Below are 56,883 nucleotides of genomic sequence, written 5' to 3'. Positions count from 1 at the left end.
AGTATATAACAGCATTTTCAAATTCAGAACTAGACTTATAACTCAATGCTAACATATAAATTATATGCTCTTTCAAATAATTTCCTTCAGAGTATGGTAATGCATATAAAAAATATTTTTCAGCTTGGATGAAGTTTTTATCTTCCATAAACTTTACGCCTTTTTCATAAAAATATACTATTCCATCACTCTTAATAATTTCTTCGGCTTTTACTATAAGTAATTTATCATTCATTTCTAACTCAGCATTCTTCCACTGATTTACATACTCAATAATTTGCTCCATATTGTTAGTATTTATAGCCTCTGAAAATTTCTTCTGTGGGAATTCTAGCTTTTCTTTGGGTTTATTTTCTTTAGGTTTACTTTCTTTAGGTTTATTTTCTTTAACCTTATTTTCTATAGGTTTCAATTCATTTCCAGTTGTAGTTTTCTTATCTGACTGAATTTTTCCTTCAATTTTTTTTATGCCTATTATTAGAGTATTTTTCAGTTTATACCCATATGTCTTACCAACAAATAAAACAAGTATAATTGAAACTACACTAGCAGTTACTATAAATATCTTTTTATAGTTTGTTTCTCTTTTTAAGTTGCCATATTCTATTAGGGTTTTTTTATTCATAATGGCTGCTGTATTTTTTTTATCTGTTTTTAAAACATCCAGTATATAAGGTAGTGCTTTATCATATTCTCCTTGCTTTATATAACAAAGGCTAACAAGGTTATTAACATTTATAAAATTAAAATGACTATTTTCACATTGCTTAAGAGCCTCTAAAGCACCAGATATATCAAAACGCTTCATTAAATCCAAGGCATTAATATACAATTGTAAATTTTCCTTATCACGTATACTATCCTTTAAATATTTTTTTGATACTTTATCATTATTTCTTTTATAATTTATATTCCACATTTTTTTAGCATTTTCCAAATCACCTTTTAAATAATATAAAATACCCTTCAAATTTAAAGCTGCAGCATTTGTAATATTTAGAGCAATGCTTTTTTCACAAAGAGCTACTGCTTTGTCTATATATCCATCATTATATTTATTCATTGCTTTCACATATATTTTTCCCGATTTATCCATATTTTCACCTTTTATTTCACATATTTAAGAGCAATCTAATTATATCACAAAATAGAAAAGTATATATTACTACAACTTCATTTCTCCTCACTTATGATTTCCATATTCACTAGTTTGTCTAATTCTAACAAAGTAATCTTCCCTACGCCTTTATGAAAAGTATTATAAGTATCATCATTATAAATTAACAATTGAAATATTAAGTCATTCTTAACCTTTTTAAAATCCAATATTTGATGTTTCCCATCTACTTCCTTGTATAGAGTAGAAAGCTGACCCGTATTAACATCTAAGCTATACACTTCTGAACCATATTCTATGGTACCCTCTCCAAAGCCAGCCACAATTATTAAATGTTCACTATCCCACCATTCTATAAGCATTGGAGTGTATTGTCTCTCATTATTAATAACCTCATACTTCACTATCTCATTTGTAGTCATATTTTTAATATAAGCTGCATGTATTCCAAAATCTACATCACGTTCTGGTTTTATATCTATGGCCGCAGACCTTTTTCCATCCCCAGAATTTTTCCAATTCATTTTATAATCTATGAGCGCCTGTTTTGTTATTATGCTACTCTTAAATTCCAGTGCTGCTTTGCTTACTTGAATTTTATCCATTGCTAAGCTGCTATGGCCAATAAGCGAGTCACTTTTTTTAGAAGCTTCTTTTTCGCTTGAATTATTAATAGCTGTGGTTTTTTTAGAGGTTGCATTATTAAAGTTTACTCCACCAAAGCCCTTTAACATCATTGGAATAATTACTATCATAGCCATAACAGCTACTGCATATGATAAATATCTATTTTTGTATTTTTTAAAATTGTATAAAATCTTATTGGAGGTCTTTTTACTATATCTATTTTTATCTATAGCTTTAATTATACTAGCCCTTGACCTATTAAATTCTATACCATCTATTGATAAAACCATCTTAAAATCTCTATCTATTTTAACCTCTTCCTCATACATCCTCCTGCAACTTTCACATCCATCCATGTGCTTTTCTATTGCAATTTTCAAATCATTTGAAATGTTTCCTAGTACATACTCTTCTAATCCCTTTTTAAATATATTACAATTCATTATTTACACCCCTTTACCTTTTGAGATATAAAAGTTTTGAAATTTTGTCTACTCCTATAGTATTTCCGTTTTACATTAGATTCTGTCATTTCCATAATTTGCGACAAATCATAAAATGAAAGGTTTTGTGAATATTTTATAGTTAGTATTTGCCTATCTACTTCATTTAAGCTATTTAAATATTCTTCTACATTTTCTTTAGTTTCCATGAATTCTGCAGACTGTTCTGGTGACATTTCTTTTGATATGATGTTTGGTATATCCTCTATGTTTGATTCATACACCCTTTTATATTTTCGTATATAGTCAATAGATTTATTTTTAGAAATCTGAAGTAACCAATTTATAAACTTGTGGGTCTTATCATAAAGGTAAAGTTTGTTGTAAACTGTAATGAAAACCTCTTGAGTTATATCCTCTGAAGCTTCTTTATCCTTTATCATGTTATAGATAAACCTTAAGACTATACCTTCATATTTGTTAACTAATATATTAAAACTATCAACATTTCCGTCTAATATACTTCCGATTAGATTTGAATCTTCCCCCACTTGAATTTCCCCCTTTGGATGGAATTAGTGTTAATACTTTATATCAATTGATTTTATCTAAAGTTACCCACAATTTAAATTCCAAAAATAGTTTATCCACAAAAACCCTGCACACTTGTTATAAATCGTTAAAATACCCCTCTACTGAATTAAAGAATACAGTTACGGCTAGTAGGTCTGCTGAGCCTCCTGGACTTATGCTTCGTTTTATAAATTCACTGTCTAGCTCAGCTATTGATGCTTTTCCAATTTCTGTGGCCATTCCACCTATTGAAATTATATGTTTTGCCTTTTGTTTTACTTCATTTAGTGTGTCCATTGAATGTCTGTGAAGAACATTAGAATCCTCACAAAATTGCATAATGGATATGAGAGTATGTATTAATCTATCATTTAATTTTAAAGCACTATTTTCTTTATATACTTTAAGTGAATAATCAAATACTATAGGAATTCCGCTCTCCACTTGGCCTCTTATTCCTTCAACCTTATATTTTAGAAATAATTTTTCCCCATAGCTTTTGACTTTATCTTTATCCATATAGCATAGTTCGTCCACAACGAGGCCTTTAGTCATTTGTTTTATTATATCTTGAATTTCATAAAATTTTTTCTTATCATGCATAGCTTTACTCACAGCTGCACAACTTATGCCTAAAAGAAAAATCATGCCTTTGTGAGTGTTGACACCCTTTGTGCCTTTAAACATTTCACTCTCAGCTTCTATTCCTATATTTCGAATAGCCACAAATATTTCTTTAGGAGTTTTCTTTGAGTAACCCTCCTGCGCAAATAGCACCATATACTTACTTAGAATAGAGGTACTTTTAATAAAAGAGTAATGATCCATATCTATATGGGCTCCATTTGATATAGATGACACTAGCCCCGGTGATGGATATGAAGCCACCTCACATAGCATTGCCTCAATTGCAAAGGCTGATATAGCGAAAGCCTCCTTGGATATTAAATATTTATTTCCCATAAAATTTCTCCATATATTCTGCAAATTTACTTTTAATAAATCCTTCAACTTCTTTTTTGCTGTGTTTTTTGCTTCTTACACAATTATGAGCTACATCATCGCATATATAGCATTTTCTCATACCTAAGCCGAAATCTTTTCTACTAATGCCAATACCCTTTTCATCATATACATCTATGTCTACACATCTGCCTAAAAGGTGCTTATCTTCTATATCAAGTGTCAATGCTTTAATATCTCTTGCCCTCTTATTTATAGACATAATAACAAGAGGACCTTCTGCAGTTGTGGTCATTATTTTATACTGAATAGAATAAGAAAACATTTCACTAATAATTCGCTCTATAATCACAGTTATTTCCTTAGAAAAATGATTATCCTTGTTAATACCTGGATAGTTTACTCTTATAACTAGTATTGGCATCTTATATCTTTCAACTAGTCTTTCTTGAAACTCGATTCTTCTTTCTCTACCTATTAATATATCTTCTGCTGTATACATACCATGTTAATGGGGCGCATGGCTAAACTTAATCCGTCCCATTATCTCCTTTCCTATCTTAGTATTTAAAAATTCCCAGGTTGAACTAGGAACTATATGCTTAATGTCCCCTATTTTTCCCTCCACAATTAATTTTCTAACCTTTGAAGCACTTATAACCTCCCCCATGAGAGCCCTTCTTTTCACCTCTATAACTTCTACTCCATAGGTAGGCAGAACTTCCTTTAAAGCGTCATTATAAGCATTTGTAACTTCGCAATATGGTTCTTCTCCTATAAACCTTTTAGTTATATTTAGAGTTTTGCAAAAATATCTTCCGAAAACCGATGCATCTAGGGTTGTATAAGCCTTTAGTATCTCATCTTTTCTCCTTAAAAAATAGGTTGGGAAGGTAGCTTCTGAAATAATGTACTCTCCCCCTTTAATAACTCGTACATTATTTAAATGGGAAACCCCTTCTTTAACCATATTATATCTATGAATAAATGGAAATGAGGATTTGTCTTCTTCAACTATAAATACCAGTACCTCTGTCGATTGCCTTGCAGCCTCTTCTATCAAATACCGATGTCCTAAAGTGAAGGGATTACAATTCATAACTATTGCAGACTTCATAGTGGCTCCATCTATATTATATTCCAATTGCAGACGCTTTAAATATTGTGATATATCATATATTCCACTCTCAAGGAGAGCTACCTTTTCTATTTTGTGTATAAGTTTGTATCCAAGTGAGGTAAATATATCTATGTTTTCTACCTTTGTGAAGATAAAACTATGATAAGTACCTTCTTCAAAAAGTTTATCCGCTACTGCTCCCATAAGTATAGCTGATACTCCAGTTCCTCTTAAATCATCTGATACTGCAAAACATTTAAATACGTTTTTTGACTTAGAACAAGTAGCTTTAATCTCTCCATTTTGCCTAATAACTATAGTATAATCCACGTTATCATCAAGTAGTAATTGAAAGCTTTGTAAAAAGCCCCTTACTTCCTTTACTCCATCTTCATCTTTTAGATTAATTCTCTCCACGTTAAATCCGTACATAGAAGTCCTCCTTGTAAATATTATAATTTACCTTATTATATATTTATTGCACTGCAAAGCCAATATATAGTTTTATCATTGAATTATTCTTTACTTAATAATTCCCCTCAAATAAAATAAAGCTGAAAATTATTATTTCCAGCTTTATTTTATGATTTATAGAGGTTTTCTAACCACATCTATTACGGAACCATCTCTATATTCTATAACTGCAACTATTTGATCTGTTAGCTTAATTTCCTTTGGTTTACCTGTCATTTTTTCAGCTATTATTTTAAGCTGTTCAATTGTCATTATAGGAAGATTAGTTTTCTTTAATTTTTCAATTATATCTAGTCTCTTTGGATTAACGGCTATTCCTCTTTCTGTTACAATAACATCAATACACTCCCCGGGAGTTGTTATTGTAGTTACCTTATCTTTTATAATTGGAAGTCTTGCCTTCATTAATTGTGTAACAATTATTGTAAGTTTCGCTCCCGCCGCTGTATCACTATGGCCTCCGGAGCCACCCATTATTGCACCATCTGAACCAGTTGTTACATTAACATTAAAGTTTGTATCTATCTCTGTAGCACCTAAGATAACTATGTCTAGGTTATTTACAACAGCGCCCTTATTATCTGGGTTTCCATACATGGAAGCTGACATTCTTTGATGTTTATGTGAACTTACATAGGACTGTACTGCCTGCAAGTCAAAACACTGTACATCAAATAAAGATCTAAATAACCCTTCTTTAAACATATCTACAATATATCCAGTTATTCCGCCTGAGGCAAAACTTCCAACTATACTATGCTGCTTCATATATTTTCTTAGTTCGGCCGCTACAGCCAGAGAAATCCCACCTGCACCTGTTTGAAAGGACATTTCATCTTTAACAAGCCCTGTTGCCACCATAACGTCACTGGCCATTTTAGCTATTTTAAGTCCCACTGGATCATTCGTAATTTGTGTTGTTCCAGATACTATTCCAGCTGAATCACCAATAGAATCTACCTTTAGAACATAATCTACATATATCTGACTAATTTCTATAGGACATGTTGGATAAGGCACCAAATTATCTGTTATAGCTACCACCCTATCTGCACACTGGGCATCAGATATTGCATAGCCTAGAGCTCCACAAGCTGATTTCCCATATAATCCATTAACATTTCCATAGGTGTCTGCTGTAGGGGCTGCAATGAAAGCTACATCTATATGTAAATCTCCACTTTCTATTGCTCTAGAACGTCCACCATGAGTATGCATTATCACTGGTGTTTTTAATATTCCTCTAGAAATTTCTTGTGCCACAGGACCTGACATATAGTTAGTAACTATTTTTGTAACTACACCATTTTTAATGTGCTCAATTAAAGGCGAATGGTTTGGGAAAATAGAACTCACTGCAACAGTAAGATTCTTTATGCCACGACTTGCAATTGCTTGCACAACTAAATTTAGCACGTAGTCACCATTCCTTAAATGATGATGAAAAGAAATAGTCATGCCATCCTTTATTGCAACCCTGTCTAAAACTTCCTCTATACTACTTAAAACTTTTTTATCATTTGGAGTTACTGAGTTTACTTTCACTTCTTTTTTTATTTTAATGCCACCATTTTTAAATGCACCTTCAAAGGTCCTTACTTCTCCATAGCCTTCTATATATTCAGGTATTTCTCTCCCTAGTATATTCTTCATTACTATCACCTCAATTAACTAATCCACTAAAATAGATTTTTGAAAAGCTTTTAATCATACTTTTATACAATACCTAAAAGCTTTGCTAGTTCTACTGTGTTTTTAGCTCTATTTATAACTGGAGCATCTACCATTTTTCCGTCTAAGGAAAATACTCCTTTTCCTTCACTTTCTGCTTCTTCCATAGCTGCAAGCACCCTTTTAGCATGTTTTATTTCTTCCACATTTGGAGCAAATACAGAATGAATAGTGTCAATATGTTTTGGACTTATTGCAGCTTTTCCTGTAAGTCCTAAGCTCTTAGCTTTCCTTGTGTCTTTTTCTAATCCTTCAAAATCAGTGGTATCTGTAAATGGAGTATCTATAGAATCCACCTTCATTGTTCTACATGCGATTGCTACTTGGTTTCTTGCGTAGAAGATTTCTTCTCCTTCTTTGGTTCTTTTTATACCTAAATCTGAAGTTAAATCTTCTCCTCCAAGTAAAATAGCAACTATTCTATCACAAGATTTTATTATGCTATAAACATTTTGAAGACCATAAGCTGTTTCTACTATGGGAATTAATTTTATACTTCCCACATCGAAACCTTCTTGCTTTTCTATATTTATAAGCATTTTATCTATAGTTTTAAGTTCTTCTTCTGTAGCTTTTGGAATCATTAATGCATCTGGTTTAACTCTTGCGATTACATCAATATCCTTTTGTGCAAATTCAGTAGTAATTGGATTTACCCTTACTACCAGTTCTACATTACTATAATCTACATTTTTTATTGCTTCTCTTACTAAAATTCTAGCACTGTCTTTTTCTGTAAGACTTACAGCGTCCTCTAGATCTAATATGATTGAATCTGCACCTAGAATCCCTGCATTCTGAAGCATTCCTGGATTATTCCCAGGCATAAAAAGCATAGTTCTTCTCAACCTTTTCATACAAATCACCTCTTATTGCGCTCTTTTTGTAGCAGTTTCTATTCTCGCTTTTATTGTATAGTTTAATGCACCCTTATCTTGAGCACTTACTATTACATTTTTAACTTCTAATTCCACAAGAGTATCCAGTATTACTTTTTCTATTTCTTCTCCAAATTGTTTCATAACAATACTTTGAAGATTTATTTCAATACCGCCCTTAGGGTTTGGCATAATCATTACATATATATCGTTAGATTCCATTGTTCCCGCTTTGGCGGGTTTATTTATTTCCATGGTATCACCTCACACAAACTTTAAGTTAATTTTATTTTACACTTTCTAAATAAGCGTTTTGTCCTTGTTTATATAGATTGTTACCTTTACTATCTATTACTACAACTATAGGTAAATCCTCTACTTCAAGTCTTCTTATAGCTTCAGATCCTAAATCCTCATAGGTTACTATTTCTGCACTTTTCACACATTTGCCTATTAGAGCTCCTGCTCCACCAATGGCTGCAAAATATACAGCACCATTTTTAATCATAGAGTCTACAACCTCTTGCGATCTGAGCCCTTTACCTATCATTCCTTTTAATCCTTTTTCTAAAAGCTTTGGAGCGTACGCATCCATTCTATAGCTCGTAGTTGGTCCTGCTGATCCAAGTGCCATTCCTGGCTTTGCTGGAGTTGGTCCAACATAATATATAACTGCATCTTTAACATCTATTGGAAGCTTCTCTCCCGTATCTATAAGGTCCACTAGTCTTTTATGCGCCGCATCCCTAGCTGTATATATTACACCAGATAATAACACACTGTCTCCTGCTTTTAAATCTTTAACCACATCTTTTGTAAGTGGCGTAGTTATTCTTTTCTCCATAAAATTCTCCTCCCTTTATCATTATTAAAGCTCTGCACTGGCATGTCTTGCAGCATGACAGTTTATATTTACTGCCACTGGTAGACCTGCTATATGAGTTGGATAAGTTTCAATATTAACAGCTAAGGCTGTAGTTCTTCCACCAAATCCTTGTGGTCCTATGCCTAGCTTATTTATTTCCTGCGTAAGCTCTTTTTCCAGATCTGCATAAAAAGGATTTGAATTTTCCTGATCAGTTGGTCTAACTGCTGCTCTTTTAGCAAGGTTCGTTGCTTTATCAAAAGTTCCACCTATACCTACTCCTACAACTATTGGTGGGCATGGGTTAGGACCAGCTTCTTTTACTACTTTTAAAATAAATTCCTTAACCCCTTGGAGTCCATCTGAAGGTTTTAACATTTTAATCTGACTCATATTTTCTGAACCAAAGCCCTTTGGAGCTACAGTTATTTTCAATTTATCTCCTGGGACTATATCATAATATATAACTGCTGGAGTGTTATCTTTTGTATTTACTCTGTTAATTGCATCTTCAACTACTGACTTTCTTAAAAAGCCCTCTTCATATCCTGCTGCTACGCCCTTATTAATAGCTTCTTCGAGACTTCCACCTACTATGTGAACCTCTTGGCCAATCTCTATAAATACACAAGTCATACCTGTATCTTGACACATTGGCATTTTTTCATTTTTAGCTATATCCGCATTTATTAAAATCTTATCTAAAATACCTTTAGCAATATCCCAAGTTTCTTTTTCTCTAGCTTTTTTTAATTGATTTCTTATATCATCAGAAAGATAGTAATTAGAATCTATACATAAATTTTTTATAGTTTTTGTTATTTCAGCTACACTTATTTCTTTCATTTTATCCTCCTTTTAATCCTCTTCTGGAAAGCTGTAATATTTAAATATGGGAAAAGGCAGTTTACGCAAACCGCCTCTATAAGTTATCTTCCCAAATTAATTGTTTATTTTTTTCTATTAACTAGAGCTACAACTCTATTCATTTCATTATTAACTATCATATACCCTTCATCTACACCCATACCTGGTTTTGCGAGGCACTGATCTGCTCCACAACCCATAGCTATGTTTGTGCACACTTCTGCAGATCTGTTAGTTTCATTACATGTTCCACCACAGTATGCTCCACGTCCTTGTTTTTTGCAGTATAGTATAGCTTCAATTATATTATTAACTCCACCTAAGTCTGGTGTTTTTATTTGAAGCATGTGTCCTGATTTATTATCTGCAAATAATACTACGTCTTCATAAGTGTTACACCATTCGTCTGCAACAAGTTCTACATTAATTTTTCTGTTATCTAGTTCTGTTGTTAAATCTCTTAATGCTTCCATTTGTCTTTCTCTATGCTCAACATCCATTGGTCCTTCAATTCTCAAATGGAATGGCTTTGCAGCTTCTTCTAGAGTTGCTATATAATCTGCCATAGCTTTTGTATCATTATTAAACGCAACTCCTATTGTTCCATATACATCAATGTGGAATATTGGATTATAGTTTTTATCAGTTCTTAATTTTAATACTCTAGCACTTAACCACTCCACATAAGCAAGTAATTTTTCACCCTTAAGTCCTAATTTTTCTTCTACGTTATTTATTAGTGCATGAGGCATTACGTCTGCGCCTTTAATTATCATTTTATCTGAGCTATTATATCTATCATCGCCTGATTGTGTAAAAATAGCAATTCTCTTAATATCTACGCCAGTTTTGTATTCATCGCGTACAATTTCAGCCATAGTTACTTTTTTAGCTTTTGCTACAGCATCTAGAATAGCTTGTGTTATTCCATATCTTATTGCTGTATGAAGTCTTTTACCGTTAACTAACATGTGGTCAAACTCTTCTGCCAGTGTTTTAAAGTTTTCTAAACTTCTACCTATTAGTTTTGGTGCTATTTCTTTTTCTATAATTGGTATAAAATCTTTTGATAGGAATAATGGATCACGTCCGCCTGCTCCTGAATATTGTACTGCTGCACAATCTCCATAAGCTACCTGACCATCTTCTAGTATAATCATTACTGATATTGATTCTCCTGCTTGCCTTATAGATGTAAATCCTTCTGTTACTGGCTCACCTACATATGTAAAACCGTCATGTGCTGCACCTTTTTTTATAGCTCTTTGGTCATCAAAGTAAAATCCTGTTCTTCCTGTTGAACATAATACATCAATAATTTTCATAATATACACCTATCCTTCTATAATTTTTTAATGCGATTTAACAGTATTTATTTTTTCTCTGGTCTTCCTATAAGTACACCTTTTCCTACTGCGAATATATCATCTATTGTCATTTGGAAACTTACATCTCTATTTTCAAATTTCGCTCTATCTTGAAGTTTTTTCATATTAAAATTTATTAATTCCTGTGTAAATGGAATATTACCAAATTTTAAATATCTTATTGCTCCATTATTATCTCTTGCAGGCATCATTTTACCAGCATTAAATTTACTTGGTGCAAATGGAACATCAATGATTCCCATAGCAAATCCTTTAACTGATCCTATAGCAAGGTCTCCTTTTCCAATTTCATATATCTTATCTATCATGCACTTTGTTTCAGCTTTTATTACTTCTATTTCTGTTTTTAATTCCTGAGACATAGGTAACCTTTGTCCTCTTAATAAGTTTAAAGTCATCTTTGTAGCCTTTATGCCCTGAGCATTGGCTTCTTTAGTAGGAATCCCTATAGCTTCATGAGTGGTTTTAACTATTACTTTTGTTGCTCCTGCAAGTGCAGCTGTGGCAGCGCCTGTAGATATAACGCCAAAAGCTTTTGCTTCATCTGCCGGGAATCCTCCCATCCATTGATGTAAAACTGTTGTTAAGTATATATCTTTATAGCCACTCGCTTTTAAATATTCGTCGCATTGCTCTTCTAAAGCTCTTATAGCTGCTACGTCCTGTATTAAATTTCCGCACTGACCATATCCAACTGTAAGGTTTTTAACTCCTTGTTCTGCTGCAAGTAGTGCTTCTATTATTGCAATTGCATTTGATGTACTAGGTGGAACTAAGGTTCCTGTTAATGGTCCAAAAGGTTCTCTATTTATTGAAACTCCTTGCTCCTCATAAAAGCCAACAAGTCTATCACAATACTGCCAATCTAGAATTGTTTTTCCCAGCGTTGCATTTTTAGCATATGGAATATTATAGGAAATACCGCCACCTTCATTTGAAGTCCAACCTGAAGCATGTGTTATTTCAGCAAGAAGCCTTCCATCTGGAGTACCATGTCTTGATTCTAATGGGTTATTTATTGCTTCAAAAACTTGTCTGCAGCCTTTGACTCCATGATTAACGCCTGGAAATCCGTTTAGAAGAGATCTTCCTTCACTCATACTTTCCTTAATTCCTATTTCACATTCATCATATCTATTTTGTCTTGTATAACTATCTATTGTTGATGGTAGTAAATCTGCTCCACCTTCTGTCTCTAAAAAGTTTAGGAGTTCGATATGCTTATCAATTAGTGCAACACCTGCTCTTGGTTGTGCAAGGGTTATACCTTCTTCTTTAGCTTTAATTAATTTTTTCGCAAAGTTTTTGTGATCAGGAATTTTTTTATTGTATTCTATAGCTTCTTCTAAATCTACATCTTTTCCTGTTGGCCATTGACTTAACACTTCTTTTCTAACCTCAAAGAACTCTTCATTAGTCCATTTTTTATTTCTTAATTCCACTAAAATTCCCCCTAATAATTATACTTGCACTAAATATTTTTTCATAATTCTAACAGCTTTGTCTGGATAATCCTTCGCTAATAGTCCCATAGCTGATAATATATAAGTTTTATCAAGCAAATAAGCTGCATGACGTGGCTTTAAATACGTTGGATCTTCTTTATTAAAAGCCCCTGATTTTAAAATATCTTGTGGTTTTTCGCTGTGTATTAATACCCCACCTGTACCTATGATATACTTTACTTCCATAAGGTCTTTTCCTATTTGAGTATACATAGCGCCCATAGGTGTTAGTGTGTGTTCAATAGTACCTACATGCCTCTCCATAGATAGCTCAGTAGCTACTTTGGCCATAGCCTCATCAAAATCTATTTCTTCCTTAGTTTCCGGAACCATCTTTATATGCTCTATTCTATATTTACAATTTGCATCAATATCAATTTTTCTTTCCGTGTCCCCTAGATATTTCCTCAGTTTTCTGCTACCAGCTGCTTCTCTTAGTGAAATTGCAGAATATCTCATACCAAGGTCACCCTCAACAGTTCTTTTAGCAAATGGTTCCTCAAGGCCTCTTACTGTAACTCCCGCTTTTGTAGGTTCTCCATCTGCTATAGAATGTACGTCTGTAGTTGCTCCACCAATATCTATAATTATTAAATCTCCTAGTCCGCTTTCTTCATCACTGCCTTCGCTTAATATCCTTGCAGCCTTTAGAACTGCTGCCGGTGTTGGCATTAAGATACCTTTTACTAACTCTTCTGCATTGCTAAGCCCTTTGGCATCAATTATTTTTTCCATAAATACTTTTCTAATTTCTTCACGAGCAGGCTCTACATTTAGTTTACTTAACTGTGGCATCACATTACTTGTAATTGTAAAATACATTTTAGCCTTTGTGAATATTTCTCTTATTTCATCACTTGCTACTTTATTTCCAGCTACTACTATTGGTAATTTAACTCCATTTTCAGCTAACATTTTTGCATTGTGAATTACGCAATCCTTGTTACCACCATCAGTCCCACCTGCAAGAAGTATTATATCTAAGTCTGAATTTTTAATTTCTTCAATTTCAGTAAGGGTTAATTCATAGCTATATACTTTAAGTACCCTAGCTCCAGCTCCGAGAGCCGCTCTTTTGGCAGCTTCTGCAGTTAAATCTGGCACTAGGCCAATAGCTATCATTTTGAGACCTCCTGCTGCTGATGAGCATGCTAACTTATTAATAAAATTAACATTTTTGTCTTTTAGTATTCCTTCTATTTTCGAATAAGCTTTGTCATAGCCTATCATTATATTATCTTCAATTGTGGTTATGTCTTTCGCTGTAGCAATTATTTCTTCTTTTTCTATATCTACAACAGTTAGTTTAGTGTATGTACTTCCAAAATCTACAAGTAAATATGCATCCACTTATATCACTCCTATTGATTTTATAATATCCCTACCTATTCTAGAATAGGCGTATCTATTTTAGAATAGACCTAATGCTTCTTTTAAATCATGTATTGTTGTTTCTAGAGATGTTCCTGGTGGATATACCTTGTTAAATCCCATTGCCGTAAATCTACGGTGGACGTCATCCCAATTTTGTTTTCCTACAACTATGTTTCCACCTACAAATAGCAATATGTCATTTAACCCTGCTTCATCACATTTTTCTCTGATGCCTCTGCAATCGATTTCTCCATGGCCGTATAGTGAAGATACTATTATTACATCTGCATTAGTTTCAACAGCTGCATTGATAAAATCTTCTTGTGGAGAAAGAACTCCTATGTTTATAACATTAAACCCAGCTTCCGTTAGTGCATAATCTAAAATTTTATTGCCAACAGCATGACAATCTGACCCTATTACCCCTAGAATTAAAGTCTTTTTCTCCATTTTAAAAGCCTCCTAAATAATTTTTTATAATATTATTTTTTGAACTTTATTTCAATAATCTTTGACCTAAGCGCTTTTACTGAGCCATCATCTAGACTATATAGAAATTCGATTATTTCCTTATCGCTTACATTTGCACTTTTAACATCTTTATATCTACCTGGAGATACTATCATAACATCTGATTTTCGAATTATATCCACAAGTTCATCATCATCATTAGTATTGGAATATGTTATATCAACTTCAGATAACCCTGCCTTTTCCAAAGCTCCATTAATTTTAAATATAAATTCTTCAGAAATACATACAAACCCGAATTTTGTATTTAAAGGATATCTTGCAATTTTAACTATAGGTTCTAGATTAGGAGTTATAGCAACTCCTAAAATCTCTTTATTAAGATCAGCAGTTAGATTAGTCACTTCATTAATATGATTAAAAGTTGTTATTATAAACTCAGCCATTTCAATCTTTTCTTTAGTATCCTTGTCCATCTTTAGTAAATCGTTTATAGTCAAAGATATTACATTCATATTACTATTTTTACTAAGTTGACTACTAAACATTTTAGCTTGTTCTATATTGCACTCAACGTATATTGCTTCAATTTTATTCATTATCTGTCTTTTTTCATTTACTCTTTGATTTACTATGTCTAAAAATTCCTCTGGTTTCATTCCAATTTCCAGAGCTTCTTCTAGTCCTAAATCAACGAATTTCATTATCTTATTTTTGATACTTAGGCTTTCCCAAGATATAGATTCTTCAACTACAAAAGTTCCTTTCCCTTGATAGGATTTTAATGCCCCATCTTGTTCCAAGTCATTATATGCAGTGCTTACAGTATTCCTACTTACATTTATTCTCTGAGATAATTCTCTTTCTGTTGGCAATTTTGTCCCAACCTTGAGAGATCCTTTTTTTATTTCATCCATGATTTGATTTTTAACTTGAATATAAAGGGGTACTCCATTTTTTTTGTTTATTTCGATGTTAATAAAAATCCCTCCCAAAGCATATTGGATCAATGGACTAATCCACTACCATGATTATGATACCATGTGGACTAGTCCATTTCAATGATTGTATTATTACCATTTAGTGTTATTTTTAGTGTTATAGCTTATTTAAACCCTATTATCTACCTTAGCCTTACGTTTAATACTATTTTTAATAAACTTGATAAGGGTTTCATGTTTGTGGTTATATTTTCTAAATAATATTATTAAAATAGTATATATGAATGCTAAGGGGGACCCTTATGGTAAAGAAACATTTTTCTATTGTTATATATCTATTAATTTCAATTTTGATATTAATTCTTTCAATATTTATTTATAGGATTATTACACATATTTCTTATGTTCATGTAAATAATGAAATAGCCACCTCAAAATATACTGGTGAAAGAATAAATAATTCATATTCTAAAAAATCTTCAAAAATTGCTACTTATATTAATACTAGTAAGGGTGGTCCACTTATAGGCCTTAGTAGTGCAGATGTGGTTCTTGAGTTCCTTAGTAAGTCCTCTGGCATAACTTATAAAGCTATCTTCAATCAAGATGTAGCTAAAAATATTGGTGGAACCGTTAGCCTAAAAGACTACTCTAATTCCTATCTACCAAAATTTAATTTTTCTAATAATATTGCAATAGCAGGCATCAATAGTAGGAACGCAACAAATATTTTTATAACTTTCAATGAAGGTTCATCCTCAAATTTTTTATATCAAAATGGAGAATACTATCATTACAGAGGTCTAAATATTGACAAAGACAATATTTCTCCTGTAAAGTTTTCTAATGTTATTGTACAATTTATCCATGGTACCATTATAAGCGATGAAACCTTAACTTCATCTGAAAATCAAGGCACTGGATTGTTGTTTTGCGCCGGAGTGGCTCAAGATATTAAATGGAGCAGAAAAAAAAGTTCTCCCATAAAAATTAATGATAAAGAAGGTAGGGAAGTTTCACTAATGCCTGGACCTACCTGGTGGATTTTCATTGATAAAGACTGCTCTGTAGCCTACGATTAATGATTAAATCATCATCTTCGATACTATTAAGTCATCACCTGCGGTGCTGTAATATTAATAACTTCACAATGTAAGTGGTCCCCACTTATATAAGTGGGAGACTTTCCTTCTGAAATGTCGTTAAATATAAATTGGCACTATCATAAAAGTCCAATTCAATCAAAAAGACATATTACTAAAATAATATGTCTTTTTGCCTTAGATATTATTATAATTATTACTCTTTGTACGTACTATTATAAAACTCCCCTATAGATTTGCTTATGGACTCTGCAATTTTTTGTTGATATTCATCCGACTTTAATTTTTGTTCTTCTTCATAATTTGATAAAAATCCGCATTCTACTATAACACTTGGCATAGTGTCATTCTCCCTTAATATCCTATAAGCATTTTTAGCAGGCTTCTGGACTCTCTTATTACTAGGATCTAAATCTATTCTAAGGTTTTTCTGAGTTACAGCAGCTAAAATAGAACTCTCCTTATAATTCGAGTACCATACTTGCGCTCCATAGTATTTACTCTCCGTAAAATAATTTAAATGAATACTAATAAGCATATCACAATTACTAGATTTCTTTAAATTACATCTTTTTTTCAAATCTTCAGTGTAACTTTCTCTTATAGTTCCACTTCTTGAATAAAGTCCTGTGTCCTCTTCTCTTGTCATAACTACCTGATAGCCTAACTTTTGTAATTTTTCTTTAAGCTTTATTGCTATGCTTAAATTAATATTTTTTTCTAGAGTGCCATTTTTAGAACTTGTTCCACCATCCATTCCCCCATGACCTGCATCAATGAGTATTTTTTTACCCCCTACTTGCAATTTTTCATTATTCATAGTTTGTTTGACAAAGCTTAAATTTACTACCATAAAGCTTACCATTGCTACAACGATTACTATTACAATAGATATTGATTTATTATTTCTGTATTTCAATGCACCCACCCTCTTATTTATTCCTACCGTTAATTTTATTCACCTTGTAGCATATTTAGTATTATTTCTATAGCTCTTCGCGCCATGACGCAAAAAAACACCCACCAAAAATTCTAGCGGTTGCTTTTCCTTTTCTATGTTTATTTATTTATTACTACTTCGGCAATATTTGTTGAATGATCTCCGATTCTCTCAAAATTACTAATCATATCTAAAAACATAGTTCCAACTGTAGCGCCACAAATCCCATTATTTAATCTTCTTATATGGGATAACCTTAGTTCCTTTTCTAAGCTATCAATTCTATTTTCTATTACCATTATAGATTCCGCTTTTAGAATATCATTATTTTCAAAACTCTCAATACTAATCTCTAAAGCATAGACTATGTATTTATACATTCCATCTAACTCCTGCATAGCATCCTTAGAAAAATCCAAATTCTTTTGGATCTTTTCACTAGTTATATCTACCAGGTTTTCAGCATGATCTCCAATACGCTCTATATCATTTACTACATTGAACATAGAAGTTACTATTTTAGTTTGTTGTTCTGATAATTCTGTTGAGGAAAGCTTTACTAAATAGGATGTAATTTCGTGTTCAAGTAAATTTATTAATTTTTCATTTTCATAAACAGTTTTTATACTACTTTCATTATTGTTAATAAAACATTCCATGGCAAGTTGTACATTTGCTTTTGCAAGGTTTGCCATTCTAACAACCTCTTTCGTAGCTTGCCCAACTGCAATTACCGGTGTCTCTAATAGTCTGTCATCTATATACTTAACATCCATGGTTAGAACTTCATCTTCTCCTGGTATTATTTTATTAACAAGTAAAACCAGATATTTTATAAATGGAACCATAATTATTGTATTTGATATATTAAATATAGTATGGGCATTTGCAATTTGTCTTTTTATATCTCCAGCTCCATCTGGCGATATACTTTGTACGAACATTATCAGTGGGTTTATTAATGGAATAAAAATTAAGGTACCAAATATGTTAAAGAATAAATGTATTAATGCTGCTTTTTTTGCTGTTTTAGAGGTTCCTATACTTGATAATAAAGCGGTTATACATGTACCTATATTATTACCAAATAAAATTGGAACTGCTACTCCCAGAGGTAATGCTCCAGTAGATGCTAAGGCCACTAAAATACCAGTGGACGCAGATGAACTTTGAATTACTGCAGTCATAAGTGCGCCGGTTAAAATCCCTAAGAGAGTATTTCCTTCTAATTTCATTATTAAAGTTGCAAAAGCTGGAGACTGCGCTAGTGGAGACATAGTATCCTTCATTAACTCCATTCCTAGAAAAAGAATACCAAAGCCTAATATAATATTCCCTATTTCTCTACCTTTTTTACCTTTTGAAAATATTATTGTTAAAGAACCTATTCCTAAAAACATTGGTATTATATTATCAAGTTTAAATGCAATTAATTGTGCAGTTACAGTAGTTCCAATATTAGCTCCCATGATTACTGCTGCTGCCTGATATAAGTTCATAAGGCCTGCATTAACGAACCCTACTACCATTACTGTAGTAGCGCTACTGCTTTGAATAACTGCTGTTATTGCAGCTCCTGTTGCTACTCCTTTAATCGGATTAGATGTTATTTTTTCAAATATCTTTTTAAGTTTTTCACCAGAAGTATTTGCAAGCCCATCCCCCATCATCTTCATTCCATACAAGAATAGCCCTAGCCCTCCAAAAAGCCCTATAACCATATTTATAACATTCATAAAAACCCTCCATATTTAAACTTATCATAAGTATTTTAATCATTCATGTAAATAATACTATAACTTAAACTATATGTTATGTAATCTTCACTACATTTAACATAAACTTTAATATTATTAACATAAACATAACATAAGGAGGATTTACTTTTTCACTATACTAATATATTTAATTTTATACCAGTTTTCCCTTGCTAATAACTTTGCAAAGTCTTATATAGAATAAAATATCCCTAGGACCAAGTGTAAGTGTTATCCACAATCATTTGCCCAAGCTATTTCTTATATAATAAAAAAAAGGAATACACACTTATTAATAAGTGTATATTCCCTCTTGTAAACAAAAATATTATCTCTTTGAGAACTGAGATGCTTTTCTTGCTTTTTTAAGACCGTATTTCTTTCTTTCTTTCATTCTTGGATCTCTTGTTAAAAATCCTGCTTTTTTAAGTTCTGGTCTTAAAGTTTCATCAGCTTTAAGTAGTGATCTTGAAATACCATGTCTTATTGCACCGGCTTGACCTGTATATCCGCCACCGTGTACATTAACCAATATATCGAATTTATCTTTAGTTCCAGTTAACACTAATGGTTGGTTAACTATAAGCATTAAAGTTTCTAATCCGAAATAATTTTCTATGGCTCTTTTATTTATAACAATTTTACCTTCTCCAGGTATAAGTCTAACTCTTGCAACTGATTTCTTTCTTCTTCCTGTTCCTATATATTGAACTTTTGCCATTATATTTACTCCCTCCTAACCTGATTAGTATTTAAGCACTAATGTTTCTGGATTCTGTGCTTGATTCTTATGTTCTGGTCCTCTGTAAACAGTCATTTTTTTAGCTGTTTGACGACCTAATGGTCCCTTTGGAAGCATTCTTCTTACTGCTTCTTCAAAAATAAACTCAGGTTTTTTAGCTAATGCTATTCTATATGGAACTTCTTTTAATCCACCTGGATAAAAAGAGTGATGTCTTAACATTTTTTGGTCTAATTTCTTACCAGTTAAAACGATCTTATCAGCGTTTATTACAATTACAAAATCACCTGTATCAACGTGTGGTGTAAATGTTGGTTTATGTTTTCCTCTTAATATTGAAGCTATTTGACTCGCTGCTCTTCCTAAAACTTTTCCTTCTACGTCGACAACGAACCATTTTCTTTCTACTTCTGCTGGTTTTGCTAAGTATGATTTCATTATTTTCCCTCCCTGAACTTTTAACAATTGAATTTCTATGCTAAAGATCCGGGGCTAGTGGATCTTATACACGATAGTTTATACAAACATTAATAATTATAATACATTCTACCGGGTGTGTCAATGACTTTACACAGGATATTGCAATCTTTAATGTTTTTTATTTAATAAAAAACTTCTTCCAAGCATAATCCACCGGGTGGAACGGATTTTCCAGCCTTTGCTCTTTCTTTTGACAGAATTATATCTTTTATTTCATTAGGTTTAATCTTACCTTCTCCAACACGAACTAGTGCTCCTACTATTATTCTAACCATATTATAAAGAAAGCCATCCGCAGCAATATATATTTTTATGATATCTTCATTCTTTATGATATCTAGTCTTGTAATAGTTCTTACAGAAGTTTTTACGGAGCTACCTAAATTTTTAAATGCAGAAAAGTCATGGGTACCCATAAAATACTTTGAAGCTTCTTTCATAGCTTCTACATCTAATATTCTTTTGTGATGATATATGTAATTGCGCCCTACAGCAACAGCCTCATACCTATTAAGTATAGTGTAACTATACATCTTCCCTGTACAATTATACCTTGAATGGAACTCACAGGGAACCTCAAAGCAATGCAAAATTACAATATCTAATGGGAGTTTACTATTAATAGCTCCTGTGAACTTTTCCACAGATATTTTACTATTAGTATAAAAGTTACCTGTATACCCTTTTGCATGAACTCCAGTATCTGTTCTACTAGACCCTGTAATTTGAGTTTTTTCACCTGTAATCTTTTCAATAGCTGTCTCTATTTTTTCTTGAATAGTCATTACATTCTTTTGTCTCTGCCATCCTGCATAGTTCGTTCCATCATATTCTACTAAAAGCTTTATATTTCTCACTGCTTCACATCCTTTTCACTCTACACGAAGATTATGTTCTGCTAACAATAGTAATAACAAATAGCAGTGTAAAAGCAAAGCTTGCAATATAGTCTTTTTTTGTTATATGTAATTGTTTCATTCTAGTTCTTCCTTCTCCACCTTTATAGCATCTTGATTCCATAGCCATTGCCAGTTCATCAGCTCGTCTAAAAGAACTTATAAACAGTGGTACTAAAATAGGTATTAAACTTTTAGCTCTACTTATCAAATTCCCAGACTCAAAATCTGCACCTCTTGCCATTTGTGCTTTCATTATTTTGTCAGTCTCATCCATAAGCGTAGGTATGAATCTTAATGCAATAGTCATCATCATTGCAAGTTCATGAGCTGGTACTCCTATCCTTTTAAAAGGCCTTAGAAGGCTTTCTATACCATCAGTTAACTCTATTGGAGAAGTTGTTAGTGTTAGTATTGATGTTCCCATAATTAAAAACACTAACCTAATTATCATAAAGGCTGCAATTGTTAAACCTTCTTTATATACACTTATAAAACCCCAGTGAAAAATTGCTGGTTCTTTTCCGGTAGTCATGAAAATGTTTAATATTGCTGTAATAAGTAATAATACTAAAATTGGCTTTAATCCACTGTAAATATACTTAAAAGACAAATTAGCTATTAGTATTGTGATTAAAATAAATATAACTACAAATAAATAGCCTTTAAAATTATTCACTAAAAATAGATCAACAATAAATAGTAGAGATATTAATATCTTTAATCTTGGATCTAATTTATGTACAAAAGACTCCCCTGGTATATATTGACCTATTGTAATATCTTTGATCATACAAATTCCTCCAATGTGTTGCAAGAATCACACATTACTGTTTTATATAAAAAATCTTATTAGATAAAAAAATCATTAATTCTTTTTTAATATTTTAAGCAATTCTTGTTTAGCTTTTTCCAACGTAAATATATCCTCAGATATATTAAACCCTTTGTTACGCAATTCCCGAATTAGGTATGTTACCTGTGGTACAGCAAGTCCTACGCTTTCTAATATTTCTATTTCCTTAAATATTTTCTCTGGAGTTCCGTCTAGAATACACTTTCCGCTATCCATTACTATAATTCTATTTGCAACCTTGGCCACATCTTCCATGCTATGAGATACGAGTATTATGGTCATGTCATTCTGTTTGTAGAGTTCAACAATTTTACTTAAGATATCGTCTCTTCCTTTTGGATCTAGCCCCGCTGTTGGTTCATCTAAAATCAAGATTTTTGGCTCCATAGCCACTACCCCAGCTATTGCAACTCTTCTCTTTTGACCACCACTTATTTCAAAAGGTGATTTGTCCTTATATTCTTCATAGTCCAGTCCAACTATTTTCATGGCTCTCTGAACTCTCTTATTTATCTCATCATTATCTAGACCTAAATTTTTCGGTCCAAAAGCAATGTCTTTTTCAATAGTTTCTTCAAAAAGTTGATATTCAGGATATTGAAATACTAATCCAACTTTTTTTCTTATATTTGTTAATTTCATTTTTTTCATAGTTATATCTATGTCGTCTATTAATAGACTTCCTGATGTTGGTTTTAAAAGTCCATTTATATGTTGTATTAGTGTTGATTTTCCTGAGCCTGTATGCCCAATTAGTGCTACAAATTCTCCTTGCTTTATTTCTAAAGAAACATCATCTATAGCTTTTTTTTCAAAAGGAGTCTTTGGCATATATACATGTGTTAAATTTTCTATTTTAATTGACATAATGCATTCACCATCTCATTTATAGTTAATATATCTGATTCTATATTAATACCACTTTGTTTAAGTTCATATGCCAGTTCCGTTACTTGCGGAACATCTAGACCTATTTTTTTCATAAGAGACACTTCCCTAAATATTTCTCTGGGTTTTCCATTCATTACAATTTTACCATTATCCATAACTACTATTCTATCCGCTTCTACTGCTTCTTCCATATTATGAGTTATTAAGATTATTGTTATACCATACTTTTTGTTTATTTCTTTTATAGTTCGGATAACTTCTTTTCTACCAAACGGATCTAGCATTGCTGTTGGTTCATCAAAAACAATACACTTTGGCATCATAGCAAGAATACCTGCTATAGCTACTCTTTGTTTTTGACCACCAGAAAGTAAATGTGGAGCATGCTTTCTATAATCGTACATTCCAACATTCTTTAATGATTCATCCACTCTTTTTCTAATTTCCTTAGGCTCTAGTCCTAAATTTTCTGGACCAAATGCTACGTCTTCTTCTACAATAGTGGCAACAATTTGATTGTCCGGATTTTGAAATACCATACCAGCAACATTCCTAATGTTCCATAAATTGCTTTCCTCAGAAGTTACGAGTCCATCTACATAGATTTCACCTTCAGTAGGTATTAATAGAGCATTTATGTGTTTAGCAAAAGTAGATTTTCCTGAGCCGTTATGGCCGAGTACTACTAAAAATTCACCCTTGTTAACCTCTAAATTTAATCCATCTATGGCTACTTTAGGCTGCTCATCTTCACTTTGAGGGTATTTGTAAACAAGCTTATTGCATATAACCATTTTTTCACACATAAGTGTCACTCCCTACATCTATAAATATTTATAAGAAAATGGGGACTAAGTTTGATTTAACTTAATCCCCTTTGTTCAAACTATACTAATTCTATTATGCTCATCTCTGCTGCGTCGCCTCTTCTTGGACCCATTTTCATTATTCTAGTATATCCGCCGTTTCTCTCAGCATACTTGGGTGCAATATTGTCAAATAAGTCTTTAACTACACTTTCTTCTGTAATGAATGCAAGTGCTTGTCTTCTAGCATGAAGATCTCCTCTTTTTCCAAGAGTTATCATTCTTTCAGCAAATTTTCTAGTTTCTTTTGCTCTAGTGACAGTAGTTTCTATTTTTCCATATTTCAACAAATTAGTTGCAAGACTTCTAAACATTGCAATTCTTTGATCAGTTGAGCGTCCTAATTTACGATACATTGCCATGTGTCTACCTCCTTACTCTTCACTTAGCTTTAAGTTCAAGCTTAGTGCTTGAAGTTTTTGTTCAACTTCTTCAAGTGATTTTTTACCTAAATTCCTGACCTTCATCATATCATCCATTGATCTCTCTGTTAATTCTTGAACTGTATTAATTCCAGCTCTTTTTAAGCAATTATAGCTTCTAACAGAAAGGTCTAATTCTTCAATAGTCATTTCAAGAACTTTTTCTTTCTTATCTTCTTCTTTTTCAACCATTATTTCAACATTATCAGCATGATCTGTTAATGTCATAAATAGCTTAAAGTGCTCGATAAGTATTTTAGCTGATAAACCAATAGCTTCGTCTGGTCTAATGGTTCCATTAGTCCAAATTTCAATAGTTAATTTATCATAATCAGTAATCTGGCCTACTCTAGTGTTTTCTACAGCAAAATTTACTCTTTTAACTGGAGTATAGATTGAATCTACTGGTATAGTAGCTATTGGTAATTCATCTGTCTTATTTTTACTCTGAGACACATATCCTCTACCTTTGTTAACAGTTAGTTCCATATATAGTTTAGCACCATCATCTAATGTTGCTATATGTAAATCGTCGTTAACAACTTCTATATCTCCATCAGTTTTAATGTCTGCTCCAGTAACTACTCCAGGTCCTTTAGCATCAATATAAACAGTTCTAGGTCCTTCTCCATTCATTTTTAATGCTAAGCTTTTGATGTTTAGAATTAATTCTGTAACATCTTCTTTAACACCTTTAACTGTGGAAAATTCATGAAGCACTGTATCAATTTTAACTGCACTTGTAGCAACTCCAGGCAATGAAGAAAGAAGAATCCTTCTTAATGCATTACCTAGTGTTATACCATAACCTCTTTCTAATGGTTCAATTATGAATTTACCATAAGAATCATCTTCAGCAGTTTCTACACATTCTATTTTTGGCTTTTCTATTTCTAACATACTAAACCCTCCTTTTTTTTAATTGGCAACTTATTATGAGGGCAACCGATTCTATATTAATGATTATTTGCTGTATAACTCGACGATTAGCGTCTCGTTAACAGGAACATCTATATCTTCCCTAGTTGGTATTGAAACAACTGTTCCTTCGAATTTCTCTAAGTTAGCTGTTAACCAATTCGGTAAAGTTTTAGGATTTTCAGCGAAAACCTTAAACTTCTCTGTAGCTCTGCTCTTTGGACATGCAGATACTACTTGATTTGCTGTTAAACTGTAAGAAGGAATATCTACCTTTTTACCGTCAACTAAGAAATGTCCGTGAGTTACTAGTTGCCTAGCTTCTTGTCTTGAATTTCCGTAACCTAATCTATAAACTACGTTATCAAGTCTCACTTCTAGAAGTTTTAATAGGTTTTCACCTGTTATGCCTCTTAACTTGTCAGCTTTATCATAGTATCTTCTAAATTGACTTTCAAGTATTCCATAAATTCTCTTAGCCTTTTGTTTTTCTCTTAATTGTAATCCATAGTTAGACATTTTTTTCTTGCTTTGTCCGTGTTGTCCCGGTGCATAGCCTCTTCTTGAAAATGCACATTTATCTGTGAAGCATCTATCACCCTTAAGGTTTAGCTTCATACCTTCTCTTCTGCAAAGCCTACAAGTAGCTCCAGTATATCTTGCCATTCAAATTACACCTCCTGTTTACTATACGTATGTTTACTATAATTTTAATTACTAGACTCTTCTTCTTTTTGGTGGTCTACATCCGTTATGTGGAATTGGAGTAACGTCTTTGATTAGTGTAATCTCTAATCCAGCCGCTTGAAGTGATCTAATAGCCGCTTCTCTACCTGCTCCTGGTCCTTTAACGAATACGTCAACACTCTTTAAACCGTGCTCCATTGCTGCCTTTGTAGCAGCTTCTGCTGCCATTTGAGCTGCAAAAGGAGTACTCTTTCTTGATCCTCTAAAACCTAAACCACCTGCACTAGACCAAGATAAAGCATTTCCAGCTGCATCTGTAAGTGTAACGATGGAATTATTAAAAGTAGACTTTATGTGAGCACAACCGTGCTCAATATTTTTTTTCTCTTTTTTTCTTCTACTTCTTTTAACTTTTTGAGCCATTACATTCCCTCCTTACTATTTCTTTTTGCCCGCCATTGTTTTCTTAGGGCCTTTTCTTGTTCTTGCATTAGTTTTAGTTTTTTGTCCTCTTACTGGAAGACCTCTTCTATGTCTTATTCCTCTATAACATCCAACTTCCATTAATCTTTTTATATCTAATGCAACTTTTCTTCTTAAGTCACCTTCAATTATAAAATTCTTGGTGATGTATGTTCTTAGTTCATTGACTTCTTCTTCAGTTAAGTCCTTCACTCTTGTGTCAGGATTTACTCCTGTTGCTTTAATGATTCCTTGTGATTTTGATAATCCAATACCAAATATATATGTTAGGCCTATTTCAACCCTTTTTTCTCTTGGTAGGTCAATACCTGCTATTCTTGCCATTTACTGTTTACACCTCCTAGATACTTGTTGTTAACATTTTATCACATTGTAACTTATAAAACGACCTAATGTGATTTATTACTAATATATTAATTTTTATGTTTAATACTTAACTAAACCTATTTGTAAATAAAACCTATTAACCCTGTTTTTGTTTATGCTTAGGATTTTCACAGATAACCATTACTCTTCCTTTTCTTTTAATAACCTTACATTTTTCACACATAGGTTTAACTGATGGCCTTACTTTCATAGCTAACCCTCCTTATTACTTATCTCTCCAAGTTATTCTCCCACGAGTGAGATCATATGGAGAAAGTTCTACTGTAACTTTATCGCCTGGTAGTATTCTTATAAAATTCATTCTTAACTTACCTGAAATATGAGCTAATATTTTATGCCCACTCTCAAGTTCAACTTGAAATATTGCATTTGGCAAAGTTTCTAATACTACGCCTTGCATTTCAATTATATCATCTTTTGACATAAGGTAATCAAACCTCCTTACGAATATCTGCAGACTGCAAAAATATTTTAATTTTAGAATTAGTAACCTCTTTTTTAGATAAAATTGAATCTTTAATTTCCTCAGCTACTGTGTCAGTAAAATTTAGATGTTTAACCTTCTTTTTCTTAGGTTTCTCAATCTTTCTTAAATCTCCATCAGAAATATACACATACTCACTATTCAGTATACCTACTACAATAAATTTTTTGTGCATATCTCTTCCCGCTTTAGAATTTACAACCTTACCTAAAAGGGTATTTTCGTCCAAACCATTCACCTCTATTAGTTCAAAGTTAATATTTCAGGACCACTTTTTAGGATAGCAACAGTATTTTCATAATGTGCAGATAAACTGCCATCTCTTGTTACTACCGTCCATCTATTAGCCTTTACTTTGACATAATGCTTTCCTATATTTATCATAGGTTCAATTGCAAGTACCATACCATGAACTAATTTAGGACCTCTATCTGGAGCACCATAATTAGGAACCTCTGGATCTTCATGCATTGATGTTCCAATCCCATGACCTACAAAATCCCTAACCACAGAGTATCCATGTTCTTCAGCATAACACTGAATTGCAGCAGATATATCTGATAATCTATTGCCGATTATAGCTTTTTCAACGCCCTTGAAAAAACTATTTTTAGTGATTTCAATGAGCATTGTAGATTCATTAGATACTTTTCCTACTGGAAAAGTCCTAGCAGCATCTCCATGATAGCCATTTAATATGGCCCCACAATCTATGCTAATTATATCTCCTTCAAGTAAAATCCGATTAGTTGGAATCCCATGAACCACTTCATCATTAACAGATGTACATATGGAAGCTGGAAATCCACAATAACCTTTAAAAGATGGTTTAGCACCCTGTCTTATTATGAACTCTTCAGCTAATTTATCTATTTCTGCAGTGGTTATTCCCGGTTTTATTACTTCTTCAATTAATGCAAGAGCTTCTGCAACCACTTTACCTGCACTTCTCATATATTGAATTTCCATATCACTTTTTATGTTTATCACTTTTTTATCTCTCCTAAGATACTACAGATACTTTCGAATACGCCATTAATTGCTTGTGTTCCATCAACTACTGATAATAAGTTTTTGTCACCATAGTACTTTATCAACGGTTGTGTTTGAGCATCATATATGTCTAACCGTTCACTAACGGTTTCTTCACTGTCATCTGCTCTTTGCACAAGAGATGATCCACACAAATTGCATTTTCCATCCGTTTCTGGAGGATTAAATGTAATATGGTAGCTAGCTCCACAGTTGAGACAAACTCTTCGACCAGTCATTCTACTTAAAATAAATTCTCTAGGCACCTTTATTAATAATGAAGTATCAAGAACGATGCCTTTTTCTTCTAAAATAGTTTCTAAGGCTTCAGCTTGATTAACAGTTCTAGGATAGCCATCTAATAAAAACCCATTTATACAATCTTCATTATCTAACCTATCCACGATTATATCTATAGTCAATGCATCCGGGACTAAGTGTCCCTTATCAATATGTTTCTTAGCTTCGATTCCAAGAGGAGTTTTTTCCGAAATATTCTTTCTGAATATATCCCCTGTTGATATATGTGGTATGGAAAATTTATTGCTTATAGATTTTGCTTGCGTTCCTTTTCCGGCTCCCGGAGGACCTAACAAGATTATTCTCATAGTATCATCTCCTGGTAATAATTTATTTAAGGAATCCTTGGTAATGACGCATTACTAATTGTGATTCAAGTTGTCTTAATGTCTCAAGAGCAACATTTACCAAAATCAGTAACATTGTACCGCCAAAGTATATTCCCTTAAAGTTAGTAGCACCCTCTATAATAATAGGGAATATTGCTATAACAGCCGCAAAAGTTCCTCCAATCATTGAAATCTTAGTCAATACCATATCGATATAAGTTGCGGTATTCGCACCCGGTCTAATCCCTGGTATAAAGCCTGATGATTTATGCATATTTTCAGCCATTTCATCCGGTTTAAATGTTACCTGAGTATAAAACCATGTAAAAAATACTACTAACACAAAATATACCGTGGCATATTTCCAACTGTTCTTTTCAAAAATGCTCCAAGGACTTCCTACAATAAATTTTGCAATTGAAGATGTCGGTTTAAGTTGTGCTATTGTTTGTGGGAATGTCATTACTGACATTGCAAAAATTATACCGATAACTCCAGATCCATTTACATTGATAGGAATATGTGTTGATTGTCCTTTGAAGGTTTTGTTTCCAACCGACTTTCCAGCATATTGGACAGGAATTCTTCTTTCACTTAAACTTGCTATTACTACTGCTACTAATAATGCTATAGCCACTACAATAAACATTATAACCTCTACAAAATTCACAGTTCCTGCCGTCTGGAGCCCAGCGATTTGATACACTAGAGTAGGTAACCCTGCTATAATATTAATAAAAATTATTAATGAAATACCATTCCCGATACCTTTACCAGTGATTTGTTCCCCTATCCACACCAAAAATGTTGATGCAGTTGTCATCGTTAGTATCACCAAAAATATGGTTAAACTAGAATTACTTGAAAATGCTCCAGTACCTGAAATAATTGCATACATACCAAAAGCCTGTAGTGCTCCAAGTACTATTGAAGCATATCTAGTATAATCTTGTATCTTCTTTCGCCCTTCAAGACCCTCTTTAGAAAGTTGCTCTAAATAAGGAATTGCTATTACAAGTAATTGCATTATGATTGATGCATTTATGTATGGACCTACACCCATAGCAAAAATACTAAACTTACTTAATGCACCACCTGAAAGCATTTCGTAAAAACTAAATAATGTACCTCCAGTACTAGTTAAGTCTAAAAGTTTACTAGCATCTACACCAGGAACAGGAATGAAAATACCTATCCTAACAATTGCAACCATAAGTAGTGTGAATATCATACGCTTTCTTAAATCCGGAACTTTCCAGGCATTACGTAGGGTTGATAACATTTATATCACCTCAACTTTTCCTCCAGCTGCCTCAATTTTCTCAGCTGCTGCTTTAGAGAATTTTGTTGCACTTACAGTTAAATTCTTTTCTAAGTTACCATTTCCAAGTATTTTAACTCCGTCATATACTTTTCTTATGACTCTTCTCTCTAATAGCAATTCTGGTGTGATTTCTGTACCATTTTCGAATATATTAAGTCTATCTACATTTATACATGCATATTCTTTTGCAAAAATATTAGTAAAACCTCTTTTAGGTAATCTTCTGTATAAAGGCATCTGACCTCCTTCAAATCCTGGTCTTGTTCCTCCACCTGATCTAGAGTTTTGTCCGTCTTGACCTCTTCCCGCAGTTTTACCCCAGCCTGTAGCAGTACCTCTACCAAGTCTTTTACGAGATTTTTTTGATCCTTCTGCAGGTTTTAAATCTTGAAGTTTCATGTAAACACCTCCTCGTTTTAAACTTCTTCTACTTTTAATAGATATATAACTTTGTTAATCATACCTCTGATTTGAGGAGTTTCCTCGTGCTCAACACTTTTTCTTATTTTTCTTAATCCTAGAGAATTACAAGTAGCAATATGTTCTTTTTTTCTACCTATTAAGCTCTTAACCAATGTTAGTTTTACTTTAGCCAAGGTTTTCCCCTCCTATCTTAATATTTCTTCTACAGTTTTGCCTCTTAGTTTAGCTACATCTTCTACTGTTCTTAATCTTGCTAAACCATCAATAGTAGCATTAACTACATTTCTTGCATTACTAGAGCCTAAAGATTTAGCTCTAACATCTTTTAATCCTGATAATTCTAGAACTGCTCTAACTGGTCCACCGGCTAAAACTCCTGTACCTTCAGCACCAGGCATTATGTGTATAACGGAAGTACCGAATTTACCATCAATAGTATGAGGTATAGTTGATCCAACCATAGCTACTGTTACTAAGTTCTTCTTAGCATCTTCTATTCCTTTTCTAATTGCTTCAGGAATTTCTACAGATTTACCCATTCCCACGCCAACGTGTCCGTTTTCGTCTCCAACAACAACTAATGCGCTGAATCTGAAGTTTCTTCCACCTTTAACAACCTTAGCAACTCTGTTTATATTAACTACTTTTTCTTTAAGATCTAATGTGCTAGGATCTATCTTCATGTGTTTCCCTCCTTTTCTTAGAATTTAAGCCCTGCTTCTCTTGCTCCTTCAGCTAGGTTTTGTACTCTACCGTGGTATACATATCCACCTCTGTCGAATACTACTTCTTCTATTCCTTTTTCAAGTGCTCTTTCAGCAACCATTTTTCCAACTAATTTTGCCGCTTCTTTATTGCTTCCTATTTTTAATTCGAAAGCTTTATCTACGCTTGAAGCAGAAACTAATGTGATTTGAGCAACATCATCTATTACTTGAGCATATATATTCTTTTCACTTCTATATACAGCTAATCTAGGTCTTTGCGCTGTACCAGAAATCTTCTTACGTACTCTAAGATGACGCTTAACTCTTGATTTTTGTCTATCTTCTTTCTTGAACACATCATTCACTCCTTCCTACTTATTTACCTGTTTTACCTTCCTTACGTCTAACAACTTCATCAGAATATCTGATTCCTTTGCCTTTGTAAGGTTCTGGTTTTCTCCAAGTTCTAATGTCTGCTGCAACAGCTCCAACTAATTGCTTATCAATACCTTTTACTATTATTTTATTAGCATCAGGTAGTTCAAATTGGATTCCTGCAACTGCATCTATTTCAACTGGATGTGAATATCCAAGATTTAATGTTATTTTAGATCCTTTTAATTGAGCTCTGTAACCAACACCAACTAACTCAAGTGTTTTTTGGTATCCTTCTGTAACTCCAATAATCATATTATTAATTAATGATCTTGTAAGTCCGTGAAGAGCTCTATGCTCTTTTACATCGCTTGGTCTTGAAACTACCAAAATATTGTCTTCTATAGCTATATTCATTTTAGTACTCATGTTCTGAGTTAACTCACCTTTTGGTCCTTTTACATTCACAACATTCGTTGGTGAAACTGTAACAGTTACTCCACTCGGTATAGCTACTGGAAGTCTTCCGATTCTTGACATACTTACACCTCCTGCATTGTTTTTTAGATACATAACAATTAGTAATTGCTATGTCTTCTATATTACTTTTAAGTACTAACCAATTCTTAATTGTTTATTCTCTATATTACCATGAGAACATACCAATTTTGATTTTCCCTAAATTATCTATTATAACTATGTACATAACAAACCAATTTCGTTATGCCTTAGAATTATTATACTACCAAATGTAACAAATAACTTCTCCGCCTAGTCCTAATTTTCTAGCATCTCTATCTGCTACTAAGCCTTTTGAAGTTGATATTATAGCAACTCCAAGTCCATTCAATACTTTTGGAATATCCTCATTTTTAGAATATACTCTTAAACCTGGTTTAGATATTCTCTTAAGACCAGTGATAACTCTTTCCTTGTTTTGACCATACTTCATTGCAAGTCTCATCATTGGAACAACGCCATCATTATACTCTTCAATGTTTTTAAGATATCCTTCTTGAAGCAATATGTTTGCAATTTCCTTCTTTATAGTTGATGAAGGTACTTCTACTATTTCGTGTCTTACAACATTTGCATTTCTTATACGTGTTAGCAAATCTGCGATTGGGTCAGTCATAACCATTTTTCGTGCCTCCTTTCATTAGAATGTTCTAATTACCAACTTGCTTTTCTGCAACCAGGAATTTCTCCCTTGTGTGCAAGTTCTCTAAAACAGATACGGCATATACCAAATTTTTGTAATACAGAATGCGGTCTCCCACAAAGTCTACATCTTGTATAAGCTCTAGTTGAAAATTTAGGTTCTTTTTTCCACTTTTCTATTAACGCCTTACGTGCCATATGTTTACCTCCTTATTATTGAGCAAATGGCATTCCAAGGAATCTTAGTAACTCTCTTGCTTCCTCGTCTGTCTTTGCAGTAGTAACGAATATTATATCCATTCCTCTTATCTTATCAATTTTATCATATTCTATTTCAGGGAATATAAGTTGTTCTTTAACACCTATAGCATAATTACCTCTTCCGTCAAATGCTTTAGAAGAAGCTCCTCTAAAATCTCTAACTCTAGGTAATGCAACGTTCATTAATTTGTCAGCAAATTCGAACATTTGAGCTTTTCTTAATGTAACTTTACAACCTATTGGCATGTTTTCTCTTAGTTTAAAATTAGCTATAGATTTCTTTGCTCTTGTTATAACTGGTTTTTGACCTGCTATAATTTGCATATCACTAACAGCTGAATCTAAAACTTTAGAGTTATCTTTTGCTTCTCCGACTCCCATATTTAAAACTATCTTTTCAAGTTTTGGTACTTCCATTATGTTTTTATATCCGAATTTTTCCATTAAAGCTTGAACTACTTCATTTTCGTATTTTTCTTGTAGCCTTGAACTCATATGTTAAACCTCCTTTCAGAAATTAAAATGTTTCTCCACACTTCTTGCAAACCCTAACCTTAGTTCCATCATCTAGAATTTTGCTACTTATTCTTGTTACATTTTTACATTTTGTGCAATATAGCATAACTTTTGAAGCATTTATAGCTGCTTCTCTGTGAATTATTCCACCTTGCATGTTTTGTTTGCTTGGTTTTTGATGTTTTGTAACCACGCTAACATCTTTTACTAAAACTTTTCCAGTTTTAGGATATACCGCTAAGACTTCGCTTATTTTGCCTTTGTCTTTACCTGAAATAACCATTACTGAATCTTTTTTTCTTACGTGCACTTTTTTAACTGCCATGTTAGACACCTCCTATCTTATAGAACTTCAGGCGCTAGTGATAAGATCTTACTGAAGTCTTTATCTCTTAACTCTCTTGCAACAGGTCCGAATATACGAGTACCTTTTGGGGTCTTGTCATCTTTAATAATAACAGCTGCATTATCATCAAATTTGACGTATGATCCATCGGCTCTTCTTACACCTTTTGCTGATCTAACTATAACTGCCTTAACTACTTCACCTTTTTTAACAACTCCACCTGGTGTTGCACTTTTTACGCTGGCAACTATTGTATCACTGATGTTTCCCCATTTTCTTTTTGAACCACCTAACACTCTAATACACATAATCTCTTTTGCGCCAGAATTATCTGCAACCTTCAATCTAGTTTGCTGTTGTATCATATCAAATACCCTCCTTCCAGTTCTTAAATTGTAATATTATTTAGCTTTTTCAACTATTCCAGTAATTCTCCATCTTTTATCCTTGGATAATGGTCTAGTTTCCATAATTGACACTTTATCATTAATTTGAGCTTCATTATTTTCATCATGAGCCTTAAATTTTGTTGTTTTATTAATTATCTTTCCGTATAATGGATGACGAACTTTTGTTTCAATTGCTACAACTATTGTCTTATCCATTTTATCAGAAACTACTCTACCTATTCTTGTCTTTCTATTGTTTCTTTCCACAAGAGCAACCTCCTTTCAGTTTTACTGTTCTAAAGACCTTATTTCTTCTTGTCTAAGGATGGTCTTAATTTGGGCTATAGATTTTTTAACCTGTTTAATTCTCATAGGGTTCTCTAATTGTCCTGTAGCTAACTGAAATCTAAGGTTAAACAATTCTGCCTTTAAATCAGACATTCTTACTTGTAAATCTTGAGGATTACTTTGTCTTAATTCATTTAATTCATTAGCCTTCATTGAGTTCACCACCCATTTCCTCAAAATCTTTTCTAGATACAAACTTAGTTTTAATTGGAAGTTTGTGTGAAGCAAGTCTCATTGCCTCTCTAGCTGCTTCTTCTGTTACTCCTGCAATTTCAAATAACACTCTGCCTGGCTTAACAACTGCTACCCAATATTCTACTGATCCTTTACCGGAACCCATACGAGTTTCAGCTGGTTTTTCAGTTACTGGCTTGTCAGGGAAGATTTTTATCCAAACCTGACCTCCTCTTTTTACATATCTATTGATAGCAACTCTGGCAGCTTCTATTTGATTACTTTTAACCCAACCACATTCTGTAGCTTGCAATGCATAATCACCGTATGCAATAAAGTTTCCTCTTGTAGCCTTTCCTCGCATTTTACCGCGATGAACTTTACGATGTTTAGTCCTCTTAGGCATTAACATGTTTTATTCCTCCTTCCTTACACTTCTATGCGTTTACTTCTTCCTTAACGATTTTCTTTGTAGGAAGAACCTCACCTCTATATACCCAAACTTTTACGCCAATTTTTCCATATACAGTATTTGCTTCTGCAAATCCATAATCTATATCAGCTCTCAATGTTTGGCATGGAATTGTACCTTCATGATAGTGTTCTGTTCTAGCTATTTCTGCTCCGCCAAGTCTTCCTGCACATGCAGTTTTAACTCCCTTAACGCCAGTTCTCATAGCTCTTTGAATTGTTTGTTTCATTGCCCTTCTAAAAGAAATTCTCTTTTCTAATTGAGACGCAACACTTTCTGCCATTAATTGAGCATTGTTTTCTGCTTGCTTTACTTCCACGATATTAATTAAAACATTCTTATCTGTTATAATTTTTTTCATGTCTTGCTTTATAACTTCAATTCCAGAACCGCCTCTACCGATAACCATTCCTGGTTTAGCAGTGTTTATGTTGATTTTAACTCTTTTAGCAGCTCTTTCAATTTCGATTTTAGAAATTCCAGCTGTATAGAGTTTGCTTTTTAAGAATTCTCTAATCTTAAAATCTTCAACAAGATTATCTGCAAAATTCTTTTTATCTGCGTACCATTTAGAATTCCAATCTTTTATTACACCAACTCTAAAGCCGTGTGGATTTACTTTTTGTCCCAAGTTATATCCCTCCTTCTTATAATCTTTCTGTAACTGTTATAGTTACATGGCTAGATCTTTTTCTTATTCTATAAGCTCTTCCTTGTGCACGCGGTCTAAATCTCTTAAGTGTTGGACCTTGACATGCATAGGCATTATTAACATATAATCTACTAACATCTAAGTTTAAATTATTTTCTGCATTTGCTACAGCTGATTTTAGAACTTTAGTTACTACATCAGCTGCATTTTTGGAAGTATATTGTAATATAGCAAAAGCCTCATTTACATTTTTACCTCTTATTAAATCAAGAACAATCCCGATTTTCATTGAGGACGTTCGCACATATTTAGCTATAGCTTTAGCCTCCATTGATTGTTTCCTCCTTCCGACACTATCTTACTCTACTTGTTTTTTCCTTGTCAATGTGTCCTTTGAATGTTCTAGTTAGAGCGAATTCTCCTAATTTATGTCCTACCATATCTTCTAAAACATAAACTGGTACGTGCTTTCTTCCATCATGTACAGCAATAGTATGACCTATCATTTGTGGAAAAATAGTAGAAGCTCTTGACCAAGTTTTTATAACTTTCTTCTCGCCAGTTTTGTTCATTTCATTTATTCTGCTTAACAGAATTTCTTGTATAAACGGTCCTTTTTTAACTGATCTACTCACCTTTGTGGCCTCCCTTCATAAAACTTAACCATAGATTCGAAGAGAAATAAAATCCTCCCCAAACTATTTCTTATTTTTTCCCTTAACAATAAACTTGTCAGAGTATTTTTTAGTTTTTCTAGTTTTATATCCCAGTGCCGGTTTACCCCAAGGAGTCATCGGACTAGCATGACCTACTGGTGACTTACCTTCTCCACCACCATGTGGATGATCGTTAGGATTCATTACAGAACCTCTGACTGTAGGTCTGAAACCTAAATGTCTTTTTCTTCCTGCTTTACCTATGTTAACAATATCATGAGTTACATTAGAAACTGTTCCTATAGTAGCTCTACAGTTTAATCTTATATATCTCACTTCTCCACTTGGAAGTCTTACTTGAGCGTATTCTCCTTCTTTAGCCATAAGTTGCGCTGAAGAACCTGCTGATCTTACAAGCTGAGCACCTTTTCCAACCTGAAGTTCTATATTATGAATTGTAGAACCTAATGGTATGTTGCTTATTGGAAGTGTATTTCCAACTTTTATGTCAGAATCAGCACCTGATACAATTACATCTCCAACTTTTAATCCTACTGGAGCGATTATGTATCTTTTTTCACCATCAGCATATACAACAAGAGCTATGTAAGCAGATCTATTTGGATCATACTCAATTGTGGAAACTTTTGCTGGAATACCATCTTTAGTTCTTTTGAAATCTATTAGTCTGTATGCTTGTTTTGCTCCACCACCACGGTGACGAACAGTTATTTTACCTTGATTATTTCTACCACCTGATCTTTTTTGACTTACAAGAAGTGATTTTAGTGGCTTATCTGTAGTTATTTCTGCAAAATCAGCCATAGTCATATTTCTTCTTGAAGGTGTGGTTGGTCTAAATTTCTTAATCGCCATTTGATTTCCCTCCTTTTTCTTCGCTTATCTGGCCTCTGCCAATACCTGCTTAATAATTACATTCCATCAAAAAACTCAATTGTTTTGCTTTCTGTTGTTAAAGTAACAATAGCTTTTTTAAAGTCAGCTCTTTTTCCAACGTGAACTCCAACTCTCTTAGTTTTACCCATGTTTCTTAGAGTTCTTACGTTTTCAACTTTGACTCCAAATACTTCTTCTACTGCTTTTTTAACTTGAGTTTTATTGGCATGAATGTCAACTATAAAGGTGTATTTTTTATCAGCCATTACAGCCATACTTTTTTCAGTAATTATCGGTTTTCTTATAATATCATGGCTAGTTAGCTTCATTATATATACACCTCCTCAATTTTAGATACAGCATCCTTTGTAACTATGAATTTCTCATACTTCAATATATCATAAACATTTAAGTTATTTACTGGGGATACTTGCACTCCAGGTATGTTTCTTGCTGATTTATAGACATTTTCATTTGATTTTTCAACAACTATTAAAGTTTTTTTAGTTCCAAAAGCGGTTAAAATCTCTAACATTGCTTTAGTTTTTGGTGAATCAAATTCTAAACTATCTATAACTATCATTTCATTTTCAGCTACTTTAGCTGATAAAGCTGATTTGAAAGCAACTCTTCTCATTGACTTTGGTACTGACATACGGTAATCTCTTGGCTTTGGAGCAAATACTATACCACCATGTATCCATTGTGGCGCTCTAATCGAACCTTGTCTTGCTCTACCAGTTCCCTTTTGTCTCCAAGGCTTTATTCCACCGCCTCGAACTTCAGCTCTTGTTTTAGCTGATTGAGTTCCTTGTCTTTTGTTTGCTAATTGTGCTACTACAACTTGGTGCATAGCATTCATGTTGATTTCAACTCCGAATATACTTTCATTAAGTTGAATATCTCCAATTTTTTGTGCTTGTTTATTAAATAAATCTAATGTAAGCATTCTGCATCCTCCTTCCTTTTAAAATTACGCTTTAACAGCATTTCTTATTACAACTGTGCCTTTGTTTGGACCCGGTATACCACCTTTAATTAATATAATGTTCTTTTCAGGCATTACTTTAACTATTTCAAGGTTTATTACTGTTGTATTAACATTACCCATGTGTCCTGGCATATGTTTATTTTTAAATGTTTTTGATGGATCGGAAGATGCTCCCATTGATCCAACTGCTCTATGGAATTTAGAACCGTGACTCATTGGTCCTCTAGATGCATTCCATCTCTTAATTACACCTTGGAATCCTTTTCCTTTAGAAATTCCTGATACGTCAATTCTATCTCCAGCAGCAAATATATCTGCTTTAAATTCTTGACCTACTTCATAAGCACTTATATCTTCCATTCTAAATTCTTTCACGAATCTTTTTAAAGATGTTCCTGCTTTAGCAAATTGTCCTTGCATTGGTTTGTTAACTAATTTCTCTCTTATGTCTCCAAAACCAACTTTAATTGCATTGTAACCATCATTTTCGATAGTTTTCTTTTGAATAACAACACATGGACCTGCTTCAACAACTGTTACTGGAACAACTCTTCTATTTTCATCAAATATTTGAGTCATACCAAGTTTTTTACCCATTATTGCTTTTTTCATGAAAATACACCTCCTACTTATTAGCGGACCACAAAGTGATCATAATAGTTAGTAATAGTTATCTATTACTTACGCACAGTGAATTACACTTATACGCTTATAGTTTTATTTCGATATCAACACCAGCTGGTAAGTCGAGTCTCATTAGAGCATCAACAGTCTTAGGTGATGGACTAATTATATCTATTAGTCTTTTATGAGTTCTTATTTCAAATTGTTCTCTTGAATCTTTGTATTTGTGTGGAGCTCTTAATACTGTAATTACGTCTTTTTCTGTAGGTAGTGGTACTGGACCAGCTACTTTAGCTCCTGTACTTTTAGCTGTCTGAACAATTTTCTCAGCTGATTGATCTAAGATATTGTGATCAAAAGCCTTTAATCTGATTCTAATTTTTTGTTTAATCATTAATATTCCCTCCTTTTCATCGCACGCTTTACTTCTTACGTGCAACAGCGGATGTTCTGTAAACTGTTCCGGGTGTTGCATGCAATAAATGCATGGAACAATCGCAGGAACCCCGTCGCCCGATTCAAGATCAGGACATGCTCGGTGAAGAATAACCCGGAAGTCCGGCAACCTCTTACCTCATCGCTGTTACCACAATACAACTACTAAAGTATACAACATATTTTTTGCTTTGACAAGTATTTTTTCACTATTATTTTATAATTTTTACATTGGTGATTTCTGATTATATTTCTACATATGTTTTATGGTATTTAAAAGGAGAAGAGCGTCCTCTTCTCCTTAATAATAAAAGCTTTTATTATTATAACTCTTCATCAATTGATAGTTATATATACTTTAAAATTATTATTTAACTATTGAAGTAACAACGCCTGAACCTACTGTTCTTCCGCCTTCTCTAATAGCAAATCTTAGTCCTTCATCCATTGCTACTTGAGTAATTAATTCAACATTCATATCTATGTGATCTCCTGGCATTACCATTTCCATTCCGTCTGGTAATTTGATTGATCCAGTTACATCAGTTGTTCTGAAGTAAAATTGTGGTCTATATCCGTCGAAGAATGGAGTATGTCTTCCGCCTTCTTCTTTTTTAAGTACATATACTTGACCTACAAATTTATCATGTGGATGTATTGAACCTGGTTTTGAAAGTACTTGACCTCTTTGAATATCAGTTCTTTGTACTCCTCTTAATAATGCTCCGATGTTGTCTCCTGCCATTGCTTGGTCTAGAAGCTTTCTAAACATCTCAACTCCAGTACATACAACTTTTCTTTTATCTTCGCTAAGTCCAACGATTTCTACTTCTTCTCCAACCTTAAGTATACCAGTCTCAACTCTTCCTGTAGCAACTGTTCCTCTACCTGTAATTGTGAATACATCTTCTACTGGCATTAAGAATGGTTTATCTGTTGCTCTTGTTGGTGTTGGGATGTAAGTATCTACAGCTTCCATTAATTCGAATATGCATTTTGATGCTTCTTCGCCTGTTGGATTTTCTAATGCTTTTAATGCTGATCCTGTTACTATTGGAATATCATCACCTGGGAAGTCATACTCACTTAATAGTTCTCTTACTTCCATTTCAACAAGTTCTAATAATTCTGGATCATCTACCATATCTGCTTTGTTTAAGAATACTACTATATATCCTACTCCAACTCTGCTTGCAAGTAGTATATGCTCTCTTGTTTGAGGCATTGGACCATCCGCTGCACTAACAACTAGGATTGCTCCGTCCATTTGTGCTGCTCCAGTAATCATGTTCTTTACATAATCTGCATGTCCTGGGCAATCAACGTGTGCATAATGTCTATTTACTGTTTCATACTCAACATGTGCAGTATTGATTGTAATTCCTCTTTCTCTTTCCTCTGGTGCTTTGTCAATTTGGTCAAACTTAGATGCTTGTGCTAAGCCCTTAGTTGCAAGTACTGCTGTTATTGCTGCTGTTAATGTTGTCTTGCCGTGATCTACGTGTCCTATTGTTCCAATGTTTACATGCGGTTTGGTTCTTTCAAATTTTGCTTTTGCCATTTTGTATTCCTCCTTATATTTACATATTATCTTAAATTTAAATTATTGTTTATTTTCTATAACTTGTTCTTGAATACCCTTTGGAACTGGCTCATATGCAGCAAATTCCATACTGTATACTCCTCTACCTTGAGTTCTTGATCTAAGTGTTGTAGAATATCCAAACATTTCTGATAATGGAACCATTGCTCTAATAACTTGAGCACCTGATTGAGCTTCCATTCCTTCTATTCTACCTCTTCTTGAATTAAGGTCACCCATAACGTCTCCCATGTATTCTTCTGGTACAGTTACTTCAACCTTCATTACTGGTTCTAAGAGTACTGGATCTGCTTTAGCCATAGCATTTTTGAATGCCATAGATCCAGCAACCTTAAATGCCATTTCGTTAGAGTCAACATCATGGTATGATCCATCGACAACTTTAACTTTGAAGTTAAGAACTGGGTATCCACCAAGAATACCATTCTTTGATGCTTCCTTAATTCCGTTCTCTATTGGAGATATAAATTCTTTTGGAATAGATCCACCAACAGTAGCATTTTCAAAGGAATAAGGTTCGCTAGTTGGTATTAACTCTATCCAACAATGTCCGTATTGTCCACGTCCACCTGATTGTTTAATATATTTACCTTCTGCTTTAACTGCTTTACGTATTGTTTCTTTATAAGCTACTTGTGGTTTACCTACATTACATTCAACTTTAAATTCTCTTTGAAGTCTATCAACGATTATTTCAAGATGAAGTTCGCCCATACCACCAATTATTGTTTGGCCTGTTTCTTGATCAGTATGAGTTTTAAAAGTAGGATCTTCTTCAGAAAGCTTTGCAAGGGACATACCCATTCTTTCTTGCCCTGCTTTTGTTTTTGGCTCAATAGCTACATGAATAACTGGATCTGGAAAATCCATGGTTTCAAACAATATTGGATGATCTTCATCGCATAATGTTTCTCCAGTGGTTGTATTTTTCAGTCCGATTATCGCACCTAATTCACCTGCACGTAATTCATCAACTTCTTCTCTGTGATTGGCATGCATTTTAACTAGTCTACCAACTCTTTCTTTTTTACCTTTGTTAGCATTTAATACATATGTACCAGTTTTCATTATGCCAGAATAAATTCTTGCAAAACAAAGTCTACCAACAAAAGGATCTGTAGCAATTTTGAATGCTAATGCTGCCATTGGCTCATCATCACTTGGGTGTCTTTCCATTTCTGTTGCATCATCAACATCCTGGCCTTTGATAGCTGGTATGTCAAGTGGTGACGGCATATAATCTATAACCGCATCTATCATCATTTGAACACCTTTATTTTTGTATGAAGATCCACAAATTACAGGTACTATTTCATTATTAATTACACCTTTTCTTAATGCTGCTTTTAATTCTTCTTCTGTTATTTCTTCACCATCAAGATATTTCATCATAAGCTCTTCATCTAGTTCAGCTATTGCTTCAACCATAGCTGCTCTATATTCTTGTGTTAATTCTTTCATATCTTCTGGAATTTCTATTTCTTCTATTTCTGTTCCTAAATCATCTTTATAAACTTCTGCAACATTTCTAATTAAATCTATAATACCTAGGAAAACATCTTCTTTTCCTATTGGAAGTTGTATTGGAACTGCATTAGCATTAAGTCTTTCTCTCATCATTCCAACAACTCTATAGAAATCTGCACCCATTATATCCATTTTGTTAACATATGCCATTCTTGGAACTTTATATTTAGTAGCTTGTCTCCACACTGTTTCAGATTGTGGTTCAACTCCACCTTTTGCACAGAATACAGAAACTGCACCATCAAGAACTCTTAAAGATCTTTCAACCTCAACTGTAAAATCTACGTGCCCTGGTGTATCAATAATATTTATATTATGACCTTTCCAAAAACAAGTTGTAGCCGCAGAAGTTATTGTTATACCTCTTTCTTGTTCTTGAACCATCCAATCCATTGTAGCTCCGCCATCATGAACTTCGCCAATCTTATGCGTTTTTCCTGTATAGAATAATATACGCTCAGTAGTTGTTGTTTTACCAGCATCAATATGAGCCATAATACCTATATTACGGAATTTATCCAAAGTATATTCTCTACCCACTTATTTGTTCCTCCTCTCAATCAGTGATTTTAAATTTGACAAAACTGTCTTGGCAAAGCCAAAACAGTTTTGATATTAATATCTGTAATGAGCAAAAGCCTTATTAGCTTCAGCCATTTTATGAGTATCTTCTCTTTTCTTCACTGCTGCTCCAGTATTGTTTGAAGCTTCCATTAATTCATTAGCAAGTTTTTCTCTTGCATACTTCTCGCCTCTTTTATCTGTAGCAATAAGTAACCATCTTAATCCTAATGTTTGTCTTCTCTCAGGTCTAACTTCGATAGGCACTTGATAATTAGCTCCACCTATTCTTCTAGCTTTTACTTCGAGTAATGGCATAATGTTAGTTAATGCCGTTTCAAACACCTCTAATGGATCTTTACCTGTTTTTTCTTTAATTATGTCAAAAGCCTCATAGCATATTTTTTGTGCTACTCCTCTTTTTCCATCTTCCATTACATTGTTTATTAACTTTGTAACGACTTTGCTATTGTACATAGGATCTGGTAATACATCTCTTTTCGCAATATATCCTTTTCTTGGCACTTTTCTTCCCTCCTTAACAATTTAAATTAGCTCATAGGTACTCAGTATCTCTACCGCAAAGCGCTCTGTACTTCGCAAATGTATGTAAATAAAATTATCATATATATAAATGCTGAAGACATTGCACCCCAACTCAAAGCATTATTTTTTTTGCTTTGGTCTTTTAGTCCCGTATTTAGATCTACTTTGTAGTCTGTTAGCAACTCCAGCTGAGTCTAATGTCCCTCTGATGATGTGATATCTAACTCCTGGTAAATCTTTAACTTTTCCACCTCTTATAAGTACAACACTGTGTTCTTGTAAGTTGTGGCCTACACCTGGTATATAAGCAGTAACTTCGTATCCATTTGTAAGTCTAACTCTTGCTACTTTTCTTAATGCAGAGTTCGGCTTTTTAGGTGTTGTTGTTTTAACTACTGTACAAACGCCTCTTTTTTGTGGACACTCTTTTAATGCTGGTGAAGCTGACTTTGTTACTAATGTCTTTCTGCCTTTTCTTACTAATTGGTTAATAGTTGGCATGTTTTCACCTCCTTATTTTTATAAGCTCATGTTCATTTATATCAATGCACTGTAACATAACTCAAGGCCATGTTACCGCATGGATATATCTATATTATTTAGTTGCTAGCATTAATTTAATCTTCTAGAAGCAATGCTGTTGCTGATGCAACATCTATGTCACAAAGATTCCCTAGTTCCTTCATTGTGTCTATAAATATTATTTGTAGGGAATTAACTTTGGCTAGTTTTAAAATAGGATCAGTAATATTAGTATCAGCATCTTTGGCTATATATAAAACTTTACCCTGGTTATTCTTTAATGCTTTTAGGGTTTGTTTAATTCCAACGACCCTCTGACCTACAAGTTTACCTACCATGTCTATCCCTCCTCATAATTTAAATCGCAAGATATATCTATTTGTGATATATCTACTCGATTAAAGTCACACACAAGGTGTATTTTATCATTTTAGCATCACCCTGTCAACTAGTTATAGCTTATACTTCTAAATCATTTTCAATTTCTACCTTCTCATCATCTTCAGTATTGATCTTTATTGTTCTATATCTTGTCATTCCAGTACCAGCAGGTATTAGCTTACCAATTATTACATTTTCTTTTAATCCCAGCAATGGATCAATTTTGCCTTTAATTGCCGCATCAGTAAGTACTCTTGTAGTTTCTTGGAATGAAGCCGCTGATAAGAATGATTCTGTTGCAAGTGCTGCTTTAGTAATACCCAATAGAGATATTTTTCCCTCAGCAGGTACTCCGCCTTCCGATTCAATCTTAGCATTAGCATCTTCAAATGCAAAGATATCTACTAGATTTCCTGGAAGTAGCTCAGTATCGCCAGATTCCTCAACTTTTACTTTTCTTGTCATCTGTCTTACAACAACTTCTAAATGTTTATCATTGATATCAACACCTTGAAGTCTATAAACTTTCTGAACTTCAGATGAAAGGTAATTTTTAACTCCATTAACGCCTTTGATTCTTAAGATATCATGTGGGTTAACTGATCCCTCAATTATCTCATCTCCAGCTTCAATTTTATCGCCATTTGCAACTTTTAACCTTGATCCAAATGGTATGTCATAACTAAACTCTTCTCCTGAATCAGAAATTACAATTACAACTCTCTTTTTCTTAGTATCTTCCATTTTAACTGAACCACATACATCACTTACTATTGCAAGACCCTTTGGTTTTCTAGCTTCAAATAATTCCTCAACTCTTGGAAGACCTTGAGTTATATCTGATCCCGCTACTCCACCTGTATGGAATGTTCTCATTGTAAGTTGTGTTCCCGGTTCTCCTATGGATTGAGCTGCAATTATTCCTACGGCTTCTCCAATATTAATCTTTTGTGAAGTTGCCATATTCATTCCATAACAGTGTGCACAAACACCAATTTTAGCTTTGCATGTAAATACTGATCTAATCATAACTTTTTTTACACCAGATTTTTGAACTGCTTCTGCCAGTGTAATATTCATGTATTCATCTTTCGGTACTATTATCTCTCCCGTTTTTGGATGAATAATGTCTTCTGCAGTATATCTTCCAGTAAGTCTCTCAACTAACTGTTCAATTACTTCACTTCCATCACAAATCTCTGAAACTTCAAAACCTTCAGTTGTACCACAATCTTCATGTCTAACTATAACATCCTGACATACATCAACAAGTCTTCTTGTTAAATACCCTGAATCGGCTGTCTTAAGTGCTGTATCTGCGTTACCTTTTCTAGCTCCATGAGTTGAGATAAAGTATTCTAATACATCTAGCCCATCTCTAAAAGACGCTCTAATAGGTAACTCGATAATCTTACCAGATGGATTAGCCATAAGGCCTCTCATACCTGCTAATTGCTTTATCTGACTCTTAGATCCTCTGGCACCAGAATCTGCCATCATGAATATTGGATTAAACTTATCCAAACTATCCATTAGTGCATTTGCTACATCTTCTGTAGTCTTAGTCCATTTTTCAATTACTCTTTCATATCTTTCTTCCTCAGATATAAACCCTCTTCGATACATCTTCTCTATCTTTTCTACAGTTGCATCTGCATCTGCAAGTAATGCCTTTTTAGCCTCTGGAACCACCATATCTGATGTAGCAACCGTAATTGCCCCAATCGTTGAATAATGATATCCTGTAGCCTTTATTTTATCTAGCATTTTAGAAGTTTCTGAAGGACCATATTTTAAGTAGCATTTATCTATAATACTACCAAGATTTTTTTTACTTACCAAGAAATCTATCTCAAACTTCAATTCATTGCCAGGTATGCTTCTATCAATAAATCCTAAATCCTGAGGTATCGTTTCATTAAAGATTAATTTTCCTGGTGTAGTTTCTATAACAGAAGTTATACTAATACCATCAACTACTCCAGTCATCTTAACTTTAATTTTAGCATGGATATCAATATCCTTTACTGAATAAGCCATTATTACTTCATCTGGTGATGAGAATGCTCTTCCCTCACCTTTAGCACCATCTTTATCAATAGTTAAGTAATATGCACCTAAGACCATATCTTGAGTAGGTACGCAAACTGGTTTACCATCTGAAGGTTTCATGATATTATGTGCAGCAAGCATTAAGAACCTTGCTTCAGCTTGAGCTTCAACAGATAGAGGTACGTGTACCGCCATTTGATCTCCGTCAAAGTCAGCATTGTAAGCTGTACATACAAGTGGATGTAGTTTAATAGCTCTACCTTCTACAAGTACAGGTTGGAAAGCTTGAATACCTAATCTATGAAGTGTAGGAGCACGATTTAATAATACTGGATGATCGGATATTACTTCTTCAAGTACATCCCATACTTGAGGCATAACCCTCTCTACCATTCGCTTAGCGCTCTTAATATTATGAGCTACTCCACTTCCAACTAGCTTTTTCATAACAAAAGGCTTAAATAATTCTAAAGCCATTTCTTTCGGAAGACCACATTGATACATTTGCAGTTCTGGTCCAACAACTATAACTGAACGGCCTGAGTAATCAACACGTTTTCCAAGTAAGTTTTGTCTGAATCTTCCTTGTTTTCCTTTTAACATGTCAGATAGAGATTTTAAAGGTCTATTCCCTGGTCCTGTAACTGGCCTTCCTCTTCTTCCATTATCAATTAATGCATCTACAGCTTCTTGAAGCATTCTTTTTTCATTTCTAACAATTATATCTGGAGCTCCCAAATCTAGAAGCTTTTTCAATCTATTGTTTCTGTTTATTACTCTTCTATACAAATCATTTAAATCAGAAGTAGCAAATCTTCCTCCATCTAATTGTACCATTGGTCTTAAATCAGGAGGTATTACTGGGATTACATCAATTATTATCCACTCAGGTTTGTTTTTAGATTTTCTGAAGGATTCTGACACATCCAGTCTTCTTATACTTCTAATTCTCTTTTGTCCTGTGCTTGTTTTTAAGTCTTCCTTTAATTCCTTAGATAACTCTTCTAAGTTTATATCTTGTAACAGTACTTTTACAGATTCTGCACCCATACCAGCTACAAAACTATCATTGCCAAACTTATCAATAGCTTCTCTATATTCTTTTTCACTAAGGATTTGTTTCTTTAGTAGTGATGTTTCTTTCGGATCCAATACTACATAAGAAGCAAAATAAAGAATTTTTTCTAGAGATCTAGGTGACATATCTAAAATAAGTCCCATACGAGATGGTATTCCTTTAAAATACCAAATGTGAGAAACTGGGGCAGCAAGTTCAATATGCCCCATTCTTTCACGTCTTACTTTAGATTTTGTAACTTCAACGCCACATCTATCACAAACTATTCCCTTATATCTTACTCTCTTATATTTCCCACAGTGACATTCCCAATCTTTAATTGGACCAAATATTCTTTCGCAAAAAAGTCCATCTCTTTCAGGTTTTAAAGTTCTATAGTTTATAGTCTCAGGTTTTTTAACTTCACCTTTTGACCATTCTCTGATTTGTTCCGGTGATGCTAATCCTATTTGAATAGCATCGAAATTATTAAATTCAAACAAGGGTACATCCTCCCTTCATATTAATGTTCATCATTAAAATCATTTAATTCTAAGTCCTCACCAAATTCTTCTAAGGGTATTTCATCGTAATTTATATCAACGTCTACTTCTTCGTCATCATCGATAAGTTCAATGTACTCTTCCGTTGGTGCCTCAGGAATTATATCTTCTGATCCTTCTATGTTAACATTTAAATTTAATTCTTCAATTTCATCATCAACTGATTCTTTTAGTTTGATTTCTTCTAAATCGTCAGTAAGAACTTTAACGTTCAAACATAACGCTTGTAGTTCTTTTATAAGAACTTTAAAGGATTCAGGCACGCCAGGTTCTGGAATATTTTCACCTTTAACTATCGCTTCATAAGTTTTAACTCTACCTACAACATCATCAGATTTAACTGTTAAAATTTCTTGCAGAGTATGAGCTGAACCATAGGCTTCTAGTGCCCAAACTTCCATTTCTCCAAATCTTTGGCCACCAAACTGAGCTTTACCACCTAATGGTTGCTGAGTTACTAGAGAATATGGACCTGTTGACCTAGCATGTATTTTATCATCAACCAAATGATGTAGTTTTAAGATGTACATATATCCAACAGTAACTCTGCTATCAAATGCTTCTCCTGTTCTTCCATCATATAAGTCAGTTTTTCCATCTGCATGGTATCCTGCTTTTTCCAGACATGCTTCAATTTCTTCCTCAAGAGCACCATCAAATACTGGTGTTGCAATATGCCAACCAAGCTCACTAGCTGCCCAACCTAAGTGGACTTCTAATACCTGGCCTATATTCATACGTGAAGGAACCCCAAGCGGATTTAAGCATATTTGAAGCGGCCTTCCATCAGGTAAAAACGGCATATCTTCTACAGGTAATACTCTAGAGATAACTCCTTTATTACCATGTCTTCCTGCCATCTTATCTCCCACAGATATCTTTCTTTTTTGAGCTATATAACATCTAACTAGTTCATTTACACCTGGTGGAAGTTCATCACCATTTTCTCTAGTGAACACTTTAACGTCAACTATTATTCCAGCTTCGCCATGTGGCACTCTAAGTGATGTATCTCTTACTTCTCTTGCCTTTTCACCAAATATCGCTCTTAATAATCTTTCCTCTGCTGTAAGTTCGGTTTCTCCCTTAGGAGTTACTTTTCCAACCAGGATATCTCCAGATCTTACTTCAGCACCTATTCTTATTATTCCGCCCTCATCTATGTCTTTAAGTGCATCTTCACCGACATTAGGAATGTCTCTAGTTATTTCTTCTGGTCCTAGTTTCGTGTCTCTTGCTTCTGATTCGTATTCTTCAATATGAACTGAAGTAAATATATCATCACGAACAAGTTCTTCAGATATTAACATTGCATCCTCATAGTTATAGCCTTCCCAAGTTACAAATCCAATACGAATGTTCTTACCTAAAGCTATTTCTCCAAGGTCCGTTGAAGGTCCATCTGCAAGTACTGTATTTACTCCAACTTTTTCACCTTTATTAACTATAGGTCTTTGATTTATACATGTACCTTGATTTGATCTCTTAAACTTAAGAATTTTATAAGTATCTAGCTCATTATCTGAGTCTCTTCTTACCTTAATTTCATTTGCACTTACATACTCAACTACACCTGCATTTTTAGCCTTTGGAAGAACACCTGAATCTACTGCTGCTCTGTATTCTATCCCTGTACCAACAAATGGCGCTTGAGATTTTAATAGTGGTACTGCTTGACGTTGCATGTTAGAACCCATTAGAGCACGACTGGCATCATCATTTTCAAGAAAAGGAATCATTGCTGTAGCAACAGAAACTATTTGCCTTGGTGATATATCCATAAGATCTACTTCTTCTTTTGGAACAACCATTACTTCCTGCTTAGCTCTTACAGTTACTTTTTTATCTACAAAAGTACCATCTTCACCAATTGGTTCACTTGCCTGTGCTACTAAATATAAATCTTCTTCATCTGCAGTCATATAAATAATTTTTTTTGTAACTACTAATGTTTTCTTATCAACAACCCTATATGGTGTTTCAATAAAACCATATTCATTTACTTTAGCATAACTAGCAAGAGAGTTAATAAGACCTATGTTAGGTCCTTCTGGAGTTTCTATAGGACACATTCTACCATAATGGGAGTAATGAACGTCTCTAACTTCAAATCCAGCTCTCTCTCTTGAAAGTCCACCTGGTCCCAGTGCAGATAACCTTCTTTTATTGGTAAGTTCTGATAATGGATTTGTTTGATCCATGAATTGAGAAAGTTGTGAACTTCCAAAAAATTCTTTTATAGCTGCAGCTACTGGCCTGATATTTATAAGTGCTTGAGGTGTTATTCCTTCTTGGTCCTGAATTGTCATTCTTTCTTTTACAACTCGTTCCATTCTAGATAATCCTATTCTAAATTGGTTCTGTAAAAGTTCTCCTACAGATCTAATTCTTCTATTTCCTAAATGATCAATATCATCAATATAACCGATATCATAAGTTAGTCCTAACTCGTAGCTCACTGTAGCATACATATCATCTTTAATTATATGTTTTGGTATTAATCTACTTTTATTAATTTTAATTTGCTCTTTAATTGATTCTTCGTCACTGAAATTATCTAATATTCCTTTTAGGGTTGGATAGTGAACCATTTCCCTAATATTAAGATCAGATATATCAAATTTAACTACTTTATTAATGTTGACAAAGTTATTTCCTATAACTCTTATCACTTTATCCTCTACTTGAAGATCTACTACATTGATTCCCAAGTTTTGAATGTCTAGAGCAGTTTCTCTGTCTATTTTTTCATCTTTTTCAACTATAACTTCACCAGTTATAGGGTTAACAATATTCTCAGCAGCAATTTGGTTTGCAATTCTGTGATTAATTGATAACTTCTTATTAAACTTGTATCTACCAACTCTTGATAAATCATATCTTTTTGCATCAAAGAATAATGAATCAATAAGAGATACCGCACTATCCACTGTAGGTGGTTCGCCTGGTCTTAGCCTCTTATATATTTCTATCAGCGCTTCTTCTCTTGTTTTTGTATTGTCTTTTTCTATGGTTGCTGTTAGTCTTTCTTCCTCACCTAATAATTCATGTAAGTCTAAATCACTACCATTATCCATCATAGCTCTAGCCAAAATACTTATAGGCAGTTTTCTTGTCTTGTCAATTCTAATATAAACAATATCATTAGAATCTGTTTCATACTCAAGCCATGCTCCTCTATTTGGAATTACTGTTGAGGAATAAAGTTTTTTTCCTGTTTTATCAACAGAATAATTGTAGTAAACCCCTGGAGATCTAACTAATTGACTTACTATAACTCTTTCCGCTCCATTAATAACAAATGTTCCTTGAGGTGTCATAAGTGGGAAATCTCCCATAAAGACTTCTTGCTCTTTGATTTCACCAGTTTCATTATTACGCAATCTAACTTTAACTTTTAGAGGAGCTGCGTATGTTGTATCTCTTTCTTTACATTGCTCTTCCGAATACTTGATATTATCTGTATCAAGTTTGTATCCTACAAACTCTAGAACAAGATTTCCTGTATAATCCTGAATAGGATTTATATCGTCAAAAACCTCTTGAAGTCCTTCTTTTAAAAACCAATTATAAGAGTCTAACTGTATTTCAATTAAATTCGGCATATCAGTTACTTCTCTTATTTTTGAAAAACTCATTCTTGTTCTTTTACCTAATTGGACAGGATGTACCATCAGCTTTCACCCCTTGTATAAACTAAAATAACCAAAAACACACCTTCCCCTAGGACTTTGTGTTTCTGGATTCACACATTTTCATCATGTTATTATAACCATTTTTGTTAATTTAATTCACTTTTATCAGTAATTACATTTTTTTTAATGATAAACTACTAATTTCCAGTGCATTATGCTATATTATCATAATTATATTTCTATGTCAACATAACATTTCAAAAAAAGGGCACTCTTAATAAAAAGTACCCTCATTTTATAATAAAATTATTTTATTTCTACTCCGCCGCCAACTTCTTCAAGTTTAGCTTTTATAGATTCAGCATCTTCTTTGTTTACAGCTTCTTTAATTGTTTTAGGAGCTCCATCAACTATATCTTTAGCTTCTTTTAATCCAAGTCCTGTTAATTCTCTAACAATTTTAATAACTTTAATTTTGTTAGGGCCAGCACTAGTTAAAATTACATCAAATTCAGTTTTTTCTTCAGCAGAAGCTGTAGCAGCTCCTGCAGCTGCAACTGGTGCTGCAGCACTTACGCCAAATTCCTCTTCGCAAGCTTTTACCAATTCGTTTAATTCTAAAACACTCATATCTTTTACAGCTTGAATAATTTCTTCTCTTGTCATTATAAATGCACCTCCGAATTTTTTTCATATATATGTTTTATTTTTCTTAATAGTTTGAATCAATCAAAACTATTTGTTTCAGCCTAATAATTTTAAAATTACTCTGCTAATTCTTTTTGTTCTTTAATTGAGTTCAATACGTATGCAAGATTTGATATTGGAGCTTTGAAGCTTCCAAGTAATTTTGCAATAAGAACATTTCTTGGTGGTATTGATGCCAATTGATTAACTTGAGCAGCATCAAATATTTCTCCTTGGATTATAGCTGCTTTAAGCTCTAATTTCTTATGAGTTTTTGCAAATTCATTTAAAATTCTAGCTGCAACTGTTGGTTCTTCATATCCGAACGCTATTGAAATAGAACCTTTTAGGTGTGTTACTATACCTTCAATTCCTAATTCTCTAGCTGCTAGAATAACTAGTGTGTTTTTATAAACTTTATATTCCACTCCAGCTTCTCTAAGGTTTTTTCTTAGTAGTGTATCATCTTCTACATTTAGACCTTGATATTGGCTAAGTACTACACCTTGAGCTTTTTCTAATTTTTCTTTTATTTCTGCTACTTTAGCTTCTTTTAATTGTCTATTATTGCTTAACACTGTGTATGCACCTCCTCACAGTTTTTAACTGCTTTATAAAAAATAAGATCTCTCCGCAGACACGAAGAGACCTAATATCCGTACAAAAGTACATTTATTGGAATCCTCGGTAGGTATGTTGTCTTTTACGCTTTCGCACCTACTATCTACGGAATATTATCTATTTTACTTTGTGAATTGTACCATGCTTAAGTCAATTTGTCAATACTAATCTAATACTTTAGATTGATTAACTTTTATTCCAGGTCCCATTGTACTAGAAACTGATACTGACTTTAAGTATTGTCCTTTTGCTGCTGCTGGTTTAGCTTTAACTACTGCTTCCATTAAAGCATGGAAGTTTTGAACTAATTTTTCAGCGCCAAAAGATGCTTTTCCAAGTGGTACATGAATTATAGAAGTTTTATCGACTCTATACTCAACTTTACCAGCTTTTATTTCATTTATTGCTCTAGTAACATCAAATGTTACTGTTCCTGACTTTGGATTCGGCATTAATCCTTTAGGTCCTAACACTCTACCTAATTTACCAACAACACCCATCATATCTGGTGTAGCAACAACTACATCAAACTCAAACCAATTTTCTTTTTGAATTTTATCAACTAACTCATCATTTCCAACAAAGTCAGCGCCTGCAAGTTCTGCTTCTTTAGCTTTTTCGCCCTTAGCAAAAACTAGAACTCTAACTGTTTTACCTGTTCCATGAGGAAGCACTACTGCTCCTCTAACTTGTTGATCTGCATGCCTTGGATCAACACCAAGACTTACAGCAAGCTCGATAGTTTCATCAAATTTAGCCTTAGCAGTTTTCACCGCAATTTCCATAGCTTCTGTTGGTGTATATAGAGCTGTTTTATCTACAAGCTTTGAACTCTCTATGTAATTTTTTCCCATATTAGTATCCTCCTTCGTGGTTATAACGGTTTTTACCTCCCACGTAATTTATAGAATTTTATTCTTCTACAACTATTCCCATACTTCTTGCTGTTCCAGCTATCATACTCATAGCAGCTTCAATTGATGCTGCATTTAAATCTGGCATCTTAAGTTCTGCTATTTCTCTTACTTTAGCTTTAGAAACTGTTGCAATTTTAGTTTTGTTTGGAACTCCTGAACCACTTTCAAGTCCAACCGCTTTCTTTAATAGTATAGCTGCTGGTGGAGTTTTTAATATGAAACTAAAAGATCTATCTTGATATACTGTTATTACTACTGGTATTATCATTCCTGGTTGATCAGCAGTTTTTGCATTGAATTCTTTACAGAATCCCATAATATTAACTCCGTGTTGTCCAAGTGCTGGACCAACCGGTGGTGCTGGTGTTGCTTTTCCTGCAGGAAGTTGAAGTTTTATCATTCCTGTTATTTTCTTAGCCATGAGTTTATACCTCCTATATTGTGGTAATGCGGATTAAAATCCTCCCACTTAGTACCTAGTCTAATTTTTGTATTTGATTAAATTCTAGTTCAACAGGTGTTTCTCTGCCAAACATATTAATAAGTGCTTTAACTTTCTGCTTATCCAAATGAATTTCTTGTATTAATGCAACAAATCCTTCTAAAGGTCCAAATATCACCTGAATGTTCTCACCAACTTCGTAGTCAACAACTATTACTTTTTCTGCTATTCCCATAGTTCTGACTTCATCTTCAGTAAGAGCCACCGGCTTAGAACCTGGTCCTACGAACCCTGTTACGCCTCTAGTATTTCTAACTATATACCATGATTCATCTGTCATAAGCATTTTAACCATTACATAACCTGGAAACACTTTTTTAAAAGTTATTTTTTTCTTTCCATCCTTTACTTCAACTACTTCTTCCATAGGAACTTGAATGTCATGTACATATTCCTCAAGATTTCTATTTTCAATTGCTTTTTCTAGGTTGGCTTTAACTTTATTTTCATAACCAGAATATGTATGTACAACATACCATTTAGCTTTATCTGCCATAACTTAAAGGGTGGAGTACTCCGTCCCCTACCTCCTTTTTTTACCTTATTTAAAGATTAGTTTATAGAGGTTATTAAAACCAGAATCCAACAAACCCACAAAGATTACAAAAATAAAAGAAAAACTTGCCACTGCAATAGTTGCCTTTTGAATGTCTTTTTTTGAAGGCCAAGTTATTCTTTTCGCTTCTGCCTTAAGGTCCTTGAAAAACTTAACTATTCCTTTTTGGGTTGATTCTTCTTTTACTTTAATGTTACCATTAACAGCCATTTCATTCACATCCCCCAACGTTTTGTGTTTTATGCTGTATTATTTTGTCTCTTTATGAAGTGTATGTTTGTGGCAGAACTTACAGTATTTTTTCATTTCTATTCTGTCTGGGTTATTTTTTTTGTTTTTCATTGTATTGTAATTTCTCTGTTTGCAATCAGTACATGCTAAGGTTACTTTTACTCTCACAATCTACACCTCCCGGTTTTCCATCTATTGAAGAAAGCCAATGCAAAACAAGCATTATGCTATCTTTTGTATTTTTTATTTTACTTAAACAATTTATCACAACTTAATAGATATGTCAATGGATTAGTTCAAGGTGTTTTTTCATTAAACGTTCCTTTTACCTACAATTTAACATTCATTTTTATTTTCTAGGAACTAAGCCTAAAACTTAGCCCTAGTTTATATCTAATTATAATTGTGTCTTGTTTTTTTGTATTATTTAACTATTGAAGTAACAACGCCTGAACCTACTGTTCTTCCGCCTTCTCTAATAGCAAATCTTAGTCCTTCGTCCATTGCTACTTGAGTAATTAATTCAACATTCATATCTATGTGATCTCCTGGCATTACCATTTCCATTCCATCTGGTAATTTGATTGATCCAGTTACATCAGTTGTTCTGAAGTAAAATTGTGGCCTATATCCGTCGAAGAATGGAGTATGTCTTCCGCCTTCTTCTTTTTTAAGTACATATACTTGACCTACAAATTTATCATGTGGATGTATTGAACCTGGTTTTGAAAGTACTTGACCTCTTTGAATATCAGTTCTTTGTACTCCTCTTAATAACGCTCCGATGTTGTCTCCTGCCATTGCTTGGTCTAGAAGCTTTCTAAACATCTCAACTCCAGTACATACAACTTTTCTTTTATCTTCGCTAAGTCCAACGATTTCTACTTCTTCTCCAACCTTAAGTATACCAGTTTCAACTCTTCCTGTAGCAACTGTTCCTCTACCTGTAATTGTGAATACATCTTCTACTGGCATTAAGAATGGTTTATCTGTTGCTCTTGTTGGTGTTGGGATGTAAGTATCTACAGCTTCCATTAATTCGAATATGCATTTTGATGCTTCTTCGCCTGTTGGATTTTCTAATGCTTTTAATGCTGATCCTGTTACTATTGGAATATCATCACCTGGGAAGTCATACTCACTTAATAGTTCTCTTACTTCCATTTCAACAAGTTCTAATAATTCTGGATCATCTACCATATCTGCTTTGTTTAAGAATACTACTATATATCCTACTCCAACTCTGCTTGCAAGTAGTATG

The 56,883-nt window shown here is 33.4% G+C and carries 72 protein-coding genes and 1 other annotated feature (1 of these 73 only partly in view); of the genes, 1 reads left to right on the top strand and 71 read right to left on the bottom strand.

Translation table 11 applies throughout. The annotated features are described in order from the left end of the window. From Ctaglu_RS14640 to Ctaglu_RS14565, 16 genes are all read right to left on the bottom strand, one after another. Positions 1–1,096, bottom strand: the 5' portion of a protein-coding gene (locus tag Ctaglu_RS14640) for a hypothetical protein (RefSeq protein ID WP_125002960.1). The gene continues 179 nt to the left of window position 1, outside the view; 1,096 of the gene's 1,275 nt are visible here — the first part of the coding sequence; its start codon is at positions 1,094–1,096; its stop codon lies beyond the left edge, outside the window. Between the two features lie 77 nt (positions 1,097–1,173). Next, the gene (locus Ctaglu_RS14635; RefSeq protein ID WP_125002958.1) at positions 1,174–2,187 is read right to left on the bottom strand and encodes a DUF4652 domain-containing protein; all 1,014 of its coding nucleotides are present in this window, start codon (positions 2,185–2,187) and stop codon (positions 1,174–1,176) included. Beyond that, positions 2,187–2,738, bottom strand: coding sequence for an RNA polymerase sigma factor (locus tag Ctaglu_RS14630; RefSeq protein WP_185732721.1), 552 nt, complete (start codon positions 2,736–2,738; stop codon positions 2,187–2,189). Before Ctaglu_RS14630 ends, Ctaglu_RS14635 begins: the two co-directional genes overlap by 1 nt. Positions 2,739–2,856: 118 nt before the next feature. Continuing rightward, positions 2,857–3,723 carry a triphosphoribosyl-dephospho-CoA synthase CitG gene (gene citG, locus Ctaglu_RS14625; protein ID WP_125002954.1) on the bottom strand — a complete coding sequence of 289 codons (867 nt, stop codon included), beginning with the start codon at positions 3,721–3,723 and terminating at the stop codon, positions 2,857–2,859. Then, positions 3,713–4,225, bottom strand: coding sequence for a citrate lyase holo-[acyl-carrier protein] synthase (citX, locus tag Ctaglu_RS14620; RefSeq protein WP_125002952.1), 513 nt, complete (start codon positions 4,223–4,225; stop codon positions 3,713–3,715). The genes citG and citX overlap by 11 nt, the downstream gene beginning before the upstream one ends. Before the next feature lie 6 nt (positions 4,226–4,231). Further along, the gene (gene citC / locus Ctaglu_RS14615) at positions 4,232–5,275 is read right to left on the bottom strand and encodes a [citrate (pro-3S)-lyase] ligase (RefSeq protein ID WP_125002950.1); all 1,044 of its coding nucleotides are present in this window, start codon (positions 5,273–5,275) and stop codon (positions 4,232–4,234) included. 156 nt (positions 5,276–5,431) lie between these two features. After that, positions 5,432–6,970, bottom strand: coding sequence for a citrate lyase subunit alpha (gene citF / locus Ctaglu_RS14610; RefSeq protein ID WP_125002948.1), 1,539 nt, complete (start codon positions 6,968–6,970; stop codon positions 5,432–5,434). A 62-nt stretch (positions 6,971–7,032) separates the two neighbouring features. After that, entirely contained in the window at positions 7,033–7,905 is an 873-nt protein-coding gene (locus tag Ctaglu_RS14605; protein WP_125002946.1) for an HpcH/HpaI aldolase/citrate lyase family protein, read from the bottom strand. A gap of 12 nt (positions 7,906–7,917) precedes the next feature. Beyond that, positions 7,918–8,181: a citrate lyase acyl carrier protein gene (gene citD, locus Ctaglu_RS14600; protein WP_125002944.1), complete on the bottom strand. Its 264-nt coding sequence runs from the start codon at positions 8,179–8,181 to the stop codon at positions 7,918–7,920. 31 nt (positions 8,182–8,212) lie between these two features. Further along, positions 8,213–8,770: a Fe-S-containing hydro-lyase gene (locus Ctaglu_RS14595; protein ID WP_125002942.1), complete on the bottom strand. Its 558-nt coding sequence runs from the start codon at positions 8,768–8,770 to the stop codon at positions 8,213–8,215. A gap of 24 nt (positions 8,771–8,794) precedes the next feature. Then, positions 8,795–9,637: a fumarate hydratase gene (locus Ctaglu_RS14590; protein WP_125002940.1), complete on the bottom strand. Its 843-nt coding sequence runs from the start codon at positions 9,635–9,637 to the stop codon at positions 8,795–8,797. 104 nt (positions 9,638–9,741) lie between these two features. After that, positions 9,742–10,983, bottom strand: coding sequence for a methylaspartate ammonia-lyase (locus tag Ctaglu_RS14585; RefSeq protein ID WP_125002938.1), 1,242 nt, complete (start codon positions 10,981–10,983; stop codon positions 9,742–9,744). A gap of 47 nt (positions 10,984–11,030) precedes the next feature. Beyond that, the gene (locus tag Ctaglu_RS14580) at positions 11,031–12,488 is read right to left on the bottom strand and encodes a methylaspartate mutase subunit E (protein WP_125002936.1); all 1,458 of its coding nucleotides are present in this window, start codon (positions 12,486–12,488) and stop codon (positions 11,031–11,033) included. Positions 12,489–12,506: 18 nt separating this feature from the next. Next, positions 12,507–13,901, bottom strand: coding sequence for a methylaspartate mutase accessory protein GlmL (gene glmL / locus Ctaglu_RS14575; RefSeq protein ID WP_125002934.1), 1,395 nt, complete (start codon positions 13,899–13,901; stop codon positions 12,507–12,509). 60 nt (positions 13,902–13,961) lie between these two features. Further along, the gene (gene glmS, locus Ctaglu_RS14570; protein WP_125002932.1) at positions 13,962–14,375 is read right to left on the bottom strand and encodes a methylaspartate mutase subunit S; all 414 of its coding nucleotides are present in this window, start codon (positions 14,373–14,375) and stop codon (positions 13,962–13,964) included. A gap of 32 nt (positions 14,376–14,407) precedes the next feature. Then, entirely contained in the window at positions 14,408–15,406 is a 999-nt protein-coding gene (locus Ctaglu_RS14565) for a GntR family transcriptional regulator (RefSeq protein ID WP_233439798.1), read from the bottom strand. 233 nt (positions 15,407–15,639) lie between these two features. Here Ctaglu_RS14565 and Ctaglu_RS14560 point away from each other — a divergent pair, with 233 nt between their 5' ends. Beyond that, complete coding sequence (locus Ctaglu_RS14560) at positions 15,640–16,419, top strand: DUF3048 domain-containing protein (protein ID WP_185732720.1); 780 nt, start codon at positions 15,640–15,642, stop codon at positions 16,417–16,419. Between the two features lie 217 nt (positions 16,420–16,636). Here Ctaglu_RS14560 and cwlD read toward each other — a convergent pair whose 3' ends face one another. The 55 genes from cwlD to Ctaglu_RS14285 form a co-directional block, all read right to left on the bottom strand. Further along, positions 16,637–17,305 carry an N-acetylmuramoyl-L-alanine amidase CwlD gene (gene cwlD / locus Ctaglu_RS14555; protein ID WP_125003026.1) on the bottom strand — a complete coding sequence of 223 codons (669 nt, stop codon included), beginning with the start codon at positions 17,303–17,305 and terminating at the stop codon, positions 16,637–16,639. A 194-nt stretch (positions 17,306–17,499) separates the two neighbouring features. Next, positions 17,500–19,116, bottom strand: coding sequence for a Na/Pi cotransporter family protein (locus tag Ctaglu_RS14550; RefSeq protein ID WP_125002926.1), 1,617 nt, complete (start codon positions 19,114–19,116; stop codon positions 17,500–17,502). Positions 19,117–19,465: 349 nt separating this feature from the next. Next, complete coding sequence (gene rpsI / locus Ctaglu_RS14545) at positions 19,466–19,858, bottom strand: 30S ribosomal protein S9 (RefSeq protein ID WP_125002924.1); 393 nt, start codon at positions 19,856–19,858, stop codon at positions 19,466–19,468. Positions 19,859–19,882: 24 nt separating this feature from the next. After that, positions 19,883–20,317: a 50S ribosomal protein L13 gene (gene rplM, locus Ctaglu_RS14540; protein WP_125002922.1), complete on the bottom strand. Its 435-nt coding sequence runs from the start codon at positions 20,315–20,317 to the stop codon at positions 19,883–19,885. Between the two features lie 164 nt (positions 20,318–20,481). After that, on the bottom strand, positions 20,482–21,216 hold the full coding sequence (truA, locus tag Ctaglu_RS14535; protein WP_125002920.1) for a tRNA pseudouridine(38-40) synthase TruA: 735 nt from the start codon (positions 21,214–21,216) through the stop codon (positions 20,482–20,484). A 31-nt stretch (positions 21,217–21,247) separates the two neighbouring features. After that, positions 21,248–22,048 (bottom strand): energy-coupling factor transporter transmembrane component T family protein, encoded by an 801-nt coding sequence (locus Ctaglu_RS14530; protein ID WP_125002918.1) that lies wholly within the window; start codon positions 22,046–22,048, stop codon positions 21,248–21,250. A 75-nt stretch (positions 22,049–22,123) separates the two neighbouring features. Further along, the gene (locus tag Ctaglu_RS14525; protein WP_125002916.1) at positions 22,124–22,978 is read right to left on the bottom strand and encodes an energy-coupling factor transporter ATPase; all 855 of its coding nucleotides are present in this window, start codon (positions 22,976–22,978) and stop codon (positions 22,124–22,126) included. Further along, positions 22,963–23,808 (bottom strand): energy-coupling factor transporter ATPase, encoded by an 846-nt coding sequence (locus Ctaglu_RS14520; protein WP_125002914.1) that lies wholly within the window; start codon positions 23,806–23,808, stop codon positions 22,963–22,965. Before Ctaglu_RS14520 ends, Ctaglu_RS14525 begins: the two co-directional genes overlap by 16 nt. A gap of 80 nt (positions 23,809–23,888) precedes the next feature. Then, the gene (rplQ, locus tag Ctaglu_RS14515; RefSeq protein WP_071614605.1) at positions 23,889–24,230 is read right to left on the bottom strand and encodes a 50S ribosomal protein L17; all 342 of its coding nucleotides are present in this window, start codon (positions 24,228–24,230) and stop codon (positions 23,889–23,891) included. Positions 24,231–24,242: 12 nt separating this feature from the next. Beyond that, positions 24,243–25,190 (bottom strand): DNA-directed RNA polymerase subunit alpha, encoded by a 948-nt coding sequence (locus tag Ctaglu_RS14510; protein ID WP_125002912.1) that lies wholly within the window; start codon positions 25,188–25,190, stop codon positions 24,243–24,245. A gap of 63 nt (positions 25,191–25,253) precedes the next feature. Continuing rightward, positions 25,254–25,874, bottom strand: a complete 621-nt coding sequence (gene rpsD / locus Ctaglu_RS14505) for a 30S ribosomal protein S4 (protein ID WP_125002910.1) — start codon at positions 25,872–25,874, stop codon at positions 25,254–25,256. Between the two features lie 51 nt (positions 25,875–25,925). Continuing rightward, positions 25,926–26,318: a 30S ribosomal protein S11 gene (gene rpsK, locus Ctaglu_RS14500; RefSeq protein WP_125002908.1), complete on the bottom strand. Its 393-nt coding sequence runs from the start codon at positions 26,316–26,318 to the stop codon at positions 25,926–25,928. 15 nt (positions 26,319–26,333) lie between these two features. Continuing rightward, positions 26,334–26,702, bottom strand: a complete 369-nt coding sequence (rpsM, locus tag Ctaglu_RS14495; protein ID WP_125002906.1) for a 30S ribosomal protein S13 — start codon at positions 26,700–26,702, stop codon at positions 26,334–26,336. 139 nt (positions 26,703–26,841) lie between these two features. Then, the gene (gene rpmJ, locus Ctaglu_RS14490; RefSeq protein ID WP_021122033.1) at positions 26,842–26,955 is read right to left on the bottom strand and encodes a 50S ribosomal protein L36; all 114 of its coding nucleotides are present in this window, start codon (positions 26,953–26,955) and stop codon (positions 26,842–26,844) included. 15 nt (positions 26,956–26,970) lie between these two features. Further along, positions 26,971–27,189: a translation initiation factor IF-1 gene (gene infA, locus Ctaglu_RS14485; RefSeq protein ID WP_125002904.1), complete on the bottom strand. Its 219-nt coding sequence runs from the start codon at positions 27,187–27,189 to the stop codon at positions 26,971–26,973. 7 nt (positions 27,190–27,196) lie between these two features. Beyond that, the gene (locus Ctaglu_RS14480; RefSeq protein ID WP_307720492.1) at positions 27,197–27,487 is read right to left on the bottom strand and encodes a KOW domain-containing RNA-binding protein; all 291 of its coding nucleotides are present in this window, start codon (positions 27,485–27,487) and stop codon (positions 27,197–27,199) included. Between the two features lie 5 nt (positions 27,488–27,492). After that, positions 27,493–28,239 (bottom strand): type I methionyl aminopeptidase, encoded by a 747-nt coding sequence (gene map / locus Ctaglu_RS14475; RefSeq protein ID WP_125002899.1) that lies wholly within the window; start codon positions 28,237–28,239, stop codon positions 27,493–27,495. Beyond that, on the bottom strand, positions 28,236–28,889 hold the full coding sequence (locus Ctaglu_RS14470; protein ID WP_125002898.1) for an adenylate kinase: 654 nt from the start codon (positions 28,887–28,889) through the stop codon (positions 28,236–28,238). Before Ctaglu_RS14470 ends, map begins: the two co-directional genes overlap by 4 nt. Positions 28,890–28,911: 22 nt before the next feature. Further along, positions 28,912–30,192, bottom strand: a complete 1,281-nt coding sequence (gene secY / locus Ctaglu_RS14465; RefSeq protein ID WP_125002896.1) for a preprotein translocase subunit SecY — start codon at positions 30,190–30,192, stop codon at positions 28,912–28,914. Further along, entirely contained in the window at positions 30,193–30,633 is a 441-nt protein-coding gene (gene rplO, locus Ctaglu_RS14460; protein WP_125002894.1) for a 50S ribosomal protein L15, read from the bottom strand. A 17-nt stretch (positions 30,634–30,650) separates the two neighbouring features. Then, complete coding sequence (gene rpmD / locus Ctaglu_RS14455; RefSeq protein WP_125002892.1) at positions 30,651–30,830, bottom strand: 50S ribosomal protein L30; 180 nt, start codon at positions 30,828–30,830, stop codon at positions 30,651–30,653. A gap of 12 nt (positions 30,831–30,842) precedes the next feature. After that, complete coding sequence (rpsE, locus tag Ctaglu_RS14450; protein ID WP_125002890.1) at positions 30,843–31,340, bottom strand: 30S ribosomal protein S5; 498 nt, start codon at positions 31,338–31,340, stop codon at positions 30,843–30,845. 17 nt (positions 31,341–31,357) lie between these two features. After that, on the bottom strand, positions 31,358–31,720 hold the full coding sequence (rplR, locus tag Ctaglu_RS14445) for a 50S ribosomal protein L18 (protein WP_125002888.1): 363 nt from the start codon (positions 31,718–31,720) through the stop codon (positions 31,358–31,360). A gap of 19 nt (positions 31,721–31,739) precedes the next feature. Continuing rightward, the gene (rplF, locus tag Ctaglu_RS14440; protein WP_125002886.1) at positions 31,740–32,279 is read right to left on the bottom strand and encodes a 50S ribosomal protein L6; all 540 of its coding nucleotides are present in this window, start codon (positions 32,277–32,279) and stop codon (positions 31,740–31,742) included. 202 nt (positions 32,280–32,481) lie between these two features. Beyond that, entirely contained in the window at positions 32,482–32,880 is a 399-nt protein-coding gene (gene rpsH / locus Ctaglu_RS14435; RefSeq protein WP_125002884.1) for a 30S ribosomal protein S8, read from the bottom strand. Between the two features lie 32 nt (positions 32,881–32,912). Then, positions 32,913–33,098 carry a type Z 30S ribosomal protein S14 gene (locus Ctaglu_RS14430; protein WP_125002882.1) on the bottom strand — a complete coding sequence of 62 codons (186 nt, stop codon included), beginning with the start codon at positions 33,096–33,098 and terminating at the stop codon, positions 32,913–32,915. Between the two features lie 15 nt (positions 33,099–33,113). After that, positions 33,114–33,656, bottom strand: coding sequence for a 50S ribosomal protein L5 (gene rplE / locus Ctaglu_RS14425; protein ID WP_125002880.1), 543 nt, complete (start codon positions 33,654–33,656; stop codon positions 33,114–33,116). Positions 33,657–33,678: 22 nt separating this feature from the next. Further along, positions 33,679–34,002 (bottom strand): 50S ribosomal protein L24, encoded by a 324-nt coding sequence (rplX, locus tag Ctaglu_RS14420; RefSeq protein ID WP_125002878.1) that lies wholly within the window; start codon positions 34,000–34,002, stop codon positions 33,679–33,681. 17 nt (positions 34,003–34,019) lie between these two features. Next, entirely contained in the window at positions 34,020–34,388 is a 369-nt protein-coding gene (gene rplN, locus Ctaglu_RS14415) for a 50S ribosomal protein L14 (protein ID WP_125002876.1), read from the bottom strand. 36 nt (positions 34,389–34,424) lie between these two features. Continuing rightward, entirely contained in the window at positions 34,425–34,679 is a 255-nt protein-coding gene (rpsQ, locus tag Ctaglu_RS14410; RefSeq protein WP_125002874.1) for a 30S ribosomal protein S17, read from the bottom strand. 21 nt (positions 34,680–34,700) lie between these two features. Beyond that, on the bottom strand, positions 34,701–34,913 hold the full coding sequence (gene rpmC, locus Ctaglu_RS14405; RefSeq protein WP_125002872.1) for a 50S ribosomal protein L29: 213 nt from the start codon (positions 34,911–34,913) through the stop codon (positions 34,701–34,703). Next, positions 34,903–35,346: a 50S ribosomal protein L16 gene (gene rplP / locus Ctaglu_RS14400; protein WP_125002869.1), complete on the bottom strand. Its 444-nt coding sequence runs from the start codon at positions 35,344–35,346 to the stop codon at positions 34,903–34,905. The genes rpmC and rplP overlap by 11 nt, the downstream gene beginning before the upstream one ends. Positions 35,347–35,371: 25 nt before the next feature. After that, positions 35,372–36,037 carry a 30S ribosomal protein S3 gene (gene rpsC / locus Ctaglu_RS14395; protein ID WP_125002867.1) on the bottom strand — a complete coding sequence of 222 codons (666 nt, stop codon included), beginning with the start codon at positions 36,035–36,037 and terminating at the stop codon, positions 35,372–35,374. A 16-nt stretch (positions 36,038–36,053) separates the two neighbouring features. After that, a complete protein-coding gene (gene rplV / locus Ctaglu_RS14390) occupies positions 36,054–36,389 on the bottom strand; it encodes a 50S ribosomal protein L22 (protein ID WP_125002865.1) in 336 nt (111 codons plus the stop codon). Positions 36,390–36,411: 22 nt separating this feature from the next. Then, entirely contained in the window at positions 36,412–36,693 is a 282-nt protein-coding gene (rpsS, locus tag Ctaglu_RS14385; protein ID WP_125002863.1) for a 30S ribosomal protein S19, read from the bottom strand. Between the two features lie 63 nt (positions 36,694–36,756). Next, the gene (gene rplB, locus Ctaglu_RS14380; protein ID WP_125002861.1) at positions 36,757–37,590 is read right to left on the bottom strand and encodes a 50S ribosomal protein L2; all 834 of its coding nucleotides are present in this window, start codon (positions 37,588–37,590) and stop codon (positions 36,757–36,759) included. 56 nt (positions 37,591–37,646) lie between these two features. Continuing rightward, positions 37,647–37,940 (bottom strand): 50S ribosomal protein L23, encoded by a 294-nt coding sequence (gene rplW / locus Ctaglu_RS14375; RefSeq protein WP_125002859.1) that lies wholly within the window; start codon positions 37,938–37,940, stop codon positions 37,647–37,649. Next, a complete protein-coding gene (gene rplD / locus Ctaglu_RS14370; RefSeq protein WP_125002858.1) occupies positions 37,940–38,560 on the bottom strand; it encodes a 50S ribosomal protein L4 in 621 nt (206 codons plus the stop codon). The genes rplW and rplD overlap by 1 nt, the downstream gene beginning before the upstream one ends. Before the next feature lie 24 nt (positions 38,561–38,584). Further along, on the bottom strand, positions 38,585–39,214 hold the full coding sequence (gene rplC / locus Ctaglu_RS14365; protein WP_125002856.1) for a 50S ribosomal protein L3: 630 nt from the start codon (positions 39,212–39,214) through the stop codon (positions 38,585–38,587). Positions 39,215–39,311: 97 nt separating this feature from the next. After that, positions 39,312–39,620, bottom strand: coding sequence for a 30S ribosomal protein S10 (rpsJ, locus tag Ctaglu_RS14360; RefSeq protein WP_071614633.1), 309 nt, complete (start codon positions 39,618–39,620; stop codon positions 39,312–39,314). 408 nt (positions 39,621–40,028) lie between these two features. Further along, positions 40,029–41,222 carry an elongation factor Tu gene (gene tuf / locus Ctaglu_RS14355; RefSeq protein WP_125002854.1) on the bottom strand — a complete coding sequence of 398 codons (1,194 nt, stop codon included), beginning with the start codon at positions 41,220–41,222 and terminating at the stop codon, positions 40,029–40,031. Between the two features lie 42 nt (positions 41,223–41,264). Next, a complete protein-coding gene (fusA, locus tag Ctaglu_RS14350) occupies positions 41,265–43,331 on the bottom strand; it encodes an elongation factor G (RefSeq protein ID WP_125002852.1) in 2,067 nt (688 codons plus the stop codon). 75 nt (positions 43,332–43,406) lie between these two features. After that, entirely contained in the window at positions 43,407–43,877 is a 471-nt protein-coding gene (gene rpsG, locus Ctaglu_RS14345) for a 30S ribosomal protein S7 (protein ID WP_125002850.1), read from the bottom strand. A gap of 141 nt (positions 43,878–44,018) precedes the next feature. After that, positions 44,019–44,399, bottom strand: coding sequence for a 30S ribosomal protein S12 (gene rpsL / locus Ctaglu_RS14340; protein ID WP_125002848.1), 381 nt, complete (start codon positions 44,397–44,399; stop codon positions 44,019–44,021). A gap of 116 nt (positions 44,400–44,515) precedes the next feature. Continuing rightward, complete coding sequence (locus Ctaglu_RS14335; RefSeq protein ID WP_125002846.1) at positions 44,516–44,758, bottom strand: ribosomal L7Ae/L30e/S12e/Gadd45 family protein; 243 nt, start codon at positions 44,756–44,758, stop codon at positions 44,516–44,518. 121 nt (positions 44,759–44,879) lie between these two features. Then, positions 44,880–48,413 carry a DNA-directed RNA polymerase subunit beta' gene (rpoC, locus tag Ctaglu_RS14330; RefSeq protein ID WP_125002844.1) on the bottom strand — a complete coding sequence of 1,178 codons (3,534 nt, stop codon included), beginning with the start codon at positions 48,411–48,413 and terminating at the stop codon, positions 44,880–44,882. 20 nt (positions 48,414–48,433) lie between these two features. After that, positions 48,434–52,147, bottom strand: coding sequence for a DNA-directed RNA polymerase subunit beta (gene rpoB / locus Ctaglu_RS14325; protein ID WP_125002842.1), 3,714 nt, complete (start codon positions 52,145–52,147; stop codon positions 48,434–48,436). Positions 52,148–52,414: 267 nt separating this feature from the next. Further along, positions 52,415–52,774, bottom strand: a complete 360-nt coding sequence (gene rplL, locus Ctaglu_RS14320) for a 50S ribosomal protein L7/L12 (RefSeq protein ID WP_125002840.1) — start codon at positions 52,772–52,774, stop codon at positions 52,415–52,417. Between the two features lie 98 nt (positions 52,775–52,872). Next, complete coding sequence (gene rplJ / locus Ctaglu_RS14315) at positions 52,873–53,373, bottom strand: 50S ribosomal protein L10 (protein ID WP_125002838.1); 501 nt, start codon at positions 53,371–53,373, stop codon at positions 52,873–52,875. 33 nt (positions 53,374–53,406) lie between these two features. Continuing rightward, positions 53,407–53,543, bottom strand: a sequence feature (ribosomal protein L10 leader region). A 37-nt stretch (positions 53,544–53,580) separates the two neighbouring features. Further along, positions 53,581–54,270, bottom strand: coding sequence for a 50S ribosomal protein L1 (gene rplA / locus Ctaglu_RS14310; protein ID WP_125002836.1), 690 nt, complete (start codon positions 54,268–54,270; stop codon positions 53,581–53,583). A gap of 58 nt (positions 54,271–54,328) precedes the next feature. Continuing rightward, on the bottom strand, positions 54,329–54,754 hold the full coding sequence (gene rplK / locus Ctaglu_RS14305) for a 50S ribosomal protein L11 (protein ID WP_125002834.1): 426 nt from the start codon (positions 54,752–54,754) through the stop codon (positions 54,329–54,331). 55 nt (positions 54,755–54,809) lie between these two features. Then, positions 54,810–55,331: a transcription termination/antitermination protein NusG gene (nusG, locus tag Ctaglu_RS14300; RefSeq protein WP_125002832.1), complete on the bottom strand. Its 522-nt coding sequence runs from the start codon at positions 55,329–55,331 to the stop codon at positions 54,810–54,812. 45 nt (positions 55,332–55,376) lie between these two features. Next, positions 55,377–55,601, bottom strand: coding sequence for a preprotein translocase subunit SecE (gene secE / locus Ctaglu_RS14295; RefSeq protein WP_125002830.1), 225 nt, complete (start codon positions 55,599–55,601; stop codon positions 55,377–55,379). 39 nt (positions 55,602–55,640) lie between these two features. Further along, the gene (gene rpmG, locus Ctaglu_RS14290; protein WP_125002828.1) at positions 55,641–55,790 is read right to left on the bottom strand and encodes a 50S ribosomal protein L33; all 150 of its coding nucleotides are present in this window, start codon (positions 55,788–55,790) and stop codon (positions 55,641–55,643) included. 255 nt (positions 55,791–56,045) lie between these two features. Next, a partial coding sequence (locus Ctaglu_RS14285) for an elongation factor Tu (RefSeq protein ID WP_125003023.1) occupies positions 56,046–56,883 on the bottom strand: 838 nt, incomplete at its 5' end.

The organism is Clostridium tagluense (genome assembly GCF_003865095.1).
Taxonomy (GTDB): Bacteria; Bacillota; Clostridia; order Clostridiales; family Clostridiaceae; genus Clostridium_AD; species Clostridium_AD tagluense.
The sequence above is the reverse complement of the archived record's forward strand: the minus strand, read 5'-3'. Positions and strand labels throughout refer to the sequence as shown.

What these genes read in the sequence shown, in the direction of transcription:
- Ctaglu_RS14635 (WP_125002958.1), bottom strand. Translation starts at nt 2,187, where the DNA reads ATGAATTGTAATATATTTAAAAAGGGATTAGAAGAGTATGTACTAGGA.
- citG (WP_125002954.1), bottom strand. Translation starts at nt 3,723, where the DNA reads ATGGGAAATAAATATTTAATATCCAAGGAGGCTTTCGCTATATCAGCC.
- citX (WP_125002952.1), bottom strand. Translation starts at nt 4,225, where the DNA reads ATGTATACAGCAGAAGATATATTAATAGGTAGAGAAAGAAGAATCGAG.
- citC (WP_125002950.1), bottom strand. Translation starts at nt 5,275, where the DNA reads ATGTACGGATTTAACGTGGAGAGAATTAATCTAAAAGATGAAGATGGA.
- citF (WP_125002948.1), bottom strand. Translation starts at nt 6,970, where the DNA reads ATGAAGAATATACTAGGGAGAGAAATACCTGAATATATAGAAGGCTAT.
- Ctaglu_RS14605 (WP_125002946.1), bottom strand. Translation starts at nt 7,905, where the DNA reads ATGAAAAGGTTGAGAAGAACTATGCTTTTTATGCCTGGGAATAATCCA.
- citD (WP_125002944.1), bottom strand. Translation starts at nt 8,181, where the DNA reads ATGGAAATAAATAAACCCGCCAAAGCGGGAACAATGGAATCTAACGAT.
- Ctaglu_RS14595 (WP_125002942.1), bottom strand. Translation starts at nt 8,770, where the DNA reads ATGGAGAAAAGAATAACTACGCCACTTACAAAAGATGTGGTTAAAGAT.
- Ctaglu_RS14590 (WP_125002940.1), bottom strand. Translation starts at nt 9,637, where the DNA reads ATGAAAGAAATAAGTGTAGCTGAAATAACAAAAACTATAAAAAATTTA.
- Ctaglu_RS14585 (WP_125002938.1), bottom strand. Translation starts at nt 10,983, where the DNA reads ATGAAAATTATTGATGTATTATGTTCAACAGGAAGAACAGGATTTTAC.
- glmS (WP_125002932.1), bottom strand. Translation starts at nt 14,375, where the DNA reads ATGGAGAAAAAGACTTTAATTCTAGGGGTAATAGGGTCAGATTGTCAT.
- Ctaglu_RS14560 (WP_185732720.1), top strand. Translation starts at nt 15,640, where the DNA reads ATGGTAAAGAAACATTTTTCTATTGTTATATATCTATTAATTTCAATT.
- cwlD (WP_125003026.1), bottom strand. Translation starts at nt 17,305, where the DNA reads ATGGTAAGCTTTATGGTAGTAAATTTAAGCTTTGTCAAACAAACTATG.
- Ctaglu_RS14550 (WP_125002926.1), bottom strand. Translation starts at nt 19,116, where the DNA reads ATGAATGTTATAAATATGGTTATAGGGCTTTTTGGAGGGCTAGGGCTA.
- rpsI (WP_125002924.1), bottom strand. Translation starts at nt 19,858, where the DNA reads ATGGCAAAAGTTCAATATATAGGAACAGGAAGAAGAAAGAAATCAGTT.
- rplM (WP_125002922.1), bottom strand. Translation starts at nt 20,317, where the DNA reads ATGAAATCATACTTAGCAAAACCAGCAGAAGTAGAAAGAAAATGGTTC.
- Ctaglu_RS14530 (WP_125002918.1), bottom strand. Translation starts at nt 22,048, where the DNA reads ATGATCAAAGATATTACAATAGGTCAATATATACCAGGGGAGTCTTTT.
- Ctaglu_RS14525 (WP_125002916.1), bottom strand. Translation starts at nt 22,978, where the DNA reads ATGTCAATTAAAATAGAAAATTTAACACATGTATATATGCCAAAGACT.
- Ctaglu_RS14520 (WP_125002914.1), bottom strand. Translation starts at nt 23,808, where the DNA reads ATGTGTGAAAAAATGGTTATATGCAATAAGCTTGTTTACAAATACCCT.
- rplQ (WP_071614605.1), bottom strand. Translation starts at nt 24,230, where the DNA reads ATGGCAATGTATCGTAAATTAGGACGCTCAACTGATCAAAGAATTGCA.
- Ctaglu_RS14510 (WP_125002912.1), bottom strand. Translation starts at nt 25,190, where the DNA reads ATGTTAGAAATAGAAAAGCCAAAAATAGAATGTGTAGAAACTGCTGAA.
- rpsD (WP_125002910.1), bottom strand. Translation starts at nt 25,874, where the DNA reads ATGGCAAGATATACTGGAGCTACTTGTAGGCTTTGCAGAAGAGAAGGT.
- rpsK (WP_125002908.1), bottom strand. Translation starts at nt 26,318, where the DNA reads ATGGCTCAAAAAGTTAAAAGAAGTAGAAGAAAAAAAGAGAAAAAAAAT.
- rpsM (WP_125002906.1), bottom strand. Translation starts at nt 26,702, where the DNA reads ATGGCAAGAATAGCAGGTATTGACCTACCAAGAGAAAAAAGGGTTGAA.
- rpmJ (WP_021122033.1), bottom strand. Translation starts at nt 26,955, where the DNA reads ATGAAAGTAAGGCCATCAGTTAAACCTATGTGTGAAAAATGTAAGGTT.
- infA (WP_125002904.1), bottom strand. Translation starts at nt 27,189, where the DNA reads ATGTCAAAAGATGATATAATTGAAATGCAAGGCGTAGTATTAGAAACT.
- Ctaglu_RS14470 (WP_125002898.1), bottom strand. Translation starts at nt 28,889, where the DNA reads ATGAGAATAATCTTGTTAGGTCCTCCGGGAGCCGGAAAAGGAACGCAA.
- secY (WP_125002896.1), bottom strand. Translation starts at nt 30,192, where the DNA reads ATGTTATCAACCCTACGTAATGCCTGGAAAGTTCCGGATTTAAGAAAG.
- rplO (WP_125002894.1), bottom strand. Translation starts at nt 30,633, where the DNA reads ATGAAACTTCAAGATTTAAAACCTGCAGAAGGATCAAAAAAATCTCGT.
- rpsE (WP_125002890.1), bottom strand. Translation starts at nt 31,340, where the DNA reads ATGAAGATAGATCCTAGCACATTAGATCTTAAAGAAAAAGTAGTTAAT.
- rplF (WP_125002886.1), bottom strand. Translation starts at nt 32,279, where the DNA reads ATGTCAAGAATCGGAAGACTTCCAGTAGCTATACCGAGTGGAGTAACT.
- rpsH (WP_125002884.1), bottom strand. Translation starts at nt 32,880, where the DNA reads ATGGTTATGACTGACCCAATCGCAGATTTGCTAACACGTATAAGAAAT.
- Ctaglu_RS14430 (WP_125002882.1), bottom strand. Translation starts at nt 33,098, where the DNA reads ATGGCACGTAAGGCGTTAATAGAAAAGTGGAAAAAAGAACCTAAATTT.
- rplE (WP_125002880.1), bottom strand. Translation starts at nt 33,656, where the DNA reads ATGAGTTCAAGGCTACAAGAAAAATACGAAAATGAAGTAGTTCAAGCT.
- rplX (WP_125002878.1), bottom strand. Translation starts at nt 34,002, where the DNA reads ATGGCAGTTAAAAAAGTGCACGTAAGAAAAAAAGATTCAGTAATGGTT.
- rplN (WP_125002876.1), bottom strand. Translation starts at nt 34,388, where the DNA reads ATGATACAACAGCAAACTAGATTGAAGGTTGCAGATAATTCTGGCGCA.
- rpmC (WP_125002872.1), bottom strand. Translation starts at nt 34,913, where the DNA reads ATGAAGGCTAATGAATTAAATGAATTAAGACAAAGTAATCCTCAAGAT.
- rplP (WP_125002869.1), bottom strand. Translation starts at nt 35,346, where the DNA reads ATGTTAATGCCTAAGAGGACTAAACATCGTAAAGTTCATCGCGGTAAA.
- rplV (WP_125002865.1), bottom strand. Translation starts at nt 36,389, where the DNA reads ATGGAGGCTAAAGCTATAGCTAAATATGTGCGAACGTCCTCAATGAAA.
- rplB (WP_125002861.1), bottom strand. Translation starts at nt 37,590, where the DNA reads ATGGCGATTAAGAAATTTAGACCAACCACACCTTCAAGAAGAAATATG.
- rplW (WP_125002859.1), bottom strand. Translation starts at nt 37,940, where the DNA reads ATGAAGCTAACTAGCCATGATATTATAAGAAAACCGATAATTACTGAA.
- rplD (WP_125002858.1), bottom strand. Translation starts at nt 38,560, where the DNA reads ATGCTTACATTAGATTTATTTAATAAACAAGCACAAAAAATTGGAGAT.
- rplC (WP_125002856.1), bottom strand. Translation starts at nt 39,214, where the DNA reads ATGAAAAAAGCAATAATGGGTAAAAAACTTGGTATGACTCAAATATTT.
- rpsJ (WP_071614633.1), bottom strand. Translation starts at nt 39,620, where the DNA reads ATGATTAAACAAAAAATTAGAATCAGATTAAAGGCTTTTGATCACAAT.
- tuf (WP_125002854.1), bottom strand. Translation starts at nt 41,222, where the DNA reads ATGGCAAAAGCAAAATTTGAAAGAACCAAACCGCATGTAAACATTGGA.
- rpsL (WP_125002848.1), bottom strand. Translation starts at nt 44,399, where the DNA reads ATGCCAACTATTAACCAATTAGTAAGAAAAGGCAGAAAGACATTAGTA.
- Ctaglu_RS14335 (WP_125002846.1), bottom strand. Translation starts at nt 44,758, where the DNA reads ATGGTAGGTAAACTTGTAGGTCAGAGGGTCGTTGGAATTAAACAAACC.
- rpoB (WP_125002842.1), bottom strand. Translation starts at nt 52,147, where the DNA reads ATGGTACATCCTGTCCAATTAGGTAAAAGAACAAGAATGAGTTTTTCA.
- rplL (WP_125002840.1), bottom strand. Translation starts at nt 52,774, where the DNA reads ATGACAAGAGAAGAAATTATTCAAGCTGTAAAAGATATGAGTGTTTTA.
- rplA (WP_125002836.1), bottom strand. Translation starts at nt 54,270, where the DNA reads ATGGGAAAAAATTACATAGAGAGTTCAAAGCTTGTAGATAAAACAGCT.
- rplK (WP_125002834.1), bottom strand. Translation starts at nt 54,754, where the DNA reads ATGGCTAAGAAAATAACAGGAATGATAAAACTTCAACTTCCTGCAGGA.
- nusG (WP_125002832.1), bottom strand. Translation starts at nt 55,331, where the DNA reads ATGGCAGATAAAGCTAAATGGTATGTTGTACATACATATTCTGGTTAT.
- secE (WP_125002830.1), bottom strand. Translation starts at nt 55,601, where the DNA reads ATGGCTGTTAATGGTAACATTAAAGTAAAAGAAGAATCAACCCAAAAA.